The sequence below is a fragment of the [Phormidium] sp. LEGE 05292 genome (genome assembly GCF_015207735.1).
Lineage (GTDB): Bacteria > Cyanobacteriota > Cyanobacteriia > Cyanobacteriales > Aerosakkonemataceae > Floridanema.
Map to the genome: position 1 here is coordinate 1 of NZ_JADEWG010000036.1, position 53909 is coordinate 53909.

The 53909-nt window shown below is 40.5% G+C and carries 42 protein-coding genes, 2 tRNA genes and 1 riboswitch; of the genes, 18 read left to right on the forward strand and 26 right to left on the reverse strand.

Annotated features, from left to right (window positions below; all coding sequences use genetic code 11):
* Window positions 1-190: 190 nt before the first annotated feature.
* Window positions 191-1525, reverse strand: a complete 1335-nt coding sequence (locus tag IQ264_RS12535; RefSeq protein ID WP_228061494.1) for an Nramp family divalent metal transporter — start codon at window positions 1523-1525, stop codon at window positions 191-193.
* Window positions 1526-1628: 103 nt separating this feature from the next.
* Window positions 1629-1779: riboswitch (cobalamin riboswitch) on the forward strand.
* A 20-nt stretch (window positions 1780-1799) separates the two neighbouring features.
* On the opposite strand from IQ264_RS12535, the gene IQ264_RS12540 reads away from it, so the two are divergent.
* The 3 genes from IQ264_RS12540 (at window position 1800) to IQ264_RS12550 (ending at window position 5671) form a co-directional block, all read left to right on the forward strand.
* On the forward strand, window positions 1800-1991 hold the full coding sequence (locus IQ264_RS12540) for a CbtB-domain containing protein (RefSeq protein ID WP_193981120.1): 192 nt from the start codon (window positions 1800-1802) through the stop codon (window positions 1989-1991).
* A 124-nt stretch (window positions 1992-2115) separates the two neighbouring features.
* Window positions 2116-3288 (forward strand): hypothetical protein, encoded by a 1173-nt coding sequence (locus IQ264_RS12545; RefSeq protein WP_193981121.1) that lies wholly within the window; start codon window positions 2116-2118, stop codon window positions 3286-3288.
* Window positions 3289-3505: 217 nt separating this feature from the next.
* Window positions 3506-5671 (forward strand): heavy metal translocating P-type ATPase, encoded by a 2166-nt coding sequence (locus IQ264_RS12550; RefSeq protein ID WP_193981122.1) that lies wholly within the window; start codon window positions 3506-3508, stop codon window positions 5669-5671.
* Between the two features lie 239 nt (window positions 5672-5910).
* Here the strand turns inward: IQ264_RS12550 and IQ264_RS12555 are convergent, their stop codons facing one another.
* From IQ264_RS12555 to IQ264_RS12620, 14 genes are all read right to left on the reverse strand, one after another.
* Window positions 5911-7092 (reverse strand): DUF1822 family protein, encoded by a 1182-nt coding sequence (locus IQ264_RS12555; protein ID WP_193981123.1) that lies wholly within the window; start codon window positions 7090-7092, stop codon window positions 5911-5913.
* Window positions 7092-8309, reverse strand: coding sequence for a sigma-70 family RNA polymerase sigma factor (locus tag IQ264_RS12560; protein ID WP_193981124.1), 1218 nt, complete (start codon window positions 8307-8309; stop codon window positions 7092-7094). The genes IQ264_RS12555 and IQ264_RS12560 overlap by 1 nt, the downstream gene beginning before the upstream one ends.
* 117 nt (window positions 8310-8426) lie before the next feature.
* Window positions 8427-8537 (reverse strand) — tRNA-OTHER (locus IQ264_RS12565).
* Window positions 8538-8659: 122 nt separating this feature from the next.
* The gene (locus tag IQ264_RS12570; RefSeq protein WP_193981125.1) at window positions 8660-9163 is read right to left on the reverse strand and encodes a hypothetical protein; all 504 of its coding nucleotides are present in this window, start codon (window positions 9161-9163) and stop codon (window positions 8660-8662) included.
* On the reverse strand, window positions 9129-9791 hold the full coding sequence (locus IQ264_RS12575) for a restriction endonuclease subunit S (RefSeq protein ID WP_193981126.1): 663 nt from the start codon (window positions 9789-9791) through the stop codon (window positions 9129-9131). Before IQ264_RS12575 ends, IQ264_RS12570 begins: the two co-directional genes overlap by 35 nt.
* Before the next feature lie 62 nt (window positions 9792-9853).
* On the reverse strand, window positions 9854-11989 hold the full coding sequence (locus IQ264_RS12580; RefSeq protein WP_193981127.1) for a type I restriction-modification system subunit M: 2136 nt from the start codon (window positions 11987-11989) through the stop codon (window positions 9854-9856).
* A 140-nt stretch (window positions 11990-12129) separates the two neighbouring features.
* Window positions 12130-12651, reverse strand: coding sequence for a hypothetical protein (locus tag IQ264_RS12585; protein WP_193981128.1), 522 nt, complete (start codon window positions 12649-12651; stop codon window positions 12130-12132).
* Between the two features lie 6 nt (window positions 12652-12657).
* A complete protein-coding gene (locus tag IQ264_RS12590; protein ID WP_193981129.1) occupies window positions 12658-13329 on the reverse strand; it encodes a hypothetical protein in 672 nt (223 codons plus the stop codon).
* Window positions 13302-14069, reverse strand: a complete 768-nt coding sequence (locus IQ264_RS12595; protein ID WP_193981130.1) for a TIGR04255 family protein — start codon at window positions 14067-14069, stop codon at window positions 13302-13304. Before IQ264_RS12595 ends, IQ264_RS12590 begins: the two co-directional genes overlap by 28 nt.
* A gap of 226 nt (window positions 14070-14295) precedes the next feature.
* Window positions 14296-15165 carry a hypothetical protein gene (locus IQ264_RS12600; protein ID WP_193981131.1) on the reverse strand — a complete coding sequence of 290 codons (870 nt, stop codon included), beginning with the start codon at window positions 15163-15165 and terminating at the stop codon, window positions 14296-14298.
* Between the two features lie 84 nt (window positions 15166-15249).
* The gene (locus tag IQ264_RS12605) at window positions 15250-17916 is read right to left on the reverse strand and encodes a phage/plasmid primase, P4 family (protein WP_193981132.1); all 2667 of its coding nucleotides are present in this window, start codon (window positions 17914-17916) and stop codon (window positions 15250-15252) included.
* A gap of 16 nt (window positions 17917-17932) precedes the next feature.
* A complete protein-coding gene (locus IQ264_RS12610; RefSeq protein WP_193981133.1) occupies window positions 17933-18262 on the reverse strand; it encodes a hypothetical protein in 330 nt (109 codons plus the stop codon).
* Window positions 18263-18702: 440 nt separating this feature from the next.
* Window positions 18703-19899 (reverse strand): site-specific integrase, encoded by a 1197-nt coding sequence (locus IQ264_RS12615; protein ID WP_193981134.1) that lies wholly within the window; start codon window positions 19897-19899, stop codon window positions 18703-18705.
* A 175-nt stretch (window positions 19900-20074) separates the two neighbouring features.
* Window positions 20075-20146: transfer RNA gene (locus IQ264_RS12620), tRNA-Gly, on the reverse strand.
* Between the two features lie 233 nt (window positions 20147-20379).
* Here IQ264_RS12620 and IQ264_RS12625 point away from each other — a divergent pair.
* From IQ264_RS12625 to IQ264_RS12645, 5 genes are all read left to right on the forward strand, one after another.
* Window positions 20380-21252: an Npun_R2479 family HD domain-containing metalloprotein gene (locus IQ264_RS12625; protein WP_193981135.1), complete on the forward strand. Its 873-nt coding sequence runs from the start codon at window positions 20380-20382 to the stop codon at window positions 21250-21252.
* A gap of 3 nt (window positions 21253-21255) precedes the next feature.
* Window positions 21256-22371 (forward strand): ABC transporter permease, encoded by a 1116-nt coding sequence (locus IQ264_RS12630; RefSeq protein WP_193981136.1) that lies wholly within the window; start codon window positions 21256-21258, stop codon window positions 22369-22371.
* Between the two features lie 171 nt (window positions 22372-22542).
* A complete protein-coding gene (locus IQ264_RS12635; protein ID WP_193981137.1) occupies window positions 22543-23850 on the forward strand; it encodes a pentapeptide repeat-containing protein in 1308 nt (435 codons plus the stop codon).
* Between the two features lie 11 nt (window positions 23851-23861).
* A complete protein-coding gene (locus IQ264_RS12640) occupies window positions 23862-24464 on the forward strand; it encodes a class I SAM-dependent methyltransferase (protein ID WP_193981138.1) in 603 nt (200 codons plus the stop codon).
* Between the two features lie 86 nt (window positions 24465-24550).
* On the forward strand, window positions 24551-25444 hold the full coding sequence (locus IQ264_RS12645) for a succinate--CoA ligase subunit alpha (protein WP_193981139.1): 894 nt from the start codon (window positions 24551-24553) through the stop codon (window positions 25442-25444).
* Window positions 25445-25517: 73 nt separating this feature from the next.
* Here IQ264_RS12645 and IQ264_RS12650 read toward each other — a convergent pair whose 3' ends face one another.
* The 6 genes from IQ264_RS12650 to IQ264_RS12675 form a co-directional block, all read right to left on the reverse strand.
* Window positions 25518-27188 (reverse strand): ABC transporter permease, encoded by a 1671-nt coding sequence (locus IQ264_RS12650; RefSeq protein WP_193981140.1) that lies wholly within the window; start codon window positions 27186-27188, stop codon window positions 25518-25520.
* A gap of 78 nt (window positions 27189-27266) precedes the next feature.
* Window positions 27267-28991, reverse strand: a complete 1725-nt coding sequence (locus IQ264_RS12655; RefSeq protein WP_193981141.1) for an ABC transporter permease — start codon at window positions 28989-28991, stop codon at window positions 27267-27269.
* A gap of 52 nt (window positions 28992-29043) precedes the next feature.
* The gene (locus tag IQ264_RS12660; RefSeq protein WP_193981142.1) at window positions 29044-29994 is read right to left on the reverse strand and encodes an ABC transporter ATP-binding protein; all 951 of its coding nucleotides are present in this window, start codon (window positions 29992-29994) and stop codon (window positions 29044-29046) included.
* A gap of 473 nt (window positions 29995-30467) precedes the next feature.
* Window positions 30468-31115 (reverse strand): DUF3386 domain-containing protein, encoded by a 648-nt coding sequence (locus IQ264_RS12665; protein WP_193981143.1) that lies wholly within the window; start codon window positions 31113-31115, stop codon window positions 30468-30470.
* Between the two features lie 139 nt (window positions 31116-31254).
* Window positions 31255-32973 (reverse strand): GAF domain-containing sensor histidine kinase, encoded by a 1719-nt coding sequence (locus IQ264_RS12670; protein ID WP_193981144.1) that lies wholly within the window; start codon window positions 32971-32973, stop codon window positions 31255-31257.
* Between the two features lie 225 nt (window positions 32974-33198).
* Window positions 33199-33429, reverse strand: coding sequence for a hypothetical protein (locus IQ264_RS12675; RefSeq protein WP_193981145.1), 231 nt, complete (start codon window positions 33427-33429; stop codon window positions 33199-33201).
* Between the two features lie 309 nt (window positions 33430-33738).
* Here IQ264_RS12675 and lepA point away from each other — a divergent pair, with 309 nt between their 5' ends.
* From lepA to IQ264_RS12695, 4 genes are all read left to right on the forward strand, one after another.
* Window positions 33739-35550, forward strand: coding sequence for a translation elongation factor 4 (lepA, locus tag IQ264_RS12680; protein WP_193981146.1), 1812 nt, complete (start codon window positions 33739-33741; stop codon window positions 35548-35550).
* 401 nt (window positions 35551-35951) lie between these two features.
* A complete protein-coding gene (locus IQ264_RS12685) occupies window positions 35952-36905 on the forward strand; it encodes a UDP-glucuronic acid decarboxylase family protein (RefSeq protein WP_193981147.1) in 954 nt (317 codons plus the stop codon).
* A gap of 181 nt (window positions 36906-37086) precedes the next feature.
* Entirely contained in the window at window positions 37087-38478 is a 1392-nt protein-coding gene (locus IQ264_RS12690) for a UDP-glucose dehydrogenase family protein (protein WP_193981148.1), read from the forward strand.
* Between the two features lie 219 nt (window positions 38479-38697).
* On the forward strand, window positions 38698-39078 hold the full coding sequence (locus IQ264_RS12695; protein ID WP_193981149.1) for a DUF3011 domain-containing protein: 381 nt from the start codon (window positions 38698-38700) through the stop codon (window positions 39076-39078).
* Window positions 39079-39352: 274 nt separating this feature from the next.
* On the opposite strand, the gene IQ264_RS12700 is transcribed toward IQ264_RS12695, so the two are convergent.
* Window positions 39353-40147: a DUF2993 domain-containing protein gene (locus IQ264_RS12700; RefSeq protein WP_193981150.1), complete on the reverse strand. Its 795-nt coding sequence runs from the start codon at window positions 40145-40147 to the stop codon at window positions 39353-39355.
* Between the two features lie 461 nt (window positions 40148-40608).
* On the opposite strand from IQ264_RS12700, the gene IQ264_RS12705 reads away from it, so the two are divergent.
* From IQ264_RS12705 to IQ264_RS12725, 5 genes are all read left to right on the forward strand, one after another.
* Complete coding sequence (locus IQ264_RS12705; RefSeq protein WP_193981151.1) at window positions 40609-40839, forward strand: NifU family protein; 231 nt, start codon at window positions 40609-40611, stop codon at window positions 40837-40839.
* Between the two features lie 112 nt (window positions 40840-40951).
* Complete coding sequence (locus IQ264_RS12710) at window positions 40952-43234, forward strand: glycoside hydrolase (protein WP_193981152.1); 2283 nt, start codon at window positions 40952-40954, stop codon at window positions 43232-43234.
* Window positions 43235-43353: 119 nt separating this feature from the next.
* Complete coding sequence (locus tag IQ264_RS12715) at window positions 43354-44220, forward strand: Tab2/Atab2 family RNA-binding protein (RefSeq protein WP_193981153.1); 867 nt, start codon at window positions 43354-43356, stop codon at window positions 44218-44220.
* Between the two features lie 66 nt (window positions 44221-44286).
* The gene (locus tag IQ264_RS12720) at window positions 44287-45600 is read left to right on the forward strand and encodes a TldD/PmbA family protein (RefSeq protein ID WP_193981154.1); all 1314 of its coding nucleotides are present in this window, start codon (window positions 44287-44289) and stop codon (window positions 45598-45600) included.
* A 304-nt stretch (window positions 45601-45904) separates the two neighbouring features.
* Window positions 45905-48520 (forward strand): chloride channel protein, encoded by a 2616-nt coding sequence (locus IQ264_RS12725; RefSeq protein ID WP_193981155.1) that lies wholly within the window; start codon window positions 45905-45907, stop codon window positions 48518-48520.
* Between the two features lie 52 nt (window positions 48521-48572).
* On the opposite strand, the gene IQ264_RS12730 is transcribed toward IQ264_RS12725, so the two are convergent.
* The 4 genes from IQ264_RS12730 to IQ264_RS12745 all read right to left on the reverse strand — a co-directional run bounded on the left by IQ264_RS12730 (window position 48573) and on the right by IQ264_RS12745 (window position 52965).
* Window positions 48573-49844, reverse strand: a complete 1272-nt coding sequence (locus IQ264_RS12730) for a carbamoylphosphate synthase large subunit (RefSeq protein WP_193981156.1) — start codon at window positions 49842-49844, stop codon at window positions 48573-48575.
* A gap of 350 nt (window positions 49845-50194) precedes the next feature.
* Window positions 50195-51007, reverse strand: coding sequence for a hypothetical protein (locus IQ264_RS12735; protein ID WP_193981157.1), 813 nt, complete (start codon window positions 51005-51007; stop codon window positions 50195-50197).
* Between the two features lie 332 nt (window positions 51008-51339).
* The gene (ureG, locus tag IQ264_RS12740; RefSeq protein ID WP_193981158.1) at window positions 51340-51936 is read right to left on the reverse strand and encodes an urease accessory protein UreG; all 597 of its coding nucleotides are present in this window, start codon (window positions 51934-51936) and stop codon (window positions 51340-51342) included.
* Between the two features lie 114 nt (window positions 51937-52050).
* Complete coding sequence (locus tag IQ264_RS12745; RefSeq protein ID WP_193981159.1) at window positions 52051-52965, reverse strand: helix-turn-helix domain-containing protein; 915 nt, start codon at window positions 52963-52965, stop codon at window positions 52051-52053.
* 84 nt (window positions 52966-53049) lie between these two features.
* Between IQ264_RS12745 and IQ264_RS12750 the strand changes: the two genes are divergently transcribed.
* A complete protein-coding gene (locus IQ264_RS12750) occupies window positions 53050-53886 on the forward strand; it encodes a hypothetical protein (protein ID WP_193981160.1) in 837 nt (278 codons plus the stop codon).
* Window positions 53887-53909: the final 23 nt, after the last annotated feature.

Consider the following 53909-nt stretch of genomic DNA (forward strand, 5'->3'; position numbering starts at 1 on the left):
TTAAATGCGTAGCAGTTTACCCAAGTGGTGTCTGACTGGATAGATATCCTGCCCGTCGATAAAAACTTCTCTATGATAGATAAGTTTGATGAGGAATGAGTAGGAATTTGGCTATTTAATCAAGCTCCACCCTCACAACACCAACTTAGATGATGACGGAATTGCTTCGGTGATGCCATCATTCTAAGGATTAGGAACTAAGATGCAGCCAGCCTAAAAAGGTTTGCAACAGCAACCAACCATTTAAGCCGACAATAACCAAAGCCACCAACCCTGCTAAAGATTTTAACCACAGGGGATTGACAAATTCTCCCATCAAGCGGCGATCGCTGGTAAACATTACTAAGGGAATCACCGCAAATGATAACTGTAAACTCAGAATTACTTGACTAAAAACCAGTAAGCTACCTGTACTCGTTTCCCCAAAGAAAATAATCGCAATCAAAGCTGGAACGATCGCAATTAGTCTAGTTGCCAGACGGCGTAGCCAGGGAGGAAGGCGTAGCTGTAAAAAGCCCTCCATGACAATTTGCCCTGCTAGGGTTGCAGTCAACGTTGAACTTTGCCCTGAAGCTAATAATGCGACCCCAAAAATAGCACTAGCAGCACTCACTCCCAAAAGGGGTGAAAGTAATTTATAGGCATCTTGAATTTCTGCCACATTCTGATAACCGGACAGATGAAATGTTGCAGCTGAAACTATTAGAATTGCTGAGTTAATAAACAGTGCCAACGACAAAGCCGCAGTGGAATCGATCATACCAAATTTAATCGCTTCCCAGCGCTTTTCAGTCGTCGGTTGCCAATTGCGAGTCTGGACAATTGAGGAGTGTAAATACAAATTATGCGGCATCACCGTTGCCCCTAAAATACCGATCGCAATGTAGAGCATTTCTGGATTTTGCAGAATTTCTCGCTTGGGTAGATACCCCGCTAAAATCCCCGTTACATCCGGTCGAGAGAAGAGAATTTCTGCTGCGAAACAAACACCTACCATTCCCACTAGCGTAATCACCAAAGCTTCTACATAGCGAAAGCCTCTCCCTTGCAGGAATAACAACGCCAGTACATCGAGTGCCGTAATGCACACTCCCCAAACTAAAGGAATGCCAAATAAAAGTTGTAGCGCGATCGCACTTCCCAGTAATTCTGCCAAATCACAAGCCGCGATCGCAATTTCACACAGTACCCATAAAACAAAGTTAACCCTTGGGCTAAAATAATCTCGACAAGCCTGGGCTAAATCCCGCCCCGTTGCTACTCCCAACCGCACGCACAACGATTGCAGCAAAATTGCCATTAGATTCGACAGCAAAATCACCGTTAACAGCGCATAGCCAAACTTAGCACCCCCAGCGATGTCTGTGGCCCAGTTACCGGGGTCCATATATCCTACTGAAACTAAATATCCCGGCCCCGCATAAGCTAACAACTTGCGCCAAAAACTTTTGACGTTCGGTATCGGGATGCTGCGATGAACCTCTGGCAGGCTGGGTTTGCGATCGGAGTGTGCCATAGTTTTCATAATTCTTTCATAATTTACCCTAGCACGATCGCTCTAGGCTTGGTAACTTCTAAGAATTGTAAAGTCTTTGGTTTGAGAAAGGCAGGAGTGGCAAAGTGTTGTAAAGTCTGAATATTGCATCGGTTCCAGTGGGGAGCAGCCACTGGAGGTAACGGGGAAAGTTTGGTGCAAGTCCAAAGCTGTCCCGCAACTGTGATTCGATCTGGATTTGCGATCGATAAGTCAGAATGCCCGCCGATAGGTTCACTGTTTATGTTCTTCTGCGAGGTACAGAATGACCACTCGATCGCTAACGACCGTTCGGCAACAGGCAGTTCGCTTTACCCTTTCCATGCCTGTACAAGCAACGCTCTACGTTTCTCTCTGTTCGTTGGTTCTCTGGACAATCTATTTCACGACTTATCCAGCTATTCACGATCGGGTTCACTCGCTGCGCCACCATACAGCGGGAGTTGCTTGTCATTAGTACAAGAAGGCAGAAGAGCAGAAGGCTTTTATATTCAGCTTTTAAGAAGTTTTCAACTGCTCAATCATTTCTGCCGTGCTGCACTAGATAGCCCAGTCCGATAGTAATTAACTCTGGAGCCACGATGAAAGCAACGAAGCGTTCTATGCTCATTGGGGCAATTTGCCTCGTGAGTTTGCTTGTTTATGGTGTTATAGGATTTTCACAAGTTCCTCAATCGACTGTTAAACTGACAACCGATCGATCAATTGAAACAATTCGTCCCTTTGAAGCCGAAGCAAGCACAGAGCAACTTCCTACTCGTTTGACCGTGCAAGCATTTGATGCGACTGGACAGCCGCTCAAAAATGCCAATTTTCACTTACAGTTGCTCGCGCCGCCTCAAACGCCTTGGTTCACCACTGACTTTCCGATCGTTGAAGGTACTACATTACTAGACTTCAAAACTCCTGCTTCGATCGGGGAAGTGAAATTTCAACAAATGTTTCCGATCCGGGGAACTTATCAATTACAGGTAAGTGTTACCCCACAAGTTGCGAATGCTTTTGCACCGTTTCAGCAAACACTGCCAATTTCTGTGAGTGAAAATAGCGTGAAATATCAGAACTTCGCAGTTCTGGCTATCTTTTTGCTGTTAGTCGGGTTAGCAGGAGGATGGGTTATCGGTGGAAGACTGCAAGCTCAACCGGGAGAAATTGCACCACAACCCGTGCGCTTGTTATTGAGCGGTGTTATTGTTGTAGCGATCGCCGCACTGCTCTACGTCAACATCAATGCTGAAATGGCGCAATCGCATCATACAATGGCGATGTCTCATCCCACTGAAGTAGCTCCTGCCGCTACTGATCCTAGTCAGCGACAATCTCAGGGATTAAATGTGCAATTATCGGGCGATCGGAGTGCTTTAGTCGGCAAGTTGGCAAGTTTTCAACTGCGCCTAACAGATGCTAAAACTCAGCAGCCAGTAACCGATGTCGTAACTCGGATCAAAGCCACTCAGCTTGAAAATGGTTGGATTACGTTTGCTCATGATGGCACTCCAGACGCAACAGGACAACTGCGATGGCAGATGCAATTTTTTGATGGAGCACCCCACCAGGTAGAAGTGGAAGTTACGCCTCAACCTAATTCCGCACGCCAGTTTCAACCATTCCAGGTGGCTCAGACTTTAGAAGTCGAGGGTGTGGCTCCCCCATTGCACGTCCGGCTGATAATGCTGGTCTATATGACTGGAATTGTCGCGATCGGTTTGTTGTTAGGACTGAGGTTTCAGAGAAAACGATCGTATCAGCATTAAAAGCGGATACCTACAAATTTACCTTCTCGGCAACATTATCAACGAAACTCCCATTGGCAGTGGAATCAATTTTGTGGTTCCTTCAAATTTTCTGCTACTTGATGATACAGATTGTAATGTCTATTCATGCCTACTTACTTAATATATGAATAACTGTTCATATATTTAAAAGTTGGATTACAATGCTGGTAATCACGATTCATTCAGCAAAGTAGCAATGACTCAGACTCCTTCCCTCAAAACCCAACAGATGCAAGTCGGTGGCATGGATTGCGGTAGCTGTGCAGGCAAAATTGAAGCGGGTGTAAGGAAAATACCGGGTGTAGCAGAAACGTCCGTCAGTTTTGCAACGGGACGCTTGAGCGTGACGTATGACTCAAAGCAAGTGAATGAAGAGGAAATTCGCGATCGCATCCTTTCTTTGGGCTACACCATCATCAGCCCAAAACCTCATTTAGAGGCTCATCACCACGACCACGACCACCATGACCATGACCACGAGCACAGTCACGGTGCAGGCGAATTTAACCTGAAACGCGAACTTCCTTCGGTGTTGGGAACGATCGCGCTGTTCGTTCTGGGCATAATTTTTGAGAAACTTTTACATAACACGCCCTATAACTTGGGTGAGTATTTAATATTCATTCCCGCCTATTTACTCAGCGGTTGGTCGGTATTGAAAACTGCCGGACGGAATATTCTCAGGGGACAAATATTTGATGAAAACTTCTTGATGACAGTTGCGACTGTGGGAGCGATCGCTATTCATCAACTCCCAGAAGCAGTCGCCGTCATGCTATTTTTCCGAGTCGGAGAATTATTTCAAGAATACTCGGTCAGCCGTTCTCGTCGCTCAATCAAATCTTTGCTGGAAATTCGCCCCGACACTGCCAATTTGAAAGTTAATGGAACGGTAAAACAAGTTTCTCCAGAAACCGTTAATGTGGGAGACATTATTATAGTCAAACCAGGAGAAAAGATTCCCTTAGATGGGGAAATTCTGGAAGGTAATTCTCAGATCGATACTTCCGCATTAACCGGAGAATCAGTTCCTCGCACGGTGAAGATAGGAGAAGTCGTTCTAGCAGGTACGATTAACCAGAGTGGCGTTCTCACGATCCAAGTCACTAAACTATTTGGGGAATCTTCGATCGCGAAAATCCTCGACCTAGTAGAAAACGCCACCAGCAAGAAAGCAGAAACCGAGAAATTTATCACCCAATTTGCTCGCTACTATACGCCCGTTGTCGTCGTTTTATCACTCGCTGTAGCCCTCTTACCACCCCTATTTGTTCCCGGTGCAACTCACGCAGAATGGGTTTACCGTGCCTTGATTCTGCTAGTTATTTCCTGCCCTTGTGGATTGGTAATTAGTATTCCCTTGGGCTACTTCGGCGGCGTTGGCGGTGCTGCTAAACGAGGCATTTTGGTCAAAGGAACGACGTTTTTGGATACTTTGACGGCAGTTAAAACCGTTGTGTTCGATAAAACTGGAACCTTGACTAAAGGTGTATTTAAAGTGGCGAGGATCGTGACTAAAAACGGTTTTTCTGAAGCAGAACTGTTGCAACTGGCAGCTTTGGCTGAATCTCATTCTAGCCACCCAGTCGCACAGTCAATTCGAGAAGCATACGGTCAACCAATTAATGATAATGATATAGACCTAACAGACTACGAAGAAATTGCAGGTCATGGCATTCGGGCAAAAGTGAAAAACCAGGTCATTTTGGCAGGGAACGATCGGCTTTTGGAGCGAGAAAATATCGATCGCGATACTTGCAATGTAGAAGGTACTGTCGTTCACATTGCCGTTGATGGACGCTATGCAGGCTATATTTTAATTGCCGATGAAATTAAAGACGATGCAATTAAGGCAATTCGAGATATTAAACGGGTGGGAGTCGAACAAACTGTTATGCTTACAGGTGACAATCGGATTGTTGCTAAAAGCGTAGCAGAACGCCTGGGCTTAGATTCCTATATGGCTGAATTGTTACCGGAAGAAAAAGTAGAAGCGATCGAAAAACTGCTAAGTCAATCTGGTAAAGATAAAGTAGCATTTGTAGGCGATGGTATCAACGATGCACCTGTAATCGCTAGAGCCGATGTCGGTATGGCAATGGGTGGATTGGGATCGGATGCAGCAATTGAAACCGCTGATGTAGTGATTATGACTGATGCTCCGTCTAAAGTGGCAGAGGCGATTCAAGTTGCCAAAAAAACCCGCCAGATTGTCATACAAAATATTGTTATGGCGATGGCAATTAAAGGATTATTTATCGCTTTGGGTGCGATCGGAATTGCAACGTTATGGGAGGCGGTATTTGCCGATGTGGGAGTAGCACTGCTAGCTATTTTCAATGCCAGTAGAGTCCTTAAGTAGCAAGTTTTTGGATTCTGAATCATACCAACTCCGAGTTAGTTACCCCCGATATCTTCTCCCTCTTTTCTCTGTGTCCTCTGCGTCCTCTGCGGTTCATTATAAAGGGGGTTTTTCACCCGGATTTAGTATCAGTATCCTTTCTCAAAATTGATATCCCAATCAAAACCTATGCTTCATAACCGTTTACTTTGTGGTAATTGCTTGTATCATGTTCTGGGAAACAGTTAATTACTGTCCCGTTAGACCAGAAAATCCTCGTAAGCTAAGATATCTGCCATCGCAATTTGTAAACGAAATTCTGTTCCCGGGGAACTCTTAAAACGCCGAAGTTGAATGTAATTACTCATTTCTCCAGCTTGAACTGACTGAATTACATCTCCTGTATTTGAAAGTAGTTCCAATTTCAAATTAGCGGGTAAATAAGTTTCTCCAATTTGCGGAAGTATTTGCACCCAAATTCGCATTCTGCCATCTGCTTCTGTTTCTAACATAACTACTAACAATAAAGTTGGTAATTCTGTATTTAGCTGAATTTGTTTTACCCGTCTAACTTGTGTTGAAGTGGTGTCGCTTCCCCGAAAATTATAGGCAAGATCTGGCTGTGGTGCCAATAAATCTTCGATCGCTTGCCATCCAGTCTCAAAAATATTATTCCACCATTGACTTAAATTTGTAGATTGAGTTGTTTGTCTGGTTATTTCTGTGGCATTAACTTGATTTTGTCGTCGTTGACAAAGTTGTTCGAGCCAGAGATTTTGCTCTAATAATGCACCCCATTGTTGAAAAGGAATTTCTAAACGTGGGAGTGCTATTAAATTATCTCCTAATTGTTGTAACAAAGGTTCTGCTTGCCGAGAAGTTAGTGCAGGTAATGGGGAAATTACAGTTCGCGTTTCTTCTCCAGATAATTGCTGCATTACCCAAAAAGTAGTTAAGTCTTGAATTATTTGATTGCCATCTAAGGAATAAGTGCGATCGATCTCATCATAAAAACCTTCTGATTTGAAGATTTGATGAGTCGTATAACCCCAAATATTCAAACATTGTTCATCTGAATCGACTTCTACTGCTAAATAGTAATCTCCTACAAAATCGGGAATATCAACCCACTCCTGTGGCACGCGAAATTCATTTCGATCCATCGATTCTGTAGGAATGAATATCAAACGATTTGTGCCTAAAATAATGGCACTTCCGTTTACCATTTCCCAAAAAGCAAGATTATTTCTAGAGTCAATAGTTGGTTCAATTTCAGACTTTTCTTGCAACCAAGGTAACACCGTCTGAAGACAAACTTGATTTAAATAAGCTTGTAAGCGGTTTCCTGGAATTGAAATTGTTTGACTCTGTTGCCAAGATTGTCTGTTAACGGCGTTTGGAATTTCTAGCCATTGTGTTGAAGTATCAGTAACGAGCATCATTAGTTATCCTCCTTTGAGGAGTCAGAAGACAATTTCTTCTGAAGCCATTCCTCTAAAACTACACCCATATCTCTTACTGCGGGCGATGTCAGGGAAATATGCAGAGTTTCCTGACTCCATTTTGCTAATGCGAGCAATAATGCTTCTTTGGCGCTACTCAGGCGGCGGGAAACCGTGTATTGTTTAATTTCTAGCTGTGCGGCAATTTGTTGCTGAGTTAGTTTGTCAGAATAATACAGATGTAACAATTTTTGCACTTGAGGATCTAGTTTTTCTAGTGCTACGCTTAATACATTATTAATTTCAGTTTGTCTGGTTTGGCGCTCCTGTACTTCTTCATAAATGATTAAATTGGTAAGAGGAGAAGCGTCATTATTATCGGGTAAATCATCTAGGATTTCCCCAGAATTTGATTCTGATTTACTGACATTTAAAGAAGTAATGGCTGGATAAAGATAATTTCTAATTTGTTTAGCACAGTCTTTTAACCAGCGTTCCAAATTTTCTGGTGTAGCTTGTGATTCGATCGGAGGAACTTGTCGTAATTTTTGGTTATTATAAAGTTGTGCGATCGATACCCAAGTTTGCGAATCTGGTTGAGAAAGTTGACGAGTTCCAGGTGTTTCGCTAGGAGCACAGAAGGTTTTAAAACAAGTCCAAGCTAAACGATAATTTGCGATCGCTTTTTCTGAAAAGCCAGCTGCTTGCAACGATTCTATCAGTTGTTTTTGGCTGATTTTTCGCAATAAACCCCAGTCAGTGCGGCTATCTGCTTCCTTATGTTGGCGCAAAGTATCGCGGAGAGTGTTGTTAAAGACGAGGCTGGCGTAGGTTTTCAGGCTGGCACCTTGGCTGGGGTTGTATCCTTTGAGTACAATGGGGAGACTTGCGATCGCTATTTGGAAACAGTCCGAGAATTTATACTGCATACTCGTCAACTGAATCGTTACTCGCTGCGCCACCCAGTAACACGCTTCCTGCAAGTAAGCCGACAAATGCCCATTTGCTAAACTCTCAGGGTTAGTTTTCCACAATCGATACCAATATAAAACCCAAAAATCCTCCGCAGAATCAGCATTACCAAGTTCTCCAACTTGCTGAAGAGAACGCTGCATACTCCGTTGCAGGAGGGAATCTGTAATCCAGCGATCGAACAAGTCATCTGCCAACTGTATGAAAGTCGAGAATAGTTCTATAATGCGTTGCCGGGGTTTCATCAAATTAATTGTCGGGACGCTTTATTCTATAGTAACCCTGAGCTTTAGCTTTTATATGTAAGCCAAATATAGATCAAAACCCTTCTATTGCTTGATTTGTAAGTGTTTTAGCCTGTATGCGGGTGATGGGACTCGAACCCACGACATTCAGCTTGGGAAGCTGACAAAAAGCTTTTAATATCAATACTTTGAGCAATTTTAGAAAAATTTTACACCCAATTTACACCCAAACTTAACAGCTTCATGGAATCTTCACAATGGGGAAAAGTGGGCGAACTTGGGGAACTGCCATCAATCACAGTATAGCTGCCAAGCTTGGATCAGAGAAGCGATCGCTCCATAGATTAAGATTAGCCGCTTTCCTGTACCCCTTGACGCTGTTCTAAATGCTTCTGAAAGTTTTTGAACATTACTTTAAGGAAGAGATCGCCAAAAGAGGGGTTATCAGTCAACTGTTGGTAAATATCGAAGTTATTCTCATCAACTATTTCCTCTAATTGGTTTTTGTATACTGTTTCAAAGGCTAACTCACGGGTTTCTTCTGATGGGTTAATTGTAGGGTCAAGGGCGCGAATCAGGTCTTCTTTTTCTTCTAGCTTCTGGATCATATCTTCTGCAAATGCGTTGAGTTTATCTGCTTCTGACCAATCACCCGGATCGAAATGTTTGTTAATATAATCCAATATTTCTGAGAGAGGGGCTGTTTTTTCGGTGGCGGGTTTGCTTGTCTCTGAGTTGGTAAATGGTACTAATTCGCCGTCTTCTGTGAGTAGTTTAATTTGTCCTGTGCTAGTTTGTTGGATACGGTAAGAATCCATACTAATTCGATCGCTCAATCCCTTTAGTAACAGCATGACTAATAACAGTGGCGCGTTCCTCTTCTAGTAGGGAAATAAGCTGTTGTTGCTGTTCGATAATCTCATCAATTTCGGCTGTTTCTTGATTAATATAATTACAAATTGCTTGTTGTTCTTCTAAAGCTGGTAAAACAATAGGCAATTCACCAAAACGTTCTTGATTGACATAGACTAAGGTAGTTGCAGTAGCAACTTTTTCAAAGTACAGCTTCGATACTTCTACGAGATATCTAAGAAACCAAGAGTCAATTTTTTTAGGTATATAAGCTTGTAATTGCTGATTAATGATTACAGATACTTTGTTAACCGAAGCAACTCCAAAATTACCTACGCAACTGGCTATCACGCATCCAGGGGGTAAAACTTTTGAGCCTGCGGTAAGTGCATCTAATTCATTAACGTAATAACCTGTAATGGAGCTATCTACAGAAGGAGAAGTAATATCATCCATCGTTATCCAAGGAAGTCCAGAATCAAGATTAAGTTCTGGCTTATTTCTTTGCGGAACAAATATTGAGCTAACGTGCTTTGCCTTCTTTGTTTCCCAATGCTTCGGAATCTTCCCTAACCACTCAACCCCCGAATCCTTATACTCAGAATAAGCCGGATAATGCTTCCCAATCATTTCAACTACTCCACATTCGGAATTACAAATAAAACGCCGCAAAAATAACTTATGCTATTGACTTACTCTGCTGCCATTTGATTAAAAACCGCCACTAAACTAGCTTGTAAAACCTTAATTTCTTCAGCAATTTCCTTTCTAGGTCGTAACGGTTGATACTCATAGAAATGGCGATTAAAATTAAGTTCATACCCGACTTTACCTACAAGTTTGTCCTTTTCATCAATTACCGTTTCGTTAATCCAAGCATCAGGAACATGAGGCTTAACTTCCCGGTCAAAATAAACGTAAATATCTTCCTTCAACGGCACATTTTCGTAATCCCTTAACTCTGGATCTGGTTCCGGGTTTCCCTTATCATCAAAGCAAATATCCGCCGTTTCATCCTTCTCGGAAAGTGCTGCCAAAATCGCCTTTTTCACAGGTGCGGATAACTTAATACTTGATGTTTCACCAAACAACGAAAGTTGTCTATCTGACTGGGTATTAGTTTTAGCTTGCTTAAATGCAGCCTCAATCACCTGCTCAAATTCCTGACGATTTTTATAAAGCTTTTCCCCTAACTGGGATAAAACTTCTCGAATAATTGACTGTAACTTTTTACCCGCTTCGACTTCTGTTTCTCCCGCCGTTCCCTTCTTCTTACTACTTGCTAAATTCACAAAAGCCGCTTGGCTTTCTAAACGGGCAATTCTTTCGGGAGAAGCTTGAAAATTCAACCTTAACGGACGTTCAATGGTAATCTTCCGATAACCAAAATCACTGGTATCAAAAACTTTGGTGTAAACACCTTCGGCAAAATCAAACGCCAAATCATCTAACTTATCAATATGAATTTCCGATAATTCATTGCGTTTATCGCCTAAACTCTTACGCATTTTTTGAGCAAAAACTTCAACTTCCTTTTCCTTTCCCTTACCTTTAACCTTATAAGTAGCCGCACCATTAACTAATAAAACCTTGCCTTTGCGGTATTCTGGTTTGCGGTTACTCAGTACCCAAATATAAGTTGTAATTCCCGTGTTATAAAACAATTGACCAGGTAAAGCGACAATACTTTCTAACCAATCATTCTCCAAAATCCAACGGCGAATCTCACTTTCCCCGCTTCCCGCATCTCCAGTAAATAAAGGTGAACCATTGAGAACGATCGCAATTTTACTTCCCCCTTCCGCCACAGGTTTCATTTTAGAAATAAGATGCTGGAGAAATAGCAATTGCCCATCATTAATCCGAGGTGTACCCGCCTCAAATCTCCCGTTTCCCTTTTTCGCCGCTTCTGCGTCAATAAAATCTTTTTCCTTCTTCCAATCCTTCCCATAAGGAGGATTAACTAACATATAATCAAAGCGGTTATCCTGATGACCATCTAGACAAAAAGAGCTACCAAATTTAATATTATCCGCATCCCGATCGTCCCCTTTAATCAACATATCCGACTTACAAACCGCAAAGGTTTCGTCATTTACCTCTTGCCCAAAAAGTCGAATATCTGCACTAGGATTAATGTTAGTTAAAATATACTCTTTAGCAATAGAAAGCATTCCCCCAGAACCACAAGCACAATCATAAATAGTCCGCACTACCCCCGGTTGCTTTAATATTGCCTCATCGCCACGCAACAATAACCGCACCATCAACCGAATTACTTCACGAGGCGTAAAGTGTTCCCCTGGATTTTCGTTCCTTTGTTCATTAAAACGGCGGATCAATTCCTCAAAAATTGTCCCCATTCTGTGATTATCAATTTTCTCAGGACTCAGATCCGCTTCTGAGAATTTCTTGATTAATAAAAACAGCAAATTTTTCGAGTTCAAAGTTTCGATAGTAGCAGGAAGATTAAACTTCTCAATCACATCTCGCATATTGTTCGAGAACCCATTGAGATAAGCGATCGTATTTTTGCTAATATTCTTGGCATCCGTCAGCAAAGTCGGAAAGTCATATTTAGAAGTGTTGTAAAACGACTTACCCGCCGCTTTCCGCAACTGTCCATCTGGGTTTTTTAAATTCTTCTCTTGACAAAACTGATATTTCTCTAAAACCGCTTGTTTCGTAGGCGCTAACACGCAATCTAACCGCCGCAACACCGTAAACGGTAAAATCACATCGGGATACTTACCCCGCTTAAAATCATCCCGAAGAATCTCATCAGCTATTTCCCAGATAAAATTAGCAGTTTCTTGAAAGTTTTGCATTTTAGAAAGCGGCAACTCAACGTAGGGCTAATCCCCTATCATACAAACTTAGTATTCCCAAAATCCCCAAAAATAACCAAAACTTTAGAGAGTGTTATTGGTGCGATCGCCACCACTAGACAAAATCCAACCTCAGCAATTCACCATGTTTCGCACTCACAGGAGGGAACACTAAAATCAGTCGCTTTGCATCCCAGTTGCTTCTGATGTTCCAGAATCAAAGTTGTTTGTGCTTTCTTACAGCGTTGCGCTTCCCTTCCCTGACTCATCAACCCACGACACAGCTTTTCAGCAGTTTCGCGATCGATAACAGCATTAAAGTGTAATACTCTAGCGTGTAAACAACTTCCTTCCGAAACTTGTTTAAAGCTTATCCCAAAAACTTGTAATTCACTCTCTGTTAACCAAATAAAATCAAGATTCTGATTTTTCGGACTTCTATTAGCACTTAAAGACGCTACTACACTATAAAATTCTTGCTCTGTTTTTACAAGCCAGAGACTATATATATTACCTGGTTCTTTAAATAATTTTTCTGCTGCCAATCTTGCACGTACATCTAAATTGACATCACCTTCCTGCGGATGCCAACTAGTACGACTATCAATTTTCCGAATGTAAGCAGGGGTTGTTACCCCAAACTCAGATAGAGTAGGCAACATCTGCATTTAATCGCCTATACAAGATAATTCTTCCAGAGCTTCTAAAGCATAGTTCCGAATATAGCGATCGGCTTCATACTCAGACGAATAACGTCCAATAGCACCTTTAATAGGCTCGGTATCCATTTCATCTGCTATGAGCAAAAAAGCATCTATAACCGTTGCTTTAAAAAACCGTCTATTACTCGCTGGAATTAAGTTAAATAATAACCTAAATCTTTGTTCAGCAGGTATATGATAAGCACAACCAACACCTTTAATAAAGATTTCCCACAAAGAATCCAGCATCATCAGCATATTATTATCAGGGGAATTAATTAAAAGTTCGCTCAAAGCTGCTAAATATTTACCTGTGTCAGTCAAAAGATTAATATCATTAATTTCAGCCAATAAATCTACAGCACCGTCGTAGGCATCCCTCGCTTTACCATTAATGCCCCATTTCAAAACCGCTATAACTGATTTTAAGGAACTAATACTTTTAACAATAACCTTCCTTGACTTTGCCCGTTGCTCTGGACTCGAAAGGAAATATTCTCTAATTAGTAAATCTGGGTCACTATAGTAGGAACTAGTAGAAGCTGTTTTACCTTGTTTAATTCCCGGATTTACAAAAGCTTTACCACTGTTAATTGTAGAAGTTGTTCTTTCTATTCCGGCAACCATGTTAACCCCCATTCCTTCTTAGTCTCTTCTTGGATTAATTCCAAAAAAGCATCAACTGTATATTTATGTGCTAAATCAAACCATTCTCGAATATCCAATTTTGTATCAACACTTCGCGCAGTTAACTCAAAAAGCAGTACATTATTATCATCTTTTGGGTTAACTATTTGATTTAATCTAACAATCAATTTTCCCACATTTTCTGATATATCAAATTCAATTCCAGCATTAAAATTTGTTGCTTTTTTAAGATTGTCAGACCATTTCTTACCAACAAAAGTAAATATTTTATAATTGTCTCTTGGATTGTCCCAACCAAATTTTTTATCAATCTGATTCATGTAAGTTAGCTCATAATGAATTTTTCCTAACGGTAAGTTATCACTATTATATTGTTGCCACCATGTTTGAAAATGTTGCCATTCTTGTTCAAACTTAGGGTAAATTTCCTTAAAATGAGGATATTCATCATCTTCATTTTGACTACGCCAGTTGTAGTGAAAACGATTAGACTGCAACTGTATTAGCTGCTTTTTATCCAATGATTCAAACCAAACTCTCCGAAGATTTGGTAATATAGAAAGAATTTCAACTTCTCCTATTGGTGGTCTATCAAGAGGTGGAGAAGGAAACCGATCTTTAATAGTTTGCCAGTACAGCCCAAAATGCACAGAAGAAAACTCTGGAGCATTAAATTCTACTCCACAAACAACTTCTGTAAGCGGTGACTTGGTGAACTTAGGTGTTGACATTCGCCCTATCTAGCAACATTTACCATCTTTATAGACGATATTGAATATAGCGCCTTTTCTATTAGTTTCCTAACTACCGCAGTCCCAGTAGCTAGGAACATCCGAAGAAGCATAGCTTAATCTTACTCTAAGTTATACGCCTAACTTTAAATCTTAATCTAAACGGTTATCAACCCATCCAAGCAACCAAAATTGGAGAGACTTAACCAAACGAACCCATAGAACCCTAATGATTGCGTTTGTCCCGGATCGCCTCTAACCGATCTAACGCCGCATATAAATCCCGGTTAATTTCCTTTTGGTATCTAGCAAACAATTCTGGGTTTTGTAATGCTTTACTATTTTCTTGTGCTTTAGCGATCGCTTGGCTATTAGTTTCTATTTCTATTAGTAATTGCTTAATCTCCTCTCTCCTTTGTTTAGCCAGTTCGCTCAACCTAACAACACGGTTAATTACCTCTGATAAATCAGCCTGAGATTTTTGTTTAAAACTCTCCAAATTTGCAGACAACCACTGCATCAAATTATCTTGGTAATGATAAACTGTAGCTATTCTAAGTTTCTGAAAGTAATTATTACGTAACGTATTAGAAAAAGCTTTTAACATATCATTCCGGCTTTGCTTCCTGGAATAATCTAAATCATGCTCTAAATCATCAATCAACCCTTTTAAAATACTTGCTTCTTCTAATAGAAATACTTTTAAAGGAACTCGGTTTTCTATATAATCAAAATCATCTAAATTGATTTTCGGGGGAATCACCACATCAGAAAAATTGTTTGCCTGTTGCTGCTTCAAAATCTCTAAATTAGCGATCGCCGCTTCCGCATTCCACAACCGATACTGTTTCAACATTCCCATTGCTACTTGCTGAATCAAGAAATGCTCAACAGGGTTTTTCGGTTGATAATAGTTAATCAACTCTTGAATTAATCCCTCAAAGGTTGAGAAATCTTCTGTAACTAACAAAGGCGGTTGTTTTGCTAATAGTCCATGCTTTTGAGCATTGCGACTGGCGATCGCTTTACCTTTAGATGTCACAGCACCTTTAGACTTTGCACCATTATTCCGGCAAACTTCTGGATTAGCTACCATTTCTACATCTCAATATAAAACCAAAAATCACTAAAATAAATAGTCAGGAGTCAAAGCTAATGACTCCTTTTAGTAACACCTTACCTAATCTTCCCCTGATTGAATTTGTTCTTGGTTCCAGATATATCTTTTCTCACCAGTATCAAGTTCAGCTTGCCAAAATCTACAATTTTTTTTGGGGTCATTATGTGATTGAGGAACAGCAATTAAAGTAGCTGGTTGCCAGCTTTCATTATGCAAAACCTTTACCTTATCTCCTACCTTTGGTTGCCAATTTACTACTAGTAAATCTGGGTTAGAGTTGATTACTCGATCGTCAGTAGTGGGTGGAGTACGATTCCCGAAGGGATTCTCCTGCGGAGACGGTTCCCGAACGCGAAGCGAATCGCTAATTTGTCCAATATTATCGGACAGATTCGAGACACTTGAAGGGATAGTCGAGACAGTTGTAACCGTTGTGGCGACTGAGTTAGGGACAGTTGTAGACGGTTGGGAAGAAAAATCTTTTTCTTTTTCTTTATCCTCTACCTGCTCATACTCAAACTTTAACTGCTCAGAAGTTTTAAAACTTATTAACTCCAACTGTCTACAACTATCCCTATCCCTTGCAGCATCAGGCTTTGAACTGTCTCGACAACTGTCTGTTAACTGTCTCGGAACTATCCCTAAATGAGCCGCAACATTGAACTTACTCATATCAGGAATAGTGTAGTAATAACAGCCATTAATTTTTCCTTCCGAACGCTTGCATTTCATTGTATGGATGGTAGCAGCAAACTTAACATTACTTTTTGGCTGATTTTCGTTTTCTCTACACCACTGCTGATAACTCTTATAAAGATCTCCAGCTTTGATGCTACCCTTTCCGTTTGGGAATACTTCACAAAGAAATCTATATTCTGGGTTATTAGTTTCAAATCGTTCAATGCTAGCTTTTTGCACCACTTTAATTCTGCCAGCAGACAAAATACGCTGTTTCATTTCATCAGCAGAAATCTCATAACACCAAGCGAAAATTCCTGATAATTCCCTTTCCAGTTTTTTAGATAGATTGGTATCCACAACATCTGGCGAACGATTAAACGGAATAACAGTTAATCGTCTATCCAATCCTTCCGAACCATCAGGAACTGGAATAAAGGCGTTATATGCTCTCACAACCAACACTCCTAAACGAATTGTTGCTAGATTTTGATACAGCTTTTTCACTTGCACTGGTTCATTACTGACAACCTTGTTATATGCTCCTATATCTTTCAAAAAGCCAGAAGCATCATAGTCAATTGCCAAGTCTTTATCTATTAATTGACCTAAACCTACGGCATTTTTAAAAGTCTCAGCACTAGCAGAACCAACATTTTCCGAACCAACTAAATTTGTTAGTACATCCAGAGTTGTTCCTTTCCCAGTACCCTTTTGACCGAAAAAATCAAACGACTTTTCAACCTCTGCCTTTTTATCTTTACGTCTGGGTAATACCGCATAACGAAATAAAGCTTGAATCAAGTTTATTCGTTCTCGATCGCCCTCCATTGCTTGATTAAGAAAATTCAGCCAAGTAGGACATTTAGCTGATAAATCAAAAGGATAGGGACGTACCTTAATCAGCCTGTCATAAGGATCGTGACTGGGAGTAAATTGCCCGGAAACAGTATCCAGAGTGCCATTAGTAAACGCAATCTTACCAAAAGGACTCCAAGACTCATCTCTAACTAATAAACGCGATCGTAGTTCCCTAACAACTGAACTTATCAAACTAGAACCACGCTTTTTCCAATTCTGAGCATCCATGAACCGAGTCAGAACTTCCTCAAACTCTTCTGGACTTCTCAATTCCCAATGAGTTTTCCGCCATTCATACCAACCAATATTCGGTCGGAATGCCCAATTCTCTTTTAAAACAGACCAAGCTAATATTGCTTGGTAGTGACTATCCGGTTCTGTCAGCCTAAGAAATACCTCCTTCTCCTCTGTCTCTTCATCTTTGATCTTTAATACAAATGGAGTTGGTTTTGCTTCCTTACCAAGAACTCTTAGAGCATCAATTCCGTGTCTAACAATAAAATCATCCAGTCCATTTTTAGAACCATCGATCTCATTGGGTAACAAGACGAAGTAAGGAACAGCACCTTGTTCAGATAAGTAGTAAGCACGTTTAGCTAAAGCTAATTGAACCGGAATTTTCTCTACAATGTCAGAATCAAAACATTGATTTACCCGACGATTCTGCCAATTAATCTCCGATAATTCTGGTAAAACACGGGATGATTTTAACTCGCCTTCACCTTCACGAGGACAGCGATCGACCCATCCATCAACGCCACTAAAAGCGATCGTTGCTAGTCCATTTGCACAACTACAATCCCCCTTCTTCTCTCCCTCTGTTTCCCAAAGATCAACTTTGGTAGATTTAGCAACTGCTTTCCAATTAGAGTAAAGACGCGAGAAGTAAGGACGGCATCCATGACCTTTAGGGCTAAGATACTTAGGGCTATCTTCAGTCTTAATGTTTCCCCACTCAGGCTTAATACGATAGAAGGCTTTACCATCCGATCTAAGGAATGGTTTACCATCTAAATCGCAATATTGAAAGATTAATCCAGGTAACTTATACCCTACCAACTCATTAGCCTTTGCCTTATTCACTGAGAAATGACCTGCAACAGCAATTTGTTCCTCAGTTAATCCAGAAGCTTGTAACTCTGCAAAGTGTTCCTTTCTCAAATTGGGATTAGAACTCATATCTTCCATTGATATATCCCCCAAACTATTGACGTTGCTCAAAGTTTGAAGAAATACGCCGCCTTTTTCTCTCATTTGACGGCAATGAAGAAAGATAAGCTTCAATTGCTCTCTGGTGAATTTGGGGATTGTTATGATTCTGAAGCCAGTCTTTGATCAGAAAAAAGTTATAGCGAACTACCCTGGAATTCAGTTTTATCCAATGAATACCCTCAATCCAACGTCCTGTCAGACGATATTGCTTTAGCGTTTCACAAGATAACCCTGTCAAGTCTGCGATCTCTTGCTTTCCGACAAAGCGAAAACCCCTCTGGTCAGGGATCAAATCACCTGCTAAATTATAATTTGTACGCATAAAAGTTGTTCCTTCTTACTATGGTGTACACTTCAATCCTTTGGTTGTAGCCTGTTGCAGCAGGTTGACATACTCCCAAAAGATTGAGAATTGAGGAGAAAAAATTATGAAGAAAGCGCCCTATCTCTGTCAAAGCTGGGGTGCTTTTTTCAAATTGAGCTAATTGCCCTATAAATGAATTTGCTTTTGACATAAATTAAGATGGCATACTTTAGACATTCCTTGATATTTTCAGTACAACTAAAAATAAATATAACTACCGAAAAAAGCCCATAACAAAAGTTTTTCTAAAAATACCCAACAATTTAATAAAGATTTAATATTAATAGGCTATGTTTTAGCCAAGTTATGTATAAAAAGATTTCTAGAATATCATAAAAATAAGAAAAGACTCAATTTTATTTGAGTCTTTAGACTATCTATTTATTAAGAAACTTGGATTAAAATTCGGGAACGAATAACTCTCGTTTGTTACCTGCATAGTGGCGATAGATAATTTCTGGAGAATTCCCTACTAACCGAGCTACATCCTTGGCATCTAGTTTGCCAGTTTCGAGAGCATGAGTAATAAAAGTATGACGGGTTTGGTAAAGTTTCCGGTACTCAATACCTAAACCCTTTAATACAATTTTCCATGTTCGGTTCCTAAAATTATTTAGATCGACAGGTTTACCTTCTGGAGAGGGAAAAATTAAGGATTCTGGGGTAGCATCTTTAGGCTTGATAGACTTTAACATTGTCCTGAGAGATTCATTGCAAGGAAACCTTCTCCTCTCTTGAGTCTTTAATCCTTCCCTAAACTGTTTACCAGAGTCAGTGTTAATTACAGCTTGTTCAAAAGTAATGTACTTGAAGTCAGCAGAAATATGCTTCCACTGGAGACCGATCGCTTCTGAAGGTCTACAGCCTGTAGCAAAAAGAAGCTTAATTAAAGGAGCATAGCGACTGTGTTTAAACCCTGATTTTGCGGGACAGAAGCGATCGCTTTCTATTGCCTGAATAATTGCATCCCTTTCTTCTAATGTAAAAGGATTAATATCATTAATTCCTTCACTCTTAGATGATTTAGGTAGTTTAATTTCTGTTGCCATTCCCTCGAAAGGATTTTCAGAAATCATTCCAGACTTGATTGCCCAACTACAACAAGCCGCCAAGCGAGTAATAAATCGTTTCCCTGAATCTAAGGGGATTGATTGCAGTATATAATCTCTAATTTCGTTGGCTTTATCTAAATCATGAGTTGGTAATTTCTTAAGATAACCAGAGTAAACACCATACATATACTTCATAGTATTAGGTGAACACTGTGGGCGCTTGTACTCAACAAACTTTTCCCAAAGATCAGTTAATGACGCTTTGGGTGTAACGATGGGTGTAACGTCCGGTGTAACTGTGCTGAGTGCTGAATGTGGTTTGTACTTAGCCAGAGTTGGGTCAAAGTTTCCAGAGATAATATCTAGCTCTATTTGTCGTGCCTTTGCTTCTGCTGCTTTGCGGTTTACCTGAGTATCTACTAGATTCATGCTCAGATAATGCCTCTTCTCTCCATATCTAAACCTTAGTTGTAAACGACCGTGTGAAGCTATAACTTGAACAGTACCCTTAGAAGCCTTTGTCGTATTGGGTTTTGAGTGCATGGTGTACTTCCTTTTAGTCGATTTGATTACACCCAAATTACACCCAAATTACACCCAAAGTCACCTGAAACAACCCAATCTTTACCCAAATTTTAGAACTAAAGTACTATGATACAGTCAAATTAAACAGCTTAAAACCCTTATATTGCTTGATTTTCAACTGTTTTAGCCTGTAAGCGGGTGATGGGACTCGAACCCACGACATTCAGCTTGGGAAGCTGACGTTCTACCACTGAACTACACCCGCAGAGTGATTTTTATAGAATAGCATTTTATTTGGCGATCGGGTGGTTTCAACCATCTACCCAAAGACTTGTAAAAAAGCTAACTTTGATATTAGCTAGGTTGCGTTACTATATTATTCAACTAATAAATCTCCCTGTCTTACTGGCTAGATTTCACATGAAATTATTTAGCAACTCAACCGTAATTAAGAGCAAATACCTGTAAATCAATACCAAGAACCAGCGGGAAACTAGAATGTTCAATGCTACACAAATTCTCATCGACACTTTCGTAGAACAACTGCGAGAAGGATACCGCCGCACCTACGGAGGATTAAAGACTGACTACGAAGATATTATCGGCTGGGCTGGTAGCATGGCACTAGAAAATATTGCCAACAGCGATGCCCTTTATCATAACGTAGAGCATACTATCTTAGTAACTTTGGTAGGTCAGGAAATTTTACGTGGTAAACATATCCGCGAAGGTGGAGTTTCCTGTGAAGATTGGTTGCACTATATCATTTCTTTACTATGTCATGATATTGGTTACGTTAAAGGAGTTTGCCGTCAAGACAAAGAGGAAGAAGGACTTTACGCCACTGGTAAAGATGGCGGAATGGTAAAATTAGCTCCTGGTGCTTCTGATGCTAGCCTTACACCTCATCATGTCGATCGCGGAAAATTGTTTATTACTGAACGCTTTGGCGGACATAAATTAATAGACGCAGACGTAATTAAACGCAGCATTGAACTGACTCGTTTTCCTGTACCTTCAGCCGAAGATCATCAGGATACAGTTAATTATGCAGGTTTAGTCAGGGCGGCGGATTTAATCGGTCAACTTAGCGATCCTCGCTATCTGAAAAAAATCACTTCTCTATACTATGAATTTGAAGAAACAGGAGTGAATAAAGCCCTCAATTATCGTCATCCGGGAGACTTGCGGCGCAACTATTCTAAGTTTTATTGGAATGGAGTTTTCCCTTTTATCAAAGATGCGCTCCGTTATCTACAATTAACACAGCAAGGTAAGCAAATAATTGCTAATTTATACTCAAATGTGTTTGTAGTGGAACATGAAAAAGCTGAAGAAGAAAGAAGGCAATTAGTAGAACAACTTAATTAAATTATGAATTGGTGGCAAAAATTACAAAGTAACTTTCTGGCAAAATGTGGCGCACTTTTGTTGTTATTATTCTATGTGTCAGTAATAGCGGCAGATTTTGTTGCGCCTTACGATCCTTATGCTTCTCAGCCTAATGGATCGCTACTACCACCAACACAAATTTATTTACAAACTCCCCAAGGTAAGTTTATCGGGCCGCACGTTTATCCGACAACTCAAGGGCCAGTGGAATTGGCAACAGGCGATCGCAAACTCACAGTAGACTGGGAAAAACCTTCACCATTACGTTTATTTGTTCGCGGTTCAACTTATAAATTATTTCGCATAAGTCTGCCTTTGCCACCACCAAGAGATGAAATCGTAATCTTTCCGGGAATTCCTTTAGATTGGCACTTATTTGGTACAACTGGAGAAGGCAAATTTAACCTTTTAGGCACAGATGAACAAGGACGCGATCAATTTAGCCGCTTAGTTTATGGTGGCAGAATTAGCCTAAGTATTGGTTTAATCGGCATTGCGATTTCCTTTCCTTTGGGAATGTTAGTTGGGGGAATTTCTGGTTACTTTGGCGGTTGGGTAGATAGCATTTTGATGCGTATCGTAGAAGTTTTAATGACTATTCCCAGCATTTATTTGTTAGTTGCCCTTGCCGCAGTATTACCACCAGGTTTAACTAGTTCGCAACGATTTTTACTCATTGTTGTAATTACCTCATTTGTTAGTTGGTCTGGTTTAGCTAGAGTAATTCGCGGACAAGTTTTATCACTTAAAGAGCGAGAATTTGTCCAAGCTGCTAAGACAATGGGCGGTAATCCTTTCTATATTATTGTTCGTCATGTCTTGCCCCAAACCGCAACTTACATAATAATTTCTGCTACTTTGGCAGTTCCTGGTTTCATCGTTGCTGAATCTATTTTGAGTTTAATTGGTTTAGGAATTCAGCAACCAGATCCTTCTTGGGGAAATATGTTGACATTGGCAACGAATGCTTCTATTTTAGTGTTGCAACCTTGGTTAATTTGGCCGCCAGCTTTACTAATTGTGTTAACAGTTTTGGCTTTTAACTTGTTAGGAGATGGGTTGCGCGATGCTTTAGATCCTCGAACTCAACAAAGATAACTCTCTCGTACTTATGGAGGAAAATCCTGATTTTGCGGAATAGGGACTTGGGACTGGGGTTCCTGATAAATCGCTTATTCCGCGAATTAATCAGGGTTACTTCTAATTTTATGTCCGAAAGAGTTGTTTTTCTATTATTAAGATTATCGTCAATATAAAATCCAAAATCGAATGACTAAACAGCCTGATTCTTTCTCCAACCAACCAGTTTCTATTTCGCCAGTAGATAGCCCTAATGGTAGTAATAGTCAAGCTACTCAAGTTGAAAGGACGCATAGCGAAGCGGATTCATTGTTGTATAAACCTTACACAAATTTACCAGCTATTACATCAGGAAAAACTGAAAATTGGACTCCTCCACCTACCTCAGCATTGGTAGTGATTATAATGGCGATCGCACTAATGTTCGCCGGATTAATTATTCACAATTTCTGGGTGGGAATCTCCGGTTCAATCGTCGCTTTGCTATTATCAATTCGGCTGTTATGGTCGCCTTTAAAGAACTGGTTGAATCAATTTCTACCCCAGAAAGAACGAATAGTATTGTTTTTGGGAGTCTGTGGCATATTAGCGATCGCTGGATTACTAAATTACTTGGGAGTCTATCACTATATTGGGGCTTGGTTTAGCACAGTTAACTGGGAAGCTTCTGGCGCGTTAGCAGAATGGTGTGGTGCATTAGGACAAATTTCGATCGCCGTTCTCGCTGTCTACGTCGCATGGCAACAATACGTCATCTCCCGCGACTTAACAATCGAACAAAATCGACTCACCAACCAACAAAACTTAATCACTCAACAACAAACAATCGACGCTTACTTTCAAGGAGTTTCTGATTTAGCATTAGGAGAAGAAGGCTTATTAGAAGATTGGCCTCAAGAAAGAATCTTTGCTGAAGGTCGTACTGCTGCCCTACTTAGTAGCATAGATGCCACAGGTAAAGCTAAAGTCCTCCGGTTTTTATCCAGGTCGAGATTACTTACCCCATTGCGCCGAGATCAACATTTAGGTCGTCCGATTTTAGATGGAATGGGTGGTTATCAAGAAGACCGCCAAAATGGGCTGCGGGTAATCGATTTAGGAGTAATGTTAGCAGGAGCAGACCTTTCCGGTACAGACCTGCGTTGGACAGACTTGAGTGATGCAAACTTAGTCAGAGCTAATCTTAACGGTTGTGATTTAGTCCATGCTAATTTCACCCGGACAATTTTATTTGAAGCTAATCTTTCCGGTGCGGATTTGAAAGGAGTAAAGTTTTTTTACGGGAAATTAGAAACAGCTTCTCCTCGCAGTCGCAGTTTAATTCCTGACTTTCAAACAGGTGCTTATACTGGGGCGGTAGTAGAAGATGCTGATTTTACCAATGTGCATAGATTATCAGAAGAACAGCGTTACTATTGTTGTGCTTGGGGAGGAGAAAAAACTAGATCTACTATTTCGGGTGGATGTCGAGATATTCCCAATTTATTAGGACGTTAGACAAAAACCAGATGGAGCCATATAATACAGCAGCCCTATACGATCGAATTGCCCAATGGTGGCAGATTCAGCATCAAGATTCGCTATATGGAATCGCACAATTAGAACGGGCGATCGAATTTACTGCCAAGAGAAACGCAGCTATTGACATAGGATGTGGAAGTAGTGGGCGTTTTATTAAAATTTTATCCCAGCATGGATTTTTGGCTGAGGGACTTGATATTTCCAGAGAAATGATCGATTTAGCCAAACAATTGCATCCAGAAATTACATTCTATCGAGAAGACATCTGTTGTTGGCTCCCTGAAAAACTTTACAGCTTGATTTCTGCTTGGGACAGCACTTTTCATCTGCCACTCAATATGCAAGAACCTGTGATAAAAAAGCTATGCGATGCGCTTGAAGCTGGGGGAGTAGTCCTGTTTACCTGCGGTGGCGGACATACAAGTGCTGAGATTTCTGGGTCATTTCAAGGTCAGGATTTTGAGTACAGCACTTTGGGGGTAGATGCTTTCCTGCGGATTCTTTCTGAGCATCAGTGTACCTGCCGCCATCTTGAGTATGACCAATTTCCTGAAAATCATGTTTATATCATTGCTCAAAAAACCTCATAATTCGTTAATAACTAACTGTTAAACTGTAGAAGTTATGATAAAGCGCATAAAAAATAAAGCACTTTGAGGGTGCGAAACACCTAATTATGAAACTTAGCCCAGAAGATAAAGTATTAATTCAAGGTATCAACGAACCTCTCGCTGCTATCCATGCGGTTCGGATGAAAGCTTATGGTACTAATGTAGTGGCTGGAGTTAGTCCTGGAGAGGGCGGACAAGCATTAGATGGGATTCCGATTTTTGACTTGGTGGAACAAGCTGTGTCAGAAGTGGGTGCGATCGACACTACAATCATCTTTGTCCCGCCTTATTTAGCTTTAGATGCGGCACTGGAAGCGATCGCAGCGAATATCCATCAAATTATCATCATTACACAGGGAGTTCCACCCTTAGATATGGTTTCCCTGCTGCGAAAAGCTGAAGCAACAAATACCTTAGTTGTTGGGCCAAATTCTTTGGGCATCATAGTACCAGAAAAAGTCTTATTGGGAACCTATCCAGTAGAATTTTACACTCATGGTTCAGTGGGAATTATTAGCCGCAGTGGTACACTAACTTCTGAAGTAGCATTAGAGCTGATGAAAGCAGAATTAGGTCAATCTATTTGCGTCAGCATTGGTAGTGATAGTATTATCGGTTCTTCCTTATGGGAATGGTTGAAAATATTAAATGAAGATAAAAGTACAAAAGCGATCGCCTTAGTCAGTCAAATAAATGACGGCATCGAAGAAACAGCTGCCCAATACATTAAAGAAAAAATCGAAAAACCCGTAGTTGCCTACATCGCCGGACGTTTAGGCCCAGCCCGCAAACGCCAACTTCACGCCAGCGACTTAATAGTTTCCCTACCAATTTTAGGCACCGATCCTGAAAGTACAGAGAATATTATTGCTACTTTTAGACAAGCCAAAATCCCAATTGCCGATCGCCCTTCCCAAGTTCCCGAACTAGTCAAAAAAGCCCTAAAAATCAAACCTTAAATCAACTCGTATGGTGCGTATAACGGCATTTAAGAAAAGTGACAACGTAACGCACCATGCCCAAATATTGTAGCTAAACTTCTCTCAACAAAGCCTTAGTCGCCGACTCCCCAATCACCTTTAACTGTCGATTTAACTGCCCATTCAACAAAGCAAAAATCCCTAATTGACAGATAAAAGCAGTAAAGATAGTTCCTATTGACGCATCTTTAACAACAGCCCAAGGGAAAGCAGTAAACAGCCAAAACAGAGGAGCTTTAGCAGGAGAAAGTGATAAAATACTCAGAAAAATTGGCGGCAAAACTACTAAAGCAATGATTACACCAGCCGCCCATTGCATCCGTCTTTTAGCTCGCATTAGCAACATTAATTGTAGGATAGTGGCATAAATTAATGTCAAAGTCATGGTAACTGCCAGCATAGCAATTATTGACATTAAGTTAAGTTTATTAGGACTTAAAACAATCCAGACAGACAATATTATTAAACTATTAAGTAGATTAATTGCTATTGCCAAAATAGCCGGACTATTTTCTGCCCAAATCAAATCTTTGATTAAATCCCGACTCCAAAAACCCCAACGATTTGTCATTCTTTCCCGTCGATATCGCGCCCAATCTTGTAAAGCTTGTCGCTGCGGAGATAAAGCCGCCATTAAACCTAAGAATAGTAATTGATTCAAAACCAGCAGAATAAACAAATTGTTTTCTGGTGAATATGAAAATCTACTCACTTGTAGTGCAAAACCCAAAGCCATTACTTCTATACAAGATACCAGTAAATAACTTTGACTTTTGCTAAGAATAGTCTTACTTGGATTATGGAAACGACGCTGCAAACCTTGCCAAATCCAGTAACTCCACAAGGCATAATTAAACAGCGAAAAACTAATAGCTGCCACAGCATTGTTACCCAATGCTAAGTAAAACCATTGCCAATCATTTAAGTACAAATAGGAAAAAGAAAAGCTATCTTGTACTAAACTTGTATTCACCACATAAGGCAGAATTCTATAAGGAGAAAACATAGTTATCCAATCTGCTGGGGTGTTAGATATCGGTATAAAACAAGTTGTCCAGAGAAACATTAAAGCTAAACTGCTACCTAACCAAGGTTGAAACCCACTAAACCCAGAACTAAACAAACCAAATAGCAAACTGCCGCTGTAAAAGAAAAAGCAACTGGCAATAATAACTGCCCAATAAATCAGAATTGCTATTAAAGGAATGCCAGCAGAAATTCCCGCCCAAAAATGTAAAGGTAAAGCTGAAATAACGAAGACATAAAGTAAAAAAGGAACACCGAGAATTTTACCTAATAAAATACTTTGGCTACTGCGAGGACTGAGGCGAATAAAATTCAAAGTTCCATTTTTTTCTTCCTTAGCTAAGTCGCTAATTAGCATATATGTACCTGCGATTAACAGGATAAAAATGCCAATTACACTCAGAACTGTAAATATTTCTATCCACCAAAATTGCCAGTTAACGACAAAATTGCCTAAACTATCTTGGAGGCATTCTTGAGAAACTCCTGTACAATATTTGTTGTAAATTTTGTTATCTGGGCTCAGATAGCGATCGTCCGTAGGCAAACTTCCCATAGCTATCATTAACATCATAAATTGCCCTAATAGGGAAATGATAGCGGCAATAATCACATTTCGTGGTTTGAAGCGTCCTTTAATTTCCCGCCACATTTGGGGATTCAAATCACCAATTCTGTCTAACAAAGTTAATTTCATTTTGTTTCCTTGCATTTATAATTACTTATTTGTCAGTGGTTATTGGCAGAAATTTTCTAACCAATAACCATTAATTTTTTACAGGGTTTTTGAGGGTAAAGCCCGTCGTTCCTGTAACAAAGCTTTAGTTGCAGATTCTCCAGCGAGGCGTAACTTTTTGGTTAATTGTACGGTCAATAATCCCAGGATAGTCCATTGTCCTAAAGCGGCGACCAAAATTTCCATTGCTGGTGTTTCTTCCCAGTAGGTTGCTATGGGTGCTAATACGGAAAAGTACCAGAGAAAACCCCAACTTTTGTCAGGATTGATTTGGAATACCGCTAACACAATTAGGGGCAGAAAAATGGTGGCGCTTAGGGTACCAAGCGCCCAAATAATGTTGTTTTTAATGCGAACAAACAACAATAATTGAGTGAGGACAGCATAAAGCATGACCAAAGTAAATGCGAAAGCTAAACTGATTAAAGTAGCGATTTTATACTTGTATTCTGCATCTGAACTTAAACTCCATAAGCTGATGGGTGCGATCGCAATTCCTAAATTAATAGCTATTGCTAACAACGCAGGGCTTTTTTCCCCAAAAATCAAATCTTTAATTAGGGATTTACCCTGATTTTGATATCGGTAACGTGCCCAATCATGTAACACTTGACGCTGGGGTGAAAGAATGGCAATTAAAACCATAAACAGCAGGAAGTTTAAGCTACATAAAAACATGAAGTGCTGGAAAAGCCAGTCTTTATTTGAAAGATGATCGTAGGTATATCCTGGTACGGTAAATCCGATTAAGGAAATCTCAAAACAAGCCGTTATTAAGTAACTTTGACCTTTGCTAAGAATGGTTGTACTTGGGTTACGAAAACAGCGGTTTAAACCTTGCCAAATCCAATAACTCCAAAGCGCAAAATTGAGCAAAGAGAACAACAGGAGAATCGTCCATGTTTCCCCAATTGGTAAGTTATACCACTGTAGATCAGGTGATTCTGTCAGATACTTGTATTGATATAGATAAAAAGAACTCTTGAATACATGAGGGATTAAATCAAATGGCGTTAGTACTCTTAGCCAAGAAATTGGGCTATTTAGGGGAGCATAGGTAAACAAGTAATTTAGCCAAACAAAACCTAAGATGACACCACTACCTAACCAAGGTTGAAAACCTACTAACCAATTACTCACTAAAGAATAGAGTAGTGCTGTGCTATAAAATAAAATGCAGCAAGCAATAACAGCACAGTCAAAACCTAGAATTTCACCCAACGGAATGTGTGCTGATAATCCCGTCCAAAAATGCAAGGGAAGTGCGAACAAGATGGCGAGATAAAGCAAAATGGGAACGCCCAAAATTTTGCCGATTAAAATATTTTTGTTGGATTGGGGACTGAGGCGAATAAAATTTAAGGTTCCCCGCCGTTCTTCCTGAGATAAATCATTGATTAGCAGATAAGTCCCCGCTACTAATAGGGAAAAGATGCCAACCCAACTCAAGAAAACGAATATATCTCGATTCCAAAGTTCCCAGTTGATAATAAAGTTGCCAAAACCATCTTCAAAACATATAGAACTTGAGGAATAATCATAAGTACGTTTTCCTGTACAGTATGTGTTGTAAATGGGGTAAGTCTTTTGTCCCGGAAGAGGTTCAGCGGGAAGTTGAGTTAAGAAATACTGAAAAATCAAAAATTGAGTGAACAGGGAAATAGCTACACTAATTATGAGATTCCGAGGTTTAAGGCGACCTTTAATTTCTCGCCAAATTTGGGGATTCAAATCTCCTATTTTGTCGATCGAATTACTTGCCATTTTTCATCCTCTGTATATTTATAATTAGGATTTCACCAATGACTAATGACGGTTAAGATGCTTGTTTGTGACCCATTTTTAAGAAGATGCTTTCTAAATCTTCTTGGGTACAATGGAATTCGTTTAAGGGAATGCCAGCTTTAACTAGCGATCGCAACAGCCTAGCACAATCTTCTGGCGTACCGCCAAAATCAACCCTTACCTGATTAGTTCCTGACAAAACTTCATATCCTTCTACTAATGGATAATTTTTCAACTCTGATAACAGCGCCTCTAATTTTCCCAAAGTAGAGATAATAATTTGCTGGCGACTAAGACGGCGATAAAGTTCTGCTAAACTCGCACTTTCCACCAAATATCCCAACTCCATAATTCCCACAGAAGTACAAAGTTCTGCCAAATCACTGAGAACATGGGAGGAAATTAAAATTGTCATTCCCGCTTCTTGCAAAGTTTTAATGATTTCCCGAAACTGCATTCTAGCGATCGGATCTAACCCTGAAACAGGTTCATCTAATAAAAGTAAAATCGGTTCGTGAATAATCGTTCTCGCCAAACTTAATCGCTGTTTCATTCCTCGCGACAAAGTGTTAATTGGACTATTGCGCTTATTAGTTAGCTGCACCAATTCCAAAACTTCATATAGCCTATGACTGCGCCGAGGTTCCCGCAATCGATAAAGTCGGGCAAAATAATCCAAATAATCCCAAACTGTCAAATCATCATAAAGCGGAAAATCATCAGGAAGATAACCGAGTCGCTGCTTCAAAGTTGGATTACTTTGATCGCGCATTAACCTGTCACCATTAATATAAATTTCTCCAATACTCGGTTCTTCCGCCGCCGCCAACATTCGGATCAGCGTCGTTTTCCCTGCACCATTCGGCCCAATTAAACCATAAACTTCTCCTGCCTTGATCTCTAAATCAACATCATTGACAGCAATGTAGCGATCGAATTGCTTAGTCAGTCCACGAGTACAAATTGCCAGTTCTTTTGACATGATTGTTTGGGACAAAAAATTTTCCGTACCTTTCTCAGCTGAGGATGCCCACCTGAACCAAGAATTTTGTCAACCAAGGTTGACAAAAATTTCCCAGAAACCGACATCGCCAACGAAGATCAATATATCCAGGTCAACTTCACCTATGCAGGCAAAGCATTAGCCTTGCTCTACACTTTGCGATCGACCTATTCCAGAAGAGGCTCCAGGGGCTCCAGGGACTCCAGGGGCTCCAGGGGACGAGGGGACAAGGAGAAATTACATTAGCTCAAAACTCTTTCCAGGGCGGGCTTTGCGGTTCAATTTACTGTTACGACACAGATATCTTACTAAACCCGCCCCTACAACTCAAAACTCGATCGGGATTGACAAGATTTCAGGATGGAGAGGATTTACAGATTGACTAATCCCGTTCATCCTGTAAATCAAATAATCTTGGTCAAACTTTCCTAGTCCCCAGTCCCCAGTACCCTTTAAACTACAGCAGGTTCCAATAGCTTAACGTTGGAATATTTAAACTCGGTAGTTGTTTGCTGTCCTTGTTCATTGGAACGGACTACTTGATGAGTCATGATGTAGTAGTTACCAATTTTTTCGTAGTCGTCTTCAAATTCCAATTGATTAGTTACTTCGCCTGTTTGCGGATTGCGGAAAATGGCATCATAACGAGAGGCAATGTAACCTTCGCCAGTATTCTTGCTTTCATGGGTATCAATGGTAAAGGCAACTCTACCCATAACCCGACTAACTTGGCAAATTTCTGTACCGCGAATCTTATAATTTGAGCCCATCGCGTCGCCTTTAACCAAAATTTCCATCGCGCCTGTAGAGTCAGTTTCACCTAAGCTAAACTCGTTTTTGCCATGCGCTTGTTCAAAGTTACCCCGTTTGCGGTGAGTAATTACGTCCCGCATCTGAGTATAGATGCTTTCTTTTACTTGTTCGTCTTCGACACCGCTAACTTCTACAGTCATGTCACGGTTAACTCGCACTTTTCCGGTGTAAACTTCATTTCCCTGCTTAAGTTGAATATCAGCACTGAAGCCGGGAAATTCAGTGTCCCAAGTGTAACGGTTTTCGTAAGCACTACGAAATAGATCCTTCGCACTCTTCTCAGTCACGGAACTCTCCTTGGAAGATCTCTACTCTTTCTTAGTTTAAAGGGTTATTAGGGAAAGGCAGAAGGCAGAAGGCAGAAGGCAGAAGGCAGAAGGCAGAGGACACAAGTAAAAATTCCCCTTGTCCCCTTGTCCCCAGTCCCTATTGATTAGAAGTAAGTACTGGGTCTTGATACAATGGCACGGTAAAAGTGACGGTTGACCCCAGCCCTTCGCCCATGCTGTAGAATTCGACTTCTCCCTTCATTGCTTCGATGAGTTTTTGGGAAATGTAAAGTCCAAGTCCGGTACCGCCGTATTGTCTGTTATGTCCGCCGTTGACTTGGCTGAAGGATTGGAAGAGTCTACCTTGTTTTTCTAAGGATACGCCTATTCCTGTATCTACGACACGAACGATCGCCATTGCTGGAACTTCTTGGTTATTGGCAGGTTTTTTCCGCTGCACTTCGGCGCTAATCATCACTCCGCCTTCATGAGTAAATTTAATCGCATTTCCTACCAAGTTCAACAATACTTGTAATAATCTTTGGTAGTTACCATTGAGGATGATTTTGTCTCTGGTGGCTGGTTTTTGAATGCGGAAGCTGAGATTTTTCTGTTGTGCTTGAGTTTTGGTAAAGTCTTCGACGTTACTAAATAACTCTTCCAAATCTACAGGCCCTAGTTCTAATTCCATTTTGCCAGCTTCAATTTTGGCAATATCTAAAATGTCGTTAATAACGCTGAGTAGGTGTAAGGCTGAACGATAGGCTTCTTCGATGAACTCCGTTTGTTCTTCAGGATCGTCAGCCATGCCTTCTAAAACTAATTTGAGGAAGCCCAGCATCCCGTTTAGGGGTGTCCGCAGTTCGTGGGATGTGTTGGCTAGAAATTCACTTTTTAAGCGGGAGGCTTCTTCGGCTTGTTGTCGGGCTTGTTCTAGTTCATGGTATAGGGTAGCATGAGCGATCGCACTGCCCACCAAATCCGCCAACTCCCGCATTAATTCTATTTCGTCCAGAGTCCACTCACGGTTTTCTTTATAGTCGTAAAGTACGATCAAACCGTTCGGTTTATCTTGGTAGAAAGTCGCGACTGCTAATTTGGATTCTGGTTGTTCTGGAGTGTTCCACCCTTGTTCTATTATTGGTTCTAGAGATTCTATTACTTGGGTGAGATCGGCTGATTCAGAAATTTTAATTTTTTGCCCCAGTAAAGAACTTACTGATTCTGAGCGATATTCTGCCTTAACGGAAGCTTCCATAATATCGCTTTTGTAAGCGCAAATCACACAGCGACTGACATCTAATCCCTGACCTAAATCATCTACTGTTCTTTGCCAAATAGTATCTAAATCTAAGGTGCGGCGAATGTTGCGAGAAATTTTTCTAATCAGTTTTTTATAGTGTTGCCCCCAGTGTAATGCTGATGCTTTGGCTGTGGTAGGCATTGTCTTCAAGGGACAGGCAATTTCTTCTGGCAGTTGCCTACCCATAACTAATACTTTAGTTGCTGAGCCATCTGCTAGTAATATAGGACTAACTATTAAATCAAACTTAAATTTATGCTCTTGGTACTGAAATTCACAGCAAAAACGTTCTGGTAGCTGATGTTCCAGGATTTGTTGAATTCTTTCTAGGTAAGGCGCAGCTGCTACGGGGCCAAAATTTTCATTTAGGCAGCTATTGACGATCGCTTCTGGATTTAGTTGATATTGTTCTGCTTGTTGCCAATCAAAGGAAAGGTATTGGCCTGTAGCTTCTTGAACATATACTAACTCTGATCCCAATCCCTGTAAACCGCTCGCATGGTTTGTCCCAGCGGAATCTGATTTACCGTAAGACGCTTTTTGCCAATTCTCTATATTAATAGGCACGCTCATTGGAGTCGGTTGCAATTTTTTTAACTTTAAAATCAGGAGATGTCGCCAATAGCACCCTGTTCGATCATATTAGCTTGGTGTAGCCTTATCGCTTGCCAGCATCCGCTTAGCGCATATTGCATTAGCGACTCAGTTTCAGTTACTTCACCATCACTAATTCGAGTTTATATCCTTCGCTCCAGAAAGCCAAATTTTTTCCTTTGCGGACATTGCGGACATGGTGCATCAATCATTCCACTCGCCACGAGGCGGTACGGGCATTCTGTTGATGGTGCGAGTTAATTCGTCATCTCTTTGGTTAACTCCTCCTTTCAACCATTGTCGAATTGCTGCTTCAATCACTTTGCTGGGATCGTTGGTTAAATGTTCCAACTGACTCAACAAGTCTGAATCTAGGTGAATTGATATTTCCACCTTTTCATCTGAACGCCGGGGATCAAGAACAGGGTCTTTCATTTGCAAGTGTATATACTGAACTATAGTACCAGCCCTAAACAGGGTATCATCAGTTTAGACTGACTCGCCACTATATCAAAGCGGTCAGTTTACACTACGTTATGCAGTGGCTAGGGATATTTTCTAACAATTTTACTGCTTAGAATTAAGTGTACTTGAGTTATCCTCAAGCTGAACCCTTATTATAGCGTGTTAGCAACTGAGGAAATAGCTATTTCTGTGACGCTGCGCTAGTTGAATATTAAAATATCTTAAGGAAGATATCGATTTTTTGATTGAAGTTCTGCGCCCCATCTTTGAGCGAAGTTTATGACTGACGTGCCCGTTTCTCGAATTCGGAATTTTTGTATTATTGCCCACATCGATCACGGTAAGTCAACCTTGGCTGACCGCTTGTTACAGGCTACCGGAACGGTAGCTGCACGAGATATGAAGGAACAGTTCCTGGATAATATGGAATTGGAAAGAGAACGGGGTATTACTATTAAGCTGCAAGCTGCCCGGATGAATTATAAAGCTAAGGACGGGCAAGATTACGTTCTCAATTTAATTGATACTCCCGGTCATGTGGATTTTTCTTATGAGGTGTCGCGGAGTCTCGCCGCCTGTGAAGGGGCTCTGCTGGTGGTGGATGCTTCTCAAGGTGTAGAAGCGCAAACCTTGGCTAATGTTTATTTGGCGCTAGAAAGTAACCTGGAAATTATTCCGGTTTTGAATAAAATCGATTTACCTGGTGCAGAACCGGAACGGGTAAAAAAAGAAATTGAAGAGGTGATTGGTTTAGATTGTAGTGGTGCGATTTTGGCTTCGGCAAAAGAAGGTCTTGGGATTACGGAAATTCTAGAGTCGATCGTACATTTGGTGCCACCACCTCAAGCTACTGTTGAAGAACGTTTACGAGCGTTAATTTTTGATAGTTACTATGACAGTTATCGTGGGGTAATTGTTTATTTTCGTGTGATGGATGGGCGGGTGAAAACAGGCGATCGCGTTCGCTTAATGGCAAGTGGGAAAGAATACGAAATCGACGAATTAGGTGTACTTTCTCCTAACCAAATTCGCGTTGACGATCTCCACGCTGGAGAAGTTGGTTATTTAGCAGCTGCCATTAAAGCCGTAGAAGATGCCCGTGTCGGTGACACAATTACTTTAGCAACTGCGGCAGCAAAGGAACCATTACCAGGTTATACTCAAGCTAAACCAATGGTATTTTGTGGAATGTTTCCCACCGATGCCGATCAATTTCCTGACTTGCGTGAAGCCTTAGAAAAGCTAAAGTTAAATGATGCCGCTTTGTCTTATGAACCGGAAACTTCCAGCGCAATGGGTTTTGGTTTCCGTTGCGGTTTCTTGGGTTTATTACACATGGAAATTGTCCAAGAAAGGCTGGAAAGAGAATACAATCTAGATTTGATTATTACCGCTCCTTCGGTAGTTTATAAAGTCACAACTAACAAAGGAGAAGAGTTATTAATCGATAATCCTAGTACTTTGCCAGACCCGCAATTTCGAGAGCAAATTGAGGAACCTTATGTGCAAGTAGATATGATTACACCGGAAGAATATGTCGGAACTTTGATGGAATTAGGTCAAAGCCGACGCGGTGTTTTCAAAGATATGAAATACTTGACTTTAGGGCGGACAACTTTAAGTTATGAATTACCTTTGGCGGAGGTTGTTACTGACTTTTTCGATCAAATGAAATCTCGATCGCGTGGCTATGCTAGCATGGAGTACCATTTGATTGGTTATCGCGTGAATACTCTGGTGCGATTGGATATTTTGATTAATGGCGATCCAGTAGATTCTTTGGCGATGATTGTTCACCGCGATAAAGCTTATTATGTCGGTCGAGCTTTGGTGGAAAAGTTAAAAGAATTGATTCCTCGTCACCAGTTTAAAATCCCATTGCAAGCAGCAATTGGTAGCAAAGTAATTGCTAGCGAACATATTCCCGCATTGCGAAAAGATGTGTTGGCTAAATGTTATGGTGGTGATATTTCCCGGAAGAAAAAGTTGCTGCAAAAACAAGCTAAGGGCAAAAAACGCATGAAAGCAATTGGTACAGTAGATGTACCCCAAGAAGCTTTTATGGCAGTGTTGCGCTTGGATAAAGAATAAGTGGGAATTAAGCAATAAAAATGAAAGCAGAGGCTCATACAGTCATCTGTTTTCATTTCTAATCCTTCATAATTTTATGACTAAATCATCATTAATTTAAGAATTATCAACAAGTATGAAGAAGTTGTTAGTTTATTTGATTGTGGGATAAAGATTTAATGAATTGCATGAATAAAGGTAACTTTTTGTTGAATAATCTGCTAGTGTTTTTACTTAAGCAGTTAATTTTGATTGAACAAAAACAGCAGTTATACTAGGAACTCCATCAATTATGAATTGATATCAAGCTCGACAAGTATCTTTGAATGAAAAGATAATTATAGACTGATGGATATCGATGGAGTTATAGTTGTAACAGCGGGATTAGCTGCTTAAAATAACCTACAGCTTACTGAGAAACTATGAGAATTTTGGTTACAGGTGGTGCCGGATTTATTGGTTCCCATCTTATCGATCGCTTGATGACACAAGGTCATGAAGTATTGTGCTTAGATAATTTTTATACCGGACATAAACGTAATTTGCTGAAGTGGTTAGATCATCCATATTTTGAACTGATTCGCCACGATGTTACTGAGCCAATTCGTTTAGAAGTGGATCAAATTTATCACTTAGCTTGTCCGGCTTCTCCGGTACATTATCAATTCAATCCCATCAAGACGGTAAAAACAAATGTGATGGGAACATTGAATATGCTGGGTTTAGCCAAACGGGTAAAAGCGAGATTTCTATTAGCTTCTACCTCAGAAGTATATGGCGATCCAGACGTACATCCCCAAGTAGAAGAATATAGAGGAAATGTAAATACGATCGGAATTCGCTCATGTTACGACGAAGGTAAGCGAATCGCTGAAACATTAGCTTTTGACTATCACCGCGAAAATGATGTGCAAATTCGGGTAGCGCGGATTTTCAACACCTACGGCCCTAGAATGCTGGAAAATGATGGTCGAGTGGTGAGTAACTTTGTCGTTCAGGCTTTGCGAGGAATTCCTTTAACAGTTTACGGTACTGGTTCGCAAACCAGAAGTTTCTGCTATGCTTCTGACTTAGTAGAGGGACTAATGCGGTTAATGAATGGAGAACATACTGGCCCTGTAAACTTGGGAAATCCAGACGAGTATACTATTTTAGAGCTTGCACAAAAAATTCAGCAAATGGTGAACCCAGATGCAGAGATTAAGTACGAACCTCTACCACAGGACGATCCCAGACAAAGACAACCGGATATTACCAAAGCGAAAACTTGGTTGGGATGGGAACCTACTATCCCGCTGCAAGAAGGTTTGAAGCTAACAATAGAAGATTTTCGCGATCGCATCTACAATTCTCCAGCTTCAGCCGTTAGTAAATAACTTGGCGATGATAGCGATCGGATTGGGTGGTCTGGGTACTATAAATAAGTCCTGAATTGGACAATTCCCACCTAATACCGAAACAGCTTTCTGGCTATACCAGAAACCTAAAGGTTGGCTGAATAAATTTACTGAAGGCTGAAGATATACTCTGTAAAATTTGTTTTGAGGATGACGTAAAATGCGGGTTTGTGTAATTGGTACCGGATACGTCGGTTTAGTAACAGGCGTTTGCTTGGCACATATTGGACATGATGTAATCTGCATCGATAACAATGAAGAAAAAGTTAAGTTAATGAAGTCTGGACAGTCACCGATTTTTGAACCGGGACTGTCAGAATTAATGCAATCTGCGGCAAAAGAAGGAAAATTAGAATTTTCTTCCGATTTAGCTGCTGGTGTGAATCATGGAGAAATTTTATTTATCGCTGTGGGAACTCCACCGTTACCAACAGGTGAAAGTGATACTCGTTATGTAGAAGCAGTAGCTAGGGGAATTGGCGCTAATCTGAATGATGGCTACAAAGTAATTGTAAATAAATCTACCGTACCGATCGGTTCCGGTGACTGGGTGCGGATGATTGTCATGGACGGGATTAAAGAACGGCAAAAAGTACTCGTAGGTGCTGGTGGCGTTGTCAGCGATGAGGAAGTAGAAAAGATTGCCGCAGAATTTGATGTGGTGAGTAACCCAGAATTTCTCCGGGAAGGTTCAGCAGTTTATGATACTTTTAATCCCGATCGCATCGTATTAGGAAGCAATAGCGAAAAAGCGATGTCGATGATGGAAGCACTTTATTCTCCCATTACAGCGCGTAAGTATGCTGAAGATCCATCTTTACCACCTGTACCAGTGGTGAAAACTGATATCAACTCCGCAGAAATGATTAAGTATGCGGCGAATGCTTTCTTAGCAACTAAAATCAGCTTTATTAACGAAGTGGCAAATATTTGCGATCGCGTTGGTGCTGATGTTACCCAAGTTGCCAGAGGTATTGGTTTAGATTCTCGCATTGGCGGTAAATTCCTGCAAGCGGGAATTGGTTGGGGTGGTTCCTGCTTCCCGAAAGATGTTTCTGCTTTGGTTCATACTGCTGATGACTATGGTTATGAAGCACATTTGTTAAAAGCTGCTGTGAGTGTTAACCAACGTCAACGTTTAATTGCTGTAGAGAAATTACAGCAAGAATTGAAAATTCTCAAAGGTAAAACTGTTGGTTTGTTAGGTTTAACTTTTAAACCTGATACTGATGATATGCGCGATGCACCTGCATTGAATATCATCGAACAATTAAACCGCTTGGGAACAAAAGTTAAAGCTTACGATCCTTTGGTTTCTCAAACTGGTTTGCGTCATGGTTTAACTGGTGTAATTGTAGAAACCGACCCAGAAAGGTTAGCTGATGGTTGTGATGCTTTAGTTTTAATTACTGATTGGGCGCAGTTCCTTAGTTTGGATTACGCTAAAATGGCGAAACAGATGCACTCTCCAATCATTATTGATGGACGAAATTTCCTCAATCGCAAAACTATAGAAGCTGCTGGTTTCCGTTATGTTGGTATCGGCAGATAGCATTTTTCTTAACTAGCTAAAAATCATGAATAAATCCGAACTGTGAAGTGATATTTGCAGTTCGGATTTTTTTGGTTATTTCGCTGAGACTATCTATTGTCAGGTTATTCATAATTTTTTCCTGAAATTACTCGTTCCAGAGTGAAAATCAGAAATAACGGGCATAAGTCTGTTAAGTAACCTCGATTTAGGCGGATTTTTATAAAGGAGTGTTAATTAATGATTAAGTTTTTTTCTCAAGCTGCTGTGAGTACAGCGGCAATAATTGCGATCGCTACTCCTCTGGTAGGAGTTAAACCTGCTAATGCTCAAGGGACAACTGTTTGCGAAAGTATTAATTACCAACCTGCAACTTGTCAAATGGATACTCGCGGAGGCGTAGTTTTAGAGCAAGAATATTCCAACGCAATTTGTGGAGGTAATTGGGGTTTTGAAAATGGTTTTGTTTGGGTAGAAAATGGCTGTCGGGCTAGGTTCCGAACTGCTGCTGGTTATGGCCCTGGCTATGGCTCTGGCTATGGTCAACCTTACCCCTCACAGGGTTGTCCTAATTATTGCCCTGAAGACAACTATAACCAATATTATAATGACAATTATTAAGGAGGAATAGTTGGTTTTAGAGTGTAATTTTAGACTTGAATTTGGTTGAAAAAACTAGCGATCGGCAAAAATTATTACTTATAATCTTAATTTTTTATAAAAATTAGAGGTAATAATTTTTGCCGTGAATTAAAGCAGCCATTTTGCAGCAAATGCAAACCTCCGATAGTAACGGTGAAACGACAGTCTAATATGATTAAAAGTCAAAAATCAAAAGGCAAAAGAAGTGATGTTTACTCCTTTTGCCTTTTAAGTTTTTTGTTACCTCTAAAAATCAGCCAGTTTTAGGAAAGTGTTCAATTTGAGCATAACCACTGAAGAGTAATTTTTTGCCTTGGGTTTCTAAACGGTTAATTCTCATAGTTACGCCATCGAGGTCGAAGCGATCGAGATCGACCATGTTATTTAATACTTCTGTCAAAGCATTTGCTAAAGATTGGGAAATTTCGCGCAGAGATTCGGGGACGGCTTCGGCTTGAAAAACAGGGTTTTGAAAAGCAATGCGGCGACGACGTTCTACAGCTAAAGTCATTAGCATGGCAATGGGTACGCTGCCACGATCGGGAAGGTCAGCTTTAGCAAATAGACGAATCCGATTGCCATTTTCTAGTTGTATCTGCACTTCGTTGAAGGAAACAGGCTGTCCTCCCGAAAGTTCGGATAAAGAATCGGAGGAGAGATTTTGCAGGCGTTTTGTCACTAGTTCGGCTTGGAAAGCCTCGTTGATGCCAGCTTCGGAGAGGATAACTTGTGCGATCGCTTGCGTTGGCTGTTTCAGGGAAATCTTCCCGCTCAAAATCGAACTGAAGTCTATGGAGACTGCATCCGTCTCAAAAGACATCTCCTCAACCGGAAATTGCCGACGGATCACTAAGCCTCGACCACTCATTTTAAAGCTGTCGATGCTGCCTTGTAACAGTTTGTTTGAAGGAGAGCAACGGACCAATACCTCCACAGACTCGCTCTTACTGAACAAGTGGCGGATGGATTGGCTGGCAACTGTGTTGAGCATCTTCTCTCCCCAATCGCTGCCAGAATTATTATTAAAACCAGTCAGACCACCTAACATAAAGATTTTTGTCTACAGAGGATCTTCATCCTTTGTAACAAAATATGAAGAACAGAGCAACGATTTGGCGATACCAAGTTTAAATCTCATTCATAAGTAGGGGATTTGGGACTGGGGATTGGGTATTGGGAAAGTTTGACCAAGATTATTTGATTTACAGGATGAACGGGATTAGTCAATCTGTAAATCCTCTCCATCCTGAAATCTTGTCAATCCCGATCGAGTTTTGAGTTGTAGGGGCGGGTTTAGTAAAATATCTGTGTCGTAACAGTAAATTGAACCGTAAAGCCCGCCCTGGAAAGAGTGTTGAGTTAATAACTTCCCCTTGTCCCCCAGTCGATGGCGGTCCCCAGTCCCCAACCCCCGAAAAGTTTGTTAAGGTTTTTATCAAAAATAGATCTAGGATGAAAATATCCACAAAAGCACATACTAACCTGCTCTAACAAACGAGGTCTTAACAGATGGAACTAACATTAGAAAACGTTGAAACCGTTTTAGATGAATTACGCCCTTACTTAATGTCTGATGGCGGTAACGTAGAAGTAGTTGAACTGGATGGCCCAGTTGTCAAGTTGCGGCTACAAGGTGCTTGTGGTTCTTGCCCTAGTTCGACTATGACTCTGAGAATGGGAATTGAACGGAAACTGCGGGAAATGATCCCGGAAATTGCAGAAGTCGAACAAGTTCTCTAACAGCAATTTGATAATACTCTGACCATTGTAAAAGTAAAAGGCAATCATGTACATTTTTGCATGGATGATTGCCTTTTTATTTTATGTACTGTTGAAAGCCTGACTAAAGCTTATGCCCCATCCTTTATATGTCGCCTTCATCTGGCATCAACATCAACCTTTGTACAAAAGTAGGGTTAAGGGAGAGTTTCTGGAAACAGAACCGACTTTTTCTGCTTCTGTTTCTTCAGCTTTTGAGTACCGTTTACCTTGGGTACGTTTGCATGGTACGAAGGATTACTTGGATTTAGTGTTGTTGTTGGAACGTTTTCCGAAGTTGCGGCAAACGGTTAATTTGGTTCCTTCTTTGATTTTGCAATTAGAAGATTATATTGCAGGAGTAGCTTTCGATCCTTACCTAGCTGTAGCTTTGTCGCCTGTAGAAAGTTTGACAGAAGAACAGCGATTATTTGTTATTGAGCATTTCTTTGATGCCAATCACCACACTTTAATCGATCCTAATCCTCGTTATAGCGAACTTTATGAGCAACGACAGGAGGAAGGACGGGCGTGGTGTCAGGAAAATTGGCAAGCGCAAGATTACAGCGATTTGCTAGCTTGGCATAATTTAGCTTGGTTCGATCCTTTGTTTTGGGATGATCCAGAAATTGCTCATTGGTTGGAAAAGGGTCGAGATTTTAGTTTAGCCGATCGCAAAAAGATTTACGCTAAACAGCAAGAAATCATGAGTCGCATTGTTCCGCAACACCGGAAGATGCAGGAAACTGGACAATTAGAAGTAATTACTTCGCCTTATACTCACCCAATTTTGCCATTGTTAGCGGATAGTGATGTGGGCAGAATTGCCGTTCCTAACATGAATTTGCCGCAAAATCGCTTTCAATGGGAGGAAGATATTCCTCGACATTTGCAAAAAGCTTGGGATATTTATGAGGAATGTTTCGGTTGCGAACCTCGCGGTTTGTGGCCTTCAGAACAGGCGGTTAGTCCGCAAATTTTGCCTTATATTGCTAAACAGGGCTTTAAGTGGATTTGTTCGGATGAAGCGGTTTTAGGTTGGACGATCGATCATTTCTTCCACAGAGACGCATCTGGTAATGTTAGCGAACCTGAGTTACTTTATCAACCTTATCGGTTAGAAACTCCTGCCGGAGATCTATCAATTGTTTTCCGCGATCACCGTTTGTCTGACTTAATTGGTTTTACTTACGGGGCGATGGAAGCGAAGAAAGCGGCGGCTGATTTGGTGGGGCATTTAGAAGCGATCGCCCGCATTTTAAAACATCGCCAAACTGATGATACTACAACTTTAGAAAATCCTTGGTTAGTCACAATTGCCTTAGATGGCGAAAACTGTTGGGAAAATTATCATTTAGATGGTAAACCCTTCTTAGAAGCTTTGTATCAAACTCTCAGCAATCATCGAGAAATTGAATTAGTTACTGTTTCCGAATACTTGGAAAAATTCCCTGCTACCGCTACACTCCCCGCCAAAAAATTACACACAGGTTCTTGGGTTGATGGTAATTTAACTACTTGGGTAGGAGATCCGGTAAAAAATAAGGCTTGGGATTTATTAACTGATGCGAGAAAGTTTTTAGCATCTCATCCCGAAGCAACGCCAGAAACTAACCCGGAAGCTTGGGAAGCTTTGTATGCTGCTGAAGGTTCGGATTGGTTTTGGTGGTTTGGGGAAGGACATTATTCTAACCAAGATGCAATTTTTGACCAGTTATTTCGGGAACATTTGTCTGCAATTTACCAAGCTTTAAATGCGCCTATTCCTGATAACTTGCTCAAGCCTTTAGAAATTCACGAAGCTAAAGGAGATCATCGCCCGGAAAGTTTTATTCACCCGGTAATTGATGGGATTGGTGATGAACAAGATTGGGATAAAGCGGGGAGAATTGAAATTGGTGGGGCGCGGGGAACCATGCACCAAAGCAGCACTGTCCAAAGACTTTGGTACGGTGTGGATCACTTGAATTTCTATTTGAGGTTAGACTTAAAAACGGGAGTTTTGCCTGGAAAAGGTTGTCCGCCAGAATTGAATTTGTTGTGGTTTTATCCCGATCGCGAAATGTCCAACAGCCCCATTCCCTTGCGAGATTTACCAGATGAAGCACCATTAAATTACCAGTTTCATCATCATTTAGGCGTAAATTTGCTCACCATGAGTACGCAATTTCAAGAAGCAGGAGAACATCATCAATGGCATCCCCGCTTTAGTCGGGCGCAAGTCGCATTTAACCAGTGTTTAGAATTGGCAGTACCTTGGGCAGATTTACAAATTGAACCCGATTATCCTTTGCGGTTAACTATAGTTTTGTCAGATAATGAACGTTATTGCAGTTATCTGCCGGAAAATGCTTTGATTGCGATCGAAGTACCATAATTTGGGTAGTGGGTAGTGGGTAGTGGATAGTAGGAAGGAAAATGGTTAAAAATTTGCCCTTGTTTCTTTAACTACCAATTACCAACTACCAATTACCAATTACCAATTACCATAAGAAAATGACGACAATCTGGGAATTAGATTTTTATTCGCGTCCAATTTTGGATGAAAACAAGAAAAAAGTTTGGGAAGTTTTGATTTGTGAAAGTCCCTTAAATGTTAACGATTCTGTTGAGGAAACATTTCGTTATTCACAGTATTGTTCTAATCAAGAAGTGAATTCGGTTTGGTTGGGAAATGCGATTAAAGAAGCGATCGCAAAATCTGGGCAAACACCCCAAAAAATTCGCTTCTTCCGCACCCAAATGAATAACATGATTAACAAAGCTTGTAAAGATTTGGGAATTTTATCTGCACCAAGTCGTCGGACTTTTAATCTCAATCAATGGTTAGCCGATCGAATGGAGGAAGTTTATCCAAATCATCCTGGATACACACCTGCTGGTACTAATCCTTCGGTGTTAATGCCAAGTCCTGCACCCCAAACTTTACCGGAGGCTTTGTTAGCAGAAAAATGGGCATTTGTAAGTTTAGAAGCAGCGGCTTTTACAGAAATGCCGGAATGGGAAATCGGATTTCAGGAAGCTTTTCCTTTAAAAAATTTTGGAGTAAATCCTGATACCAGTATTCCAGGAATGATATTTTTTACTTCCAGAGCATTACCTTTAGCGGCTTGGATATCTGGTTTAGAACTGGCTAGTGTAAAATTTGAATCACTACCCAAAGCAAGTCTGATATTAGAAACTGGGGTGAATGATAGCTGGATTCTTGCTAATATCAGAGACCCTGGGACGATCGCAGAAGCCCAAGGATTTGAAACTGCAAAACAAAAAGCCTTGGGAGTGCATTTTTTAGCGGTTCAGACTGATCCCCAAGCAGAATCCTTTGCAGGTTTTTGGTTATTGCAAGAACAGTACCCAAATTAAAGTAATTTAGAATTTAGGTTTTAAATTCCATTTAAAATCTAAATTCTAAAAAAAAAATTTGCTTGTATGGGTTGGGAAACTTGGCAGTCAGAGTCACTAGCAGAACAATTGCTGGAACTAGCAGCAAAAGCAGGAGCAGAAGCAGCTGAAGTTTATCAGGCGCGATCGCTCTCTAGACCAGTATTTTTTGAGGCTAATCGTCTCAAACAGTTGGAAATAGCTCAATCTGAAGGTACAACGCTGCGATTGTGGAAACATGGTCGTCCTGGTTTAGCAGTAGCTTACGGTGCTGTAGAACCAGCGGCTTTAGTAGAAAGAGCGATCGCACTTTCTCTGCTGAATCACCCAGAACCCATAGAATTAGTCAGCGGTTCAAAGCAAACCTACCCGGATGAAGGTAGCACAGTTCCAGTAGAACAGTTAGTTCATTGGGGCAAAGAAGCGATCGCCCACATCCGAACCCCTTATCCAGAAGTGTTGGTAAGTAGCGAATGGGAATGCGAAATCGAAAGCACCCGCTTGATTAACTCCATTGGACTTGACTGTTCTCACACAGATACCACCCTCAGTTGTTACTTAGCCGCTGAATGGATCAGAGGAGATGATTTTTTAACCGTTTCTGATGGTCAAACTCAACGTAACACTCTCACTCCTGAATCATTAGCCCAACAAATCATCGAACGCTTGGAATGGGCGCAAGAAAATGTTGCCCCACCTACAGGTCGAGTACCTGTACTATTTACGGCTAAAGCTGCTGATATGCTTTGGGGGACAGTTGCCGCTGCTTTAAATGGTAAACGAGTTTTGGAAGCTGCTTCTCCTTGGAGCGATCGACTTTGCCAAGCCGTCACCCACAACAGTATCACCCTCTACCAACAACCAGATATTGGCCCTTTTAGCTGTCCCTTTGATGACGAAGGTACAATCACTCACCCCTTAACCTTCATCAAAAATGGCATTCTGCAACTGTTTTATACCGACAGAACCACAGGTCGCCATCTCGGTTCCGACACCACCGGAAACGGCTTTCGTCCAGGTTTAGGCAGCTATCCCACCCCCAGCTTATTTAACCTCCTGATCAAACCCGGAACTGGGACAATGCTCGACTTAATTGAAATGATGGAAGATGGCTTAATCGTAGACCAAATGTTAGGCGGTAGTGCTGGCATTTCCGGCGAATTTTCCATCAACGTCGAACTCGGTTATCGGGTAAAACAAGGCAAAGTCATCGGTCGTGTCAAAGATACAATGGTTGCAGGCAACGTCTACACCGCACTAAAACAAGTAGTAGCGTTAGGTGGCGATGCTGAGTGGAATGGTTACTGCTATACTCCTTCAATAATTGTCGAAGGATTATCTGTAACTGGTAAAGCCGAATAAGTTTTGCGTTTGAATTTTGAATATGGGTTGGTTGTATCGACTTCAGTCGGATAGGTTAGTTGTATCGACTTCAGTCGTACAGGTTAGTTGTATCGACTTCAGTCGTACAGGTTAGTTGTATCGACTTCAGTCGTACAGGTTAGTTGTATCGACTTCAGTCGTACTTCACCAACAAGAAGGACTAAAGTCCTCACAACAGACCAAAAGAAGGACTAAAGTCCTTACAACGAACCCAAAGAAGGACTAAAGTCCTCACAACGAACCCGTTTAAAAGTTTCATTCAAAACTCAGAACTTATTTCTCCATGCGTCAATTACTACGACCGACAAGACGCTTAGCAATCATCGAAGCTTCCTTAATTGGATTAGTTGCTGCCTTAGCATCAGTCCTACTCAAAGTTAGCTCAGGATGGCTTGGGGGATGGCGAGTCAGCATTTCCTATTACTTCTCCCCCTGGATTGCTTTGCCTGCAATTGGTTTTTGTTTCGGATTTTTAGCTGGGTTTTTAGTCGAACGATTCGCCCCAGAAGCCTCTGGTTCCGGGATTCCCCAAGTTAAAGCTGCCCTCGCCGGATTTCCCATGCGTTTATCATGGAAAATAGCTTTTGTCAAGCTTTTGGGTAACATTCTTGCGCTAGGTTCTGGGATGACTGTCGGGCGACAGGGGCCAACAGTGCAAGTGGGTGCGGCTTTAGCTGCTGAGATGAGTAAATGGGTGCCCACATCTCCTGAACATAGAAGACAATTAATCGCTTGTGGTGCTGGTGCTGGGTTAGCTGCTGCTTTCAATGCCCCCCTAGCGGGGGTTTTGTTTGTCGTGGAAGAACTCTTGCAGGATGTATCGGGTTTTACTTTGGGAACAGCAATCCTCGCTTCTTTTATTGGTGGTGTAGTGTCGCGACTTTTGGGGGGCGGAAGTTTAGAATTAACGACGGAATTAGTCAAAAGTCAAACTACTTTTTCTTTTCCAGAAATTCCAAGTTTCTTATTTTTAGGTGTTTTAGCGGGGATATTTTCGGCTCTTTTTTGCCAAGGAATTTTTCTATCTTTGAGCTTTTGGCGTTATAAATTACGGTTAAGTTTACCTTGGCGAATTGGCATTGCGGGGTTACTTTCGGGATTAGTAATTGCCATGTTACCGCTGCACTTCCGCGACAACACAGGATTACGGGAGTTTGTGTTAACTGGTGGTGCTAATTGGTCGATCGCAACTCAAGCATTTTTAGCTCAGTTTATCTTAACTATTATTGCTTTTAGTTCGGGAACACCGGGAGGGTTGTTTGCCCCGTCGCTAATTTTGGGTTCTACTTTAGGTTATTTGATTGGGTTAGGAACTAACCATTTTTTCGATTTGGGTACACCAACAACTTACGCCTTTGCAGGAATGGGGGCATTTTTTAGTGCGGTTTCTAAAGTCCCAATCACGGCAATTGTGATTGTGTTTGAAATGACGACAGATTTTAATTTGGTGCTACCTTTGATGATTGCTGCTTGTACTGCTTTTTGGGTAGCGGAAGTATTGATGCCGCGCTCGCTGTACGATCGCATATTAGAATGGAATGGGATTGATTTAGATAAATATAAGAAAGCACCAAAACAAGGACTTTTAGAACAACTCTCCGCTGAAAAGGTCATGCAAAGGCGGGTAGAAACTCTCACTAGCAAAATGACTTTAGATGAGGTTGTACAGGCATTTTCTAAATCTCATCATCGCGGTTTTCCTGTTGTTGATAATGGTAAATTAGTCGGGATTATTACCCAAAGTGATTTAGCAAAAATTGGTCAGAGGTTGCTGGATTTTAATACTACTATTGATAAAATTATGACTCCTCAACCTGTTTCTGTGGAGCCAAATACCTCTCTTGCTGATGTGCTTTATCTGCTAAATCGTTATGAATTAAGTCGTTTACCAGTAGTTGAAAGTCGCAGATTAGTAGGAATTATAACTAGGGCAGATATTATTCGAGCAGAAGCGGATCATTTAGTGGGAGTGCAAACAGGGCCACAACCAGAACCTTCTTATGTAGTTTATCAGACGCGATCGCCTAGTACAGGTAAAGGGCGTTTACTTGTACCGTTAGCTAATCCGCAAACGGCACAATCATTATTACAAATAGCGGCGGCAATTGCACGCGATCGAGATTATGAATTAGACTGCGTACAAGTTATTCTCGCCCCCCGTCATACTGCTCCTTCGGAAGCACAAGTTAGAACTACAAAAAGTCGTCGTTTGCTGCGTCAAGCGGAAGTGACAGCGAAAAAATGGGATATTCCTGTGCATACGCAAATCCGCGTTGCCCACGATCCAGCACAGGCAATTTTAGAAACAATTAAAACTGAACATATAGATTTAATTGTTATGGGTTGGAATCCAACTCCGCCCACTAGAGGTCGCATTTTTGGTCATGTAGTTGATACTGTAATCCGCCAAGCTGCTTGTGAAGTAATAGTGGTCAAATTAGGCAATTCAACATCTGTTAATGGCTTTTTAGCATTTAATAATAAAACCGAATTAACCAAGAATAAAATAACATTTAATCGTTGGTTATTACCTATGGCAGGTGGGCCAAATGCTCAAGAAGCAATTCAGCTTTTACCAGCTTTGTGTAAATTATCTAATGATTGCGAAGTCAGAATAACTCAGGTGTTTTCTAAATCTCAATCTTTACCAGATACCAAAGGTTTAGAAAAAGCGGCTAAGTTCCTTTCTCATCGCATTAATCATCCGGTAATTACCATACCTGTCTGTGCTGCTTCTGTAGCAGATGCAGTAATTGATATTGCTTGTAAAGATCAATGTGATGCAATTATTTTAGGGGCGAGTCGGGATGGATTATTGCAACAGGTAATTAAGGGAAATATCCCGGAAGCGATCGCGCGTGGTTGTGATTGCACCGTGATTTTAGTGCGTGGAGTTTAAGTATTTAGATTTCCGAATTATTCAAAAAGTCTGGGATATAAATACCTAAATATTAAGTTAAAAACAAACCTTTAGTCTGCAATTTTTGTTCAATAAGTTGCATATCCTCAATAGTTTCTCCGGTAACAATACCATAAATTTCAGTGTAAATTTTGCCGTATTTCACTTTTTCCAAAGCTGATAATATCAAAAAGTCTTTACGTTCTAATTCTGATTTTAAAGTATCTAAAATATCATCCAATGTGCCATCCATGCGGTAATCACTGGAATACTTCGCTACTTGCTTTCCTAAATTTAATAATGTATGACGTTGTAAACATAAAGGAGTTGAACCATTAACGCGAAAATTAGCATCGATCGCATTTAGCTGTCCATTCTTATCTTCTAATACATCACAACCAATGACACCAAAATAACCTTGTTGATGGGCGTAATTAGCGATCGCAGAAATCATCTCAAAAAACTTAGTCACATCAGTTTCTTGATAGCGAATCAACCCCCCTAAATATTTACCATCTGGAGTAACTAACTGTCCAGTCACACCAATTAGAGAAACTTCTCCCACCTTGTTAACATAGAATTGCACACAGTAATTTTCAATTTCATCTTTGACAAAATCCGAAACAATAATTGTATCCAATAAATTAATATCTAGATATTTTTGCAATTCTAGCAAAGAATATTCTAAATCTCTAGGGTTTTTGATGATATAAGTTCCCTCACCTGAGAGTCCGTGAGATGTTTTAATTAAGTAAGGAAACTTTTCGGGTAACTCTATATCATTGAGGCTAATTTCTCGCAAATTGTAACTTTTATACTTGGGACAGGGTACGCCTAATTCCGCTAAACTTACTTTACTTAATAGACGATAGTGAGTATCAGGATTGACAGCGTGTTTTTCGGTAAGTAATCCATCAAAGGGAAAAAGGGTGAGAATTTTCTGGAAGCGATCGCTTTGATTGAGATAATCTAAATAAACAGAACGCTGGATAAATTCGATATTTTCGTACCGAAAACCAAAATGTTCCCGCCAATAATCAAATAATATATTCCTTGGTTGTCCAACAACTATTCCCGTAATCTTATCCCCTAGTACAGCGAGATTTTTCCAAGGCTCCTTTTGGGAAATTTTATCATAAGAAGTTTTAGTAGATTCATCACTACCATCTTGAATGAAATATTTTTTTGTGTTTGGGTAAATAGCCCAACTAGCAGTAGCAGGGTAATTTAAAATAAACCCATAATCACCATCTGTAATATCTGCGGCAAACAGATCAGAAAAAGAATTACCCTGAAAGTACCGAAAATCGTATTTTTGAGTCATAAAAAATCCCGAAATCTGATCTCAGGATAAAACTGCTAATCCCTCTGTTCATCCCCCCATCAGCCTAAACTCAGAGCTTGCATCAGGGCTAAAAACCCGGTTTCTGACAAATAGCTAAACCTGAAACCCTAGATTTTCCGTCCTGAAGGGGTGACAACCATCTGTAAAACCCCTACTGCGTCAGGATTTTACAGATGGTTGCCAGAAAAAAATAGGTCTGCTATTCTCAACAAGACCTAAATAATTGAAAAAAATGAATCTATTACCTGAATTTTACACCCAATACTTGAAAGCTAAATTGTATATCAAAGTCTGTATATTATTGCCTGAGTAATCATTATTGGTTAAATTCAGAAAATACCATATTTTTGAAGCAAGGGAGAAACGATATTTTGCACGAACTGTTTCATGTAAATACTAACTTCATAAGGAAATACCTGAAATTCTTCTATACTTGGTGCAAAAGAAACGCCATGTTTATCAACTAACTCCTGTGCAGCTATCTGACATTGATTGAGATATGCCCTCGCTAGCGTGCGTCCGGGACACCACACTTCATACTTAGCTAAAACGGTTTTTCCTGAGTCATCTTTACAATAACGATCGTGAATATCCACAAAAGCTAAAGTGTTAGGCTGGGACACTTTTTTATTGGCTAAAACTCCATCAATAAGACGCGGGCTATAAATTCGCATTAAGTCACGGAATCCTTCGCCGCCAGCCACGCGAAAAATAGCATCCAAAATAGCAGAATCTTCCGGTTTTGCTTGCAGGTATTCACTGAGCATTTCTTCGGTACTTTTCAATATAGCTAGAATGAAGTAAGGTGCAGTAATATTAACGTAATAGTAAATAACTCGCTCTGCCAATGAATGCTTAGCGTTTTGACCGACAATAAAGGCTGTTAATGAGCTGAGAGTTTCATTGATATACTGCTCTTGTTCTTCGGTAAATGAAGACTCTACAGTACATTTTTTAACATCACCTAAAAACGCATAAGCTTTTACACCAAATTTACGAACGTACATACAAGTAACGCCTGTTCGTTCGTACCCTCCTCGTTCAATAGCAGCACCATTAAATTTGTCCCTAATATTTTCAAAGAGAGTGTAGGTATACTGGAGTCGCGCATAAATAGCTTCTTCGGAATTTGGATGTATCATTTTTTTAATTAATAGTGCTATGGCGCTACGGTACTGCTTCGAGACAACTTTTCAATCGAACTAAAACATCACAACCGATGTTAACCCCATTGATTATAATCGGGTTTCTGGGTCGATTGGCATAAATCAATTTCCCAAGGCCGACGACAATAAACTATTCTAGATTTCCATCGCTATTTAAGTCGAAATTTTGGTTATTATATTAATTACTTTAGCTGACAGTAGCACGATAATGTCTGGCGAAAAAATCGTAACTAAAGGCGTAGCTAAATATGCTGGTCGTTCTAGAGAAAAAGGAAGGAAACACCGTCGTCATAGCAACTTTTATATTGTTACCCCATGTGTAAGCGAATAAATTCAACTATTTTGGAAAGTCCTTCTTGGGTTTTTAAATTGGTGAAGACGAAAGGTTTATCGCCGCGCATTTTTTTGGCATCGCGTTCCATTACGCTTAAGTCTGCACCTACCATTGGGGCGAGGTCAATTTTGTTAATTACCATTAAGTCAGATTTAGTAATTCCGGGACCACCTTTGCGGGGAATTTTATCACCTGCGGCGACATCAATTACGTAAATTGTTAAGTCTACTAATTCTGGGCTAAAAGTTGAGGCTAGGTTATCACCACCACTTTCGACAAATATTAAATCAAGGTTAGTAAATTTCTGTTCCATTTGCTCGATCGCCACCAGGTTGATCGAAGCATCTTCGCGGATAGCTGTGTGGGGACAACCGCCTGTTTCTACGCCTAAAATGCGATCGCTAGATAAAGCTTGAGAACGGACTAAAAACTGAGCATCTTCCTGAGTATAAATATCATTTGTCACTACAGCAATGCTGTAATCTTTTCGTAAATTTTTACACAAAGCATCTAGTAAAGCAGTTTTTCCTGAACCCACAGGGCCAGCAATTCCTACACGAAATACACTCATATTTATTTACTCAACTAAGCTCTTAGGTATTTTAATTTACATATTTGGGAAATTTCCGAAACACACTCAAACCTGCCCCTGCTTCCTCCACAAGCAACTTAAATAATTAACAGCTTACTGTTGGGGAGTTAAGGTAACTTCTGCTACTTTACCTGTTTCTCCAAGAGGTTTTGCTTCCTGATTATTCACAGAAACTAACACCACACCCGCATTACCTGCACGAATCACAATTTTTTCTTTAGCATTCCAAGACTTTTGTTCTCCCTTGGGTATCACTCCCTCAAATTCCACTTTGCCATCAACAGTTACTCGCATCCACGATCGATCTTGAAATTGGGCGCTTACTTGGAACGGTGTATTGGGCGCAGTGTTTTCTGGTTTTGCGGCAACTGGTTGCGCTGGAGTAGGAGATGATGTAGAACTAATAGGCAAATCAGAATTACTTTTGGGTGTAACTGGTGCTACATTATTTTTTACTTGATTTTGTGGGACATTTGATGAGGATTTATTCTGGACAACAGATGACGATGTTTGTGGACGATTTAGTACGTAAAAAATGCCGCCCAGTGCTACTACTATTCCTGCCAAAATGTAAGGTAAGTAGGGAATAGAAGGAATGGAAAAATTTTTCGGTAATGAGGGCAGGGACAATTTTTCTAGTGGTGAAGCTGACTCTTCTTTGGGACGTTCAGCATCATTATTTACATCATACTTTTTACCGCCGATTACTTCCGCATCTAATAATTGATCGCTCAAATCTATAGGTGGTAATTCTATAGGAAAAGTCATTGCTAAAGCGTTACCATCTAATTCCAAAAAATCTGCATATCGCCGGATAAACCCTTGAATATAAACTGGTTCAGGCAAACTTTCCTCTTCTGCTTCTTCTAGCGCCTTTATAAGACTGGCGCGAATGTATGTATTGGCAGCTACTTCTTCTAAAGAAATTGACTGCTCTTTTCTTAATCTGCGGAGATATGTTCCTATTTCTCTGAGTTTTTCTCCTTGCTCAGTAGTTAAAATGCTCACGTTGTTACCCTAAATATGAACTATAGTTGAGATCTTCAATAAAAGATACCATATTATCTGACTTGACAAAGCGGTTAAAATTTCATGTTGTCAAAATTTGTTTTTCCTCTTCCCCCCACTTTAAATGAAATTATTGGGACTGCCAGAAGTAATGTTTATGCCAGTGCTAAAGAAAAGCGGGCTTGGACAAATAAAATTGCGGTAGAATGTTTTGGTCGGAAGCGGTTTCCTGACCGAGTTTGGATTGAGTTTGTCTGGAAAATAAAAAATTTTCGCCGCGATCCTGATAATATTTCTGCTGCGGCTAAATTTGTGATGGATGGGTTAGTGGAAGGCGGGATTATTCAAGATGATAGTTTAAAATTTATTATGTCTCCGGTGTTACATTGGTATGAAAAAGGTGAGGATTTAGTAGAAATTCATATTGCCGATCATCCGATTTGGAATGGTCGTCTAATTGATATAGAAAATCCGGGATTACAGGAAAATAAGCAGCCAGCGATCGCAGTTTATCCAGAAGTATTGTTACCTGCTAAATCAGCGGAGGTTGGGGAAAAAGAGGAAGTATTTATTACTCCGATTTCGTCAGCGATCGCTACACCAATCACATCAGTAACAATTCCTGAAATGCCAACAGTAACGGCTGTTGTTGAGGTGGTAAAACAAGAGGTTTCTGACTCTGAAAAATTGTTAGAATTAGCAAATTTAATTAATCGGGAATATGAGCGATCGAAAACTGCACCAGCCGCAGCCATGTTATACGCTAGAAATGCCGGAGAATTGTTGTTGCAGGCGCAAAGTTTACTACCTGAGTCAGAATGGTTAGCTTGGTTAAGTACTCATTGTCAAGTTTCGGAACAGTCGGCAAAAACTTATATGGCGATCGCCAAAAGTTGGCTCAGTGTTCAGAAATCGTTCTGATTGAGGGGCAGAAGGGGCAGGGG

Bases quoted from the DNA above. Each gene is read 5' to 3' on its own strand.
- IQ264_RS12655 (WP_193981141.1), bottom strand. From the start codon at position 28,991: ATGGCAAGTAATTCGATCGACAAAATAGGAGATTTGAATCCCCAAATT.
- IQ264_RS12690 (WP_193981148.1), top strand. From the start codon at position 37,087: ATGCGGGTTTGTGTAATTGGTACCGGATACGTCGGTTTAGTAACAGGC.
- IQ264_RS12590 (WP_193981129.1), bottom strand. From the start codon at position 13,329: ATGGGGGTTAACATGGTTGCCGGAATAGAAAGAACAACTTCTACAATT.
- IQ264_RS12615 (WP_193981134.1), bottom strand. From the start codon at position 19,899: ATGCACTCAAAACCCAATACGACAAAGGCTTCTAAGGGTACTGTTCAA.
- IQ264_RS12735 (WP_193981157.1), bottom strand. From the start codon at position 51,007: ATGATACATCCAAATTCCGAAGAAGCTATTTATGCGCGACTCCAGTAT.
- IQ264_RS12730 (WP_193981156.1), bottom strand. From the start codon at position 49,844: ATGACTCAAAAATACGATTTTCGGTACTTTCAGGGTAATTCTTTTTCT.
- lepA (WP_193981146.1), top strand. From the start codon at position 33,739: ATGACTGACGTGCCCGTTTCTCGAATTCGGAATTTTTGTATTATTGCC.
- IQ264_RS12720 (WP_193981154.1), top strand. From the start codon at position 44,287: ATGGGTTGGGAAACTTGGCAGTCAGAGTCACTAGCAGAACAATTGCTG.
- IQ264_RS12750 (WP_193981160.1), top strand. From the start codon at position 53,050: ATGTTGTCAAAATTTGTTTTTCCTCTTCCCCCCACTTTAAATGAAATT.
- IQ264_RS12550 (WP_193981122.1), top strand. From the start codon at position 3,506: ATGACTCAGACTCCTTCCCTCAAAACCCAACAGATGCAAGTCGGTGGC.
- IQ264_RS12725 (WP_193981155.1), top strand. From the start codon at position 45,905: ATGCGTCAATTACTACGACCGACAAGACGCTTAGCAATCATCGAAGCT.
- IQ264_RS12645 (WP_193981139.1), top strand. From the start codon at position 24,551: ATGAAACTTAGCCCAGAAGATAAAGTATTAATTCAAGGTATCAACGAA.
- IQ264_RS12595 (WP_193981130.1), bottom strand. From the start codon at position 14,069: ATGTCAACACCTAAGTTCACCAAGTCACCGCTTACAGAAGTTGTTTGT.
- IQ264_RS12670 (WP_193981144.1), bottom strand. From the start codon at position 32,973: ATGAGCGTGCCTATTAATATAGAGAATTGGCAAAAAGCGTCTTACGGT.
- IQ264_RS12640 (WP_193981138.1), top strand. From the start codon at position 23,862: ATGGAGCCATATAATACAGCAGCCCTATACGATCGAATTGCCCAATGG.
- IQ264_RS12610 (WP_193981133.1), bottom strand. From the start codon at position 18,262: ATGCGTACAAATTATAATTTAGCAGGTGATTTGATCCCTGACCAGAGG.
- IQ264_RS12575 (WP_193981126.1), bottom strand. From the start codon at position 9,791: ATGATTGGGAAGCATTATCCGGCTTATTCTGAGTATAAGGATTCGGGG.
- IQ264_RS12535 (WP_228061494.1), bottom strand. From the start codon at position 1,525: ATGAAAACTATGGCACACTCCGATCGCAAACCCAGCCTGCCAGAGGTT.
- IQ264_RS12630 (WP_193981136.1), top strand. From the start codon at position 21,256: ATGAATTGGTGGCAAAAATTACAAAGTAACTTTCTGGCAAAATGTGGC.
- IQ264_RS12695 (WP_193981149.1), top strand. From the start codon at position 38,698: ATGATTAAGTTTTTTTCTCAAGCTGCTGTGAGTACAGCGGCAATAATT.
- IQ264_RS12560 (WP_193981124.1), bottom strand. From the start codon at position 8,309: ATGAAACCCCGGCAACGCATTATAGAACTATTCTCGACTTTCATACAG.
- IQ264_RS12605 (WP_193981132.1), bottom strand. From the start codon at position 17,916: ATGGAAGATATGAGTTCTAATCCCAATTTGAGAAAGGAACACTTTGCA.
- IQ264_RS12545 (WP_193981121.1), top strand. From the start codon at position 2,116: ATGAAAGCAACGAAGCGTTCTATGCTCATTGGGGCAATTTGCCTCGTG.
- IQ264_RS12710 (WP_193981152.1), top strand. From the start codon at position 40,952: ATGCCCCATCCTTTATATGTCGCCTTCATCTGGCATCAACATCAACCT.
- ureG (WP_193981158.1), bottom strand. From the start codon at position 51,936: ATGAGTGTATTTCGTGTAGGAATTGCTGGCCCTGTGGGTTCAGGAAAA.
- IQ264_RS12625 (WP_193981135.1), top strand. From the start codon at position 20,380: ATGTTCAATGCTACACAAATTCTCATCGACACTTTCGTAGAACAACTG.
- IQ264_RS12675 (WP_193981145.1), bottom strand. From the start codon at position 33,429: ATGAAAGACCCTGTTCTTGATCCCCGGCGTTCAGATGAAAAGGTGGAA.
- IQ264_RS12715 (WP_193981153.1), top strand. From the start codon at position 43,354: ATGACGACAATCTGGGAATTAGATTTTTATTCGCGTCCAATTTTGGAT.
- IQ264_RS12585 (WP_193981128.1), bottom strand. From the start codon at position 12,651: ATGTTGCCTACTCTATCTGAGTTTGGGGTAACAACCCCTGCTTACATT.
- IQ264_RS12685 (WP_193981147.1), top strand. From the start codon at position 35,952: ATGAGAATTTTGGTTACAGGTGGTGCCGGATTTATTGGTTCCCATCTT.
- IQ264_RS12635 (WP_193981137.1), top strand. From the start codon at position 22,543: ATGACTAAACAGCCTGATTCTTTCTCCAACCAACCAGTTTCTATTTCG.
- IQ264_RS12660 (WP_193981142.1), bottom strand. From the start codon at position 29,994: ATGTCAAAAGAACTGGCAATTTGTACTCGTGGACTGACTAAGCAATTC.
- IQ264_RS12600 (WP_193981131.1), bottom strand. From the start codon at position 15,165: ATGGTAGCTAATCCAGAAGTTTGCCGGAATAATGGTGCAAAGTCTAAA.
- IQ264_RS12650 (WP_193981140.1), bottom strand. From the start codon at position 27,188: ATGAAATTAACTTTGTTAGACAGAATTGGTGATTTGAATCCCCAAATG.
- IQ264_RS12705 (WP_193981151.1), top strand. From the start codon at position 40,609: ATGGAACTAACATTAGAAAACGTTGAAACCGTTTTAGATGAATTACGC.
- IQ264_RS12580 (WP_193981127.1), bottom strand. From the start codon at position 11,989: ATGCAAAACTTTCAAGAAACTGCTAATTTTATCTGGGAAATAGCTGAT.
- IQ264_RS12555 (WP_193981123.1), bottom strand. From the start codon at position 7,092: ATGATGCTCGTTACTGATACTTCAACACAATGGCTAGAAATTCCAAAC.
- IQ264_RS12570 (WP_193981125.1), bottom strand. From the start codon at position 9,163: ATGCTGTTACTAAAGGGATTGAGCGATCGAATTAGTATGGATTCTTAC.
- IQ264_RS12540 (WP_193981120.1), top strand. From the start codon at position 1,800: ATGACCACTCGATCGCTAACGACCGTTCGGCAACAGGCAGTTCGCTTT.
- IQ264_RS12700 (WP_193981150.1), bottom strand. From the start codon at position 40,147: ATGTTAGGTGGTCTGACTGGTTTTAATAATAATTCTGGCAGCGATTGG.